This window comes from Limnohabitans sp. 2KL-17 (assembly GCF_003063415.1).
Taxonomy (GTDB): domain Bacteria; phylum Pseudomonadota; class Gammaproteobacteria; order Burkholderiales; family Burkholderiaceae_C; genus Limnohabitans_A.
Genome location: NZ_NESK01000018.1, coordinates 1 through 55,994 on the forward strand (window position 1 = coordinate 1; position 55,994 = coordinate 55,994).

General features: G+C 58.7%; 54 protein-coding genes (1 of these 54 running past the window's edge). 33 read left to right on the plus strand and 21 right to left on the minus strand.

Going from position 1 to position 55,994, the window contains the following annotated elements; genetic code table 11:
• Positions 1-193: 193 nt before the first annotated feature.
• A complete protein-coding gene (locus B9Z45_RS10240) occupies positions 194-667 on the minus strand; it encodes a YqaA family protein (protein WP_108407126.1) in 474 nt (157 codons plus the stop codon).
• 239 nt (positions 668-906) lie between these two features.
• Here B9Z45_RS10240 and B9Z45_RS17040 point away from each other — a divergent pair, with 239 nt between their 5' ends.
• The 7 genes from B9Z45_RS17040 to B9Z45_RS10275 all read left to right on the plus strand — a co-directional run bounded on the left by B9Z45_RS17040 (position 907) and on the right by B9Z45_RS10275 (position 10,095).
• Complete coding sequence (locus B9Z45_RS17040) at positions 907-3,078, plus strand: TonB-dependent siderophore receptor (protein ID WP_158270407.1); 2,172 nt, start codon at positions 907-909, stop codon at positions 3,076-3,078.
• Positions 3,079-3,095: 17 nt separating this feature from the next.
• Positions 3,096-3,677, plus strand: coding sequence for a YfiR family protein (locus B9Z45_RS10250; RefSeq protein ID WP_158270408.1), 582 nt, complete (start codon positions 3,096-3,098; stop codon positions 3,675-3,677).
• 23 nt (positions 3,678-3,700) lie between these two features.
• Positions 3,701-5,662 (plus strand): response regulator, encoded by a 1,962-nt coding sequence (locus B9Z45_RS10255; protein WP_158270409.1) that lies wholly within the window; start codon positions 3,701-3,703, stop codon positions 5,660-5,662.
• Between the two features lie 202 nt (positions 5,663-5,864).
• Positions 5,865-6,899 carry a tRNA dihydrouridine synthase DusB gene (gene dusB / locus B9Z45_RS10260; protein WP_108407129.1) on the plus strand — a complete coding sequence of 345 codons (1,035 nt, stop codon included), beginning with the start codon at positions 5,865-5,867 and terminating at the stop codon, positions 6,897-6,899.
• Complete coding sequence (locus B9Z45_RS10265; RefSeq protein ID WP_108407130.1) at positions 6,896-7,135, plus strand: Fis family transcriptional regulator; 240 nt, start codon at positions 6,896-6,898, stop codon at positions 7,133-7,135. The genes dusB and B9Z45_RS10265 overlap by 4 nt, the downstream gene beginning before the upstream one ends.
• 100 nt (positions 7,136-7,235) lie before the next feature.
• Positions 7,236-8,822: a bifunctional phosphoribosylaminoimidazolecarboxamide formyltransferase/IMP cyclohydrolase gene (gene purH, locus B9Z45_RS10270; protein WP_108407131.1), complete on the plus strand. Its 1,587-nt coding sequence runs from the start codon at positions 7,236-7,238 to the stop codon at positions 8,820-8,822.
• A 22-nt stretch (positions 8,823-8,844) separates the two neighbouring features.
• Entirely contained in the window at positions 8,845-10,095 is a 1,251-nt protein-coding gene (locus B9Z45_RS10275) for a DEAD/DEAH box helicase (protein ID WP_108407132.1), read from the plus strand.
• Positions 10,096-10,184: 89 nt separating this feature from the next.
• Here B9Z45_RS10275 and B9Z45_RS10280 read toward each other — a convergent pair whose 3' ends face one another.
• The 4 genes from B9Z45_RS10280 to B9Z45_RS10295 all read right to left on the minus strand — a co-directional run bounded on the left by B9Z45_RS10280 (position 10,185) and on the right by B9Z45_RS10295 (position 13,461).
• Positions 10,185-10,520 (minus strand): DUF6172 family protein, encoded by a 336-nt coding sequence (locus B9Z45_RS10280; RefSeq protein ID WP_108407133.1) that lies wholly within the window; start codon positions 10,518-10,520, stop codon positions 10,185-10,187.
• A gap of 192 nt (positions 10,521-10,712) precedes the next feature.
• A complete protein-coding gene (locus tag B9Z45_RS10285; RefSeq protein WP_108407134.1) occupies positions 10,713-11,195 on the minus strand; it encodes a hypothetical protein in 483 nt (160 codons plus the stop codon).
• 8 nt (positions 11,196-11,203) lie between these two features.
• A complete protein-coding gene (gene hemL, locus B9Z45_RS10290; protein WP_108407135.1) occupies positions 11,204-12,499 on the minus strand; it encodes a glutamate-1-semialdehyde 2,1-aminomutase in 1,296 nt (431 codons plus the stop codon).
• A gap of 17 nt (positions 12,500-12,516) precedes the next feature.
• Positions 12,517-13,461 (minus strand): bifunctional hydroxymethylpyrimidine kinase/phosphomethylpyrimidine kinase, encoded by a 945-nt coding sequence (locus B9Z45_RS10295; protein WP_108407136.1) that lies wholly within the window; start codon positions 13,459-13,461, stop codon positions 12,517-12,519.
• A gap of 116 nt (positions 13,462-13,577) precedes the next feature.
• On the opposite strand from B9Z45_RS10295, the gene B9Z45_RS10300 reads away from it, so the two are divergent.
• Positions 13,578-13,748 carry a rubredoxin gene (locus B9Z45_RS10300; RefSeq protein ID WP_108407137.1) on the plus strand — a complete coding sequence of 57 codons (171 nt, stop codon included), beginning with the start codon at positions 13,578-13,580 and terminating at the stop codon, positions 13,746-13,748.
• A gap of 33 nt (positions 13,749-13,781) precedes the next feature.
• On the opposite strand, the gene B9Z45_RS10305 is transcribed toward B9Z45_RS10300, so the two are convergent.
• Positions 13,782-15,260 carry a deoxyribodipyrimidine photo-lyase gene (locus B9Z45_RS10305; RefSeq protein WP_108407138.1) on the minus strand — a complete coding sequence of 493 codons (1,479 nt, stop codon included), beginning with the start codon at positions 15,258-15,260 and terminating at the stop codon, positions 13,782-13,784.
• Positions 15,261-15,334: 74 nt separating this feature from the next.
• Between B9Z45_RS10305 and B9Z45_RS10310 the strand changes: the two genes are divergently transcribed.
• The 6 genes from B9Z45_RS10310 to B9Z45_RS10335 all read left to right on the plus strand — a co-directional run bounded on the left by B9Z45_RS10310 (position 15,335) and on the right by B9Z45_RS10335 (position 20,074).
• Positions 15,335-15,934 (plus strand): YqgE/AlgH family protein, encoded by a 600-nt coding sequence (locus B9Z45_RS10310; RefSeq protein ID WP_108407139.1) that lies wholly within the window; start codon positions 15,335-15,337, stop codon positions 15,932-15,934.
• Positions 15,931-16,347: a Holliday junction resolvase RuvX gene (gene ruvX, locus B9Z45_RS10315; protein ID WP_108407140.1), complete on the plus strand. Its 417-nt coding sequence runs from the start codon at positions 15,931-15,933 to the stop codon at positions 16,345-16,347. The genes B9Z45_RS10310 and ruvX overlap by 4 nt, the downstream gene beginning before the upstream one ends.
• Complete coding sequence (gene pyrR, locus B9Z45_RS10320; protein ID WP_108407141.1) at positions 16,344-16,844, plus strand: bifunctional pyr operon transcriptional regulator/uracil phosphoribosyltransferase PyrR; 501 nt, start codon at positions 16,344-16,346, stop codon at positions 16,842-16,844. Before ruvX ends, pyrR begins: the two co-directional genes overlap by 4 nt.
• A gap of 16 nt (positions 16,845-16,860) precedes the next feature.
• A complete protein-coding gene (locus B9Z45_RS10325) occupies positions 16,861-17,826 on the plus strand; it encodes an aspartate carbamoyltransferase catalytic subunit (protein WP_108407142.1) in 966 nt (321 codons plus the stop codon).
• 104 nt (positions 17,827-17,930) lie between these two features.
• A complete protein-coding gene (locus tag B9Z45_RS10330) occupies positions 17,931-19,226 on the plus strand; it encodes a dihydroorotase (RefSeq protein WP_108407143.1) in 1,296 nt (431 codons plus the stop codon).
• Between the two features lie 104 nt (positions 19,227-19,330).
• Positions 19,331-20,074, plus strand: a complete 744-nt coding sequence (locus B9Z45_RS10335; protein WP_108407144.1) for a 1-acyl-sn-glycerol-3-phosphate acyltransferase — start codon at positions 19,331-19,333, stop codon at positions 20,072-20,074.
• A 66-nt stretch (positions 20,075-20,140) separates the two neighbouring features.
• On the opposite strand, the gene B9Z45_RS10340 is transcribed toward B9Z45_RS10335, so the two are convergent.
• Entirely contained in the window at positions 20,141-20,542 is a 402-nt protein-coding gene (locus B9Z45_RS10340) for a surface-adhesin E family protein (protein WP_108407145.1), read from the minus strand.
• Between the two features lie 94 nt (positions 20,543-20,636).
• Positions 20,637-21,566 carry a polyprenyl synthetase family protein gene (locus B9Z45_RS10345; protein ID WP_370445829.1) on the minus strand — a complete coding sequence of 310 codons (930 nt, stop codon included), beginning with the start codon at positions 21,564-21,566 and terminating at the stop codon, positions 20,637-20,639.
• Positions 21,567-21,845: 279 nt separating this feature from the next.
• Here B9Z45_RS10345 and rplU point away from each other — a divergent pair, with 279 nt between their 5' ends.
• From rplU to proB, 4 genes are all read left to right on the plus strand, one after another.
• Positions 21,846-22,157 (plus strand): 50S ribosomal protein L21, encoded by a 312-nt coding sequence (rplU, locus tag B9Z45_RS10350; RefSeq protein WP_108407146.1) that lies wholly within the window; start codon positions 21,846-21,848, stop codon positions 22,155-22,157.
• 12 nt (positions 22,158-22,169) lie between these two features.
• Positions 22,170-22,430: a 50S ribosomal protein L27 gene (gene rpmA / locus B9Z45_RS10355; protein ID WP_108407147.1), complete on the plus strand. Its 261-nt coding sequence runs from the start codon at positions 22,170-22,172 to the stop codon at positions 22,428-22,430.
• Positions 22,431-22,533: 103 nt separating this feature from the next.
• Positions 22,534-23,664 (plus strand): Obg family GTPase CgtA, encoded by a 1,131-nt coding sequence (cgtA, locus tag B9Z45_RS10360; protein WP_108407148.1) that lies wholly within the window; start codon positions 22,534-22,536, stop codon positions 23,662-23,664.
• A gap of 48 nt (positions 23,665-23,712) precedes the next feature.
• Positions 23,713-24,849 (plus strand): glutamate 5-kinase, encoded by a 1,137-nt coding sequence (gene proB, locus B9Z45_RS10365; RefSeq protein ID WP_108407149.1) that lies wholly within the window; start codon positions 23,713-23,715, stop codon positions 24,847-24,849.
• A gap of 33 nt (positions 24,850-24,882) precedes the next feature.
• Here proB and B9Z45_RS10370 read toward each other — a convergent pair whose 3' ends face one another.
• On the minus strand, positions 24,883-25,500 hold the full coding sequence (locus tag B9Z45_RS10370; protein WP_108407150.1) for an RNA pyrophosphohydrolase: 618 nt from the start codon (positions 25,498-25,500) through the stop codon (positions 24,883-24,885).
• Between the two features lie 99 nt (positions 25,501-25,599).
• Between B9Z45_RS10370 and B9Z45_RS10375 the strand changes: the two genes are divergently transcribed.
• Positions 25,600-27,345, plus strand: coding sequence for a proline--tRNA ligase (locus B9Z45_RS10375; protein WP_108407151.1), 1,746 nt, complete (start codon positions 25,600-25,602; stop codon positions 27,343-27,345).
• A 13-nt stretch (positions 27,346-27,358) separates the two neighbouring features.
• Complete coding sequence (locus B9Z45_RS10380) at positions 27,359-28,024, plus strand: lytic transglycosylase domain-containing protein (protein WP_108407152.1); 666 nt, start codon at positions 27,359-27,361, stop codon at positions 28,022-28,024.
• 1 nt (position 28,025) lies between these two features.
• Here B9Z45_RS10380 and B9Z45_RS10385 read toward each other — a convergent pair whose 3' ends face one another.
• Positions 28,026-28,460, minus strand: coding sequence for a DUF1841 family protein (locus tag B9Z45_RS10385; RefSeq protein ID WP_199221886.1), 435 nt, complete (start codon positions 28,458-28,460; stop codon positions 28,026-28,028).
• Between the two features lie 285 nt (positions 28,461-28,745).
• Here B9Z45_RS10385 and pcaF point away from each other — a divergent pair, with 285 nt between their 5' ends.
• Positions 28,746-29,948, plus strand: coding sequence for a 3-oxoadipyl-CoA thiolase (gene pcaF, locus B9Z45_RS10390; protein ID WP_108407196.1), 1,203 nt, complete (start codon positions 28,746-28,748; stop codon positions 29,946-29,948).
• A 15-nt stretch (positions 29,949-29,963) separates the two neighbouring features.
• Here pcaF and B9Z45_RS10395 read toward each other — a convergent pair whose 3' ends face one another.
• Both B9Z45_RS10395 and B9Z45_RS10400 read right to left on the minus strand, forming a co-directional pair.
• Positions 29,964-30,374, minus strand: a complete 411-nt coding sequence (locus B9Z45_RS10395; protein ID WP_108407154.1) for a hypothetical protein — start codon at positions 30,372-30,374, stop codon at positions 29,964-29,966.
• A complete protein-coding gene (locus B9Z45_RS10400) occupies positions 30,371-31,762 on the minus strand; it encodes an acyclic terpene utilization AtuA family protein (protein ID WP_108407155.1) in 1,392 nt (463 codons plus the stop codon). Before B9Z45_RS10400 ends, B9Z45_RS10395 begins: the two co-directional genes overlap by 4 nt.
• 176 nt (positions 31,763-31,938) lie before the next feature.
• Between B9Z45_RS10400 and B9Z45_RS10405 the strand changes: the two genes are divergently transcribed.
• The 7 genes from B9Z45_RS10405 (at position 31,939) to B9Z45_RS10435 (ending at position 40,042) form a co-directional block, all read left to right on the plus strand.
• Entirely contained in the window at positions 31,939-32,814 is an 876-nt protein-coding gene (locus B9Z45_RS10405; RefSeq protein WP_108407156.1) for a branched-chain amino acid ABC transporter permease, read from the plus strand.
• A gap of 9 nt (positions 32,815-32,823) precedes the next feature.
• Complete coding sequence (locus B9Z45_RS10410; protein WP_108407157.1) at positions 32,824-33,900, plus strand: branched-chain amino acid ABC transporter permease; 1,077 nt, start codon at positions 32,824-32,826, stop codon at positions 33,898-33,900.
• Complete coding sequence (locus B9Z45_RS10415) at positions 33,897-34,730, plus strand: ABC transporter ATP-binding protein (RefSeq protein ID WP_108407158.1); 834 nt, start codon at positions 33,897-33,899, stop codon at positions 34,728-34,730. The genes B9Z45_RS10410 and B9Z45_RS10415 overlap by 4 nt, the downstream gene beginning before the upstream one ends.
• The gene (locus B9Z45_RS10420; RefSeq protein WP_108407159.1) at positions 34,727-35,563 is read left to right on the plus strand and encodes an ABC transporter ATP-binding protein; all 837 of its coding nucleotides are present in this window, start codon (positions 34,727-34,729) and stop codon (positions 35,561-35,563) included. The genes B9Z45_RS10415 and B9Z45_RS10420 overlap by 4 nt, the downstream gene beginning before the upstream one ends.
• 3 nt (positions 35,564-35,566) lie before the next feature.
• Positions 35,567-37,423 (plus strand): long-chain fatty acid--CoA ligase, encoded by a 1,857-nt coding sequence (locus tag B9Z45_RS10425; protein WP_108407160.1) that lies wholly within the window; start codon positions 35,567-35,569, stop codon positions 37,421-37,423.
• Between the two features lie 35 nt (positions 37,424-37,458).
• Positions 37,459-38,628: an ABC transporter substrate-binding protein gene (locus tag B9Z45_RS10430; protein WP_108407161.1), complete on the plus strand. Its 1,170-nt coding sequence runs from the start codon at positions 37,459-37,461 to the stop codon at positions 38,626-38,628.
• Between the two features lie 466 nt (positions 38,629-39,094).
• Positions 39,095-40,042: a TerC family protein gene (locus tag B9Z45_RS10435; RefSeq protein WP_108407162.1), complete on the plus strand. Its 948-nt coding sequence runs from the start codon at positions 39,095-39,097 to the stop codon at positions 40,040-40,042.
• Between the two features lie 54 nt (positions 40,043-40,096).
• On the opposite strand, the gene B9Z45_RS10440 is transcribed toward B9Z45_RS10435, so the two are convergent.
• Positions 40,097-40,990, minus strand: coding sequence for a LysR family transcriptional regulator (locus B9Z45_RS10440; protein ID WP_108407163.1), 894 nt, complete (start codon positions 40,988-40,990; stop codon positions 40,097-40,099).
• Between the two features lie 124 nt (positions 40,991-41,114).
• Here B9Z45_RS10440 and B9Z45_RS10445 point away from each other — a divergent pair, with 124 nt between their 5' ends.
• Both B9Z45_RS10445 and B9Z45_RS10450 read left to right on the plus strand, forming a co-directional pair.
• Entirely contained in the window at positions 41,115-41,396 is a 282-nt protein-coding gene (locus tag B9Z45_RS10445; protein ID WP_108407197.1) for a zf-TFIIB domain-containing protein, read from the plus strand.
• A 15-nt stretch (positions 41,397-41,411) separates the two neighbouring features.
• A complete protein-coding gene (locus B9Z45_RS10450) occupies positions 41,412-42,407 on the plus strand; it encodes a sodium-dependent bicarbonate transport family permease (protein WP_108407164.1) in 996 nt (331 codons plus the stop codon).
• Positions 42,408-42,411: 4 nt separating this feature from the next.
• Here the strand turns inward: B9Z45_RS10450 and B9Z45_RS10455 are convergent, their stop codons facing one another.
• The 8 genes from B9Z45_RS10455 to B9Z45_RS10490 are packed head-to-tail and all read right to left on the minus strand — an operon-like array spanning position 42,412 to position 51,969.
• A complete protein-coding gene (locus B9Z45_RS10455) occupies positions 42,412-43,581 on the minus strand; it encodes an acyl-CoA dehydrogenase family protein (protein ID WP_108407165.1) in 1,170 nt (389 codons plus the stop codon).
• Entirely contained in the window at positions 43,578-45,599 is a 2,022-nt protein-coding gene (locus tag B9Z45_RS10460; RefSeq protein ID WP_108407198.1) for a biotin carboxylase N-terminal domain-containing protein, read from the minus strand. Before B9Z45_RS10460 ends, B9Z45_RS10455 begins: the two co-directional genes overlap by 4 nt.
• Before the next feature lie 8 nt (positions 45,600-45,607).
• The gene (locus B9Z45_RS10465) at positions 45,608-46,417 is read right to left on the minus strand and encodes an enoyl-CoA hydratase/isomerase family protein (RefSeq protein WP_108407166.1); all 810 of its coding nucleotides are present in this window, start codon (positions 46,415-46,417) and stop codon (positions 45,608-45,610) included.
• Entirely contained in the window at positions 46,414-47,586 is a 1,173-nt protein-coding gene (locus B9Z45_RS10470) for an acyl-CoA dehydrogenase family protein (protein ID WP_108407167.1), read from the minus strand. Before B9Z45_RS10470 ends, B9Z45_RS10465 begins: the two co-directional genes overlap by 4 nt.
• A 23-nt stretch (positions 47,587-47,609) precedes the next feature.
• Positions 47,610-49,232 (minus strand): acyl-CoA carboxylase subunit beta, encoded by a 1,623-nt coding sequence (locus B9Z45_RS10475; RefSeq protein ID WP_108407168.1) that lies wholly within the window; start codon positions 49,230-49,232, stop codon positions 47,610-47,612.
• Positions 49,229-50,137 carry an SDR family oxidoreductase gene (locus tag B9Z45_RS10480; protein ID WP_108407169.1) on the minus strand — a complete coding sequence of 303 codons (909 nt, stop codon included), beginning with the start codon at positions 50,135-50,137 and terminating at the stop codon, positions 49,229-49,231. The genes B9Z45_RS10475 and B9Z45_RS10480 overlap by 4 nt, the downstream gene beginning before the upstream one ends.
• Positions 50,134-50,799 (minus strand): TetR/AcrR family transcriptional regulator, encoded by a 666-nt coding sequence (locus B9Z45_RS10485; RefSeq protein ID WP_108407170.1) that lies wholly within the window; start codon positions 50,797-50,799, stop codon positions 50,134-50,136. Before B9Z45_RS10485 ends, B9Z45_RS10480 begins: the two co-directional genes overlap by 4 nt.
• A 6-nt stretch (positions 50,800-50,805) precedes the next feature.
• A complete protein-coding gene (locus tag B9Z45_RS10490; RefSeq protein WP_108407171.1) occupies positions 50,806-51,969 on the minus strand; it encodes an acyl-CoA dehydrogenase family protein in 1,164 nt (387 codons plus the stop codon).
• Positions 51,970-52,090: 121 nt separating this feature from the next.
• Between B9Z45_RS10490 and B9Z45_RS10495 the strand changes: the two genes are divergently transcribed.
• From B9Z45_RS10495 to B9Z45_RS10505, 3 genes are all read left to right on the plus strand, one after another.
• The gene (locus B9Z45_RS10495; protein WP_108407199.1) at positions 52,091-53,296 is read left to right on the plus strand and encodes an acetyl-CoA C-acetyltransferase; all 1,206 of its coding nucleotides are present in this window, start codon (positions 52,091-52,093) and stop codon (positions 53,294-53,296) included.
• Between the two features lie 21 nt (positions 53,297-53,317).
• Positions 53,318-55,471 carry a 3-hydroxyacyl-CoA dehydrogenase NAD-binding domain-containing protein gene (locus tag B9Z45_RS10500; RefSeq protein WP_108407200.1) on the plus strand — a complete coding sequence of 718 codons (2,154 nt, stop codon included), beginning with the start codon at positions 53,318-53,320 and terminating at the stop codon, positions 55,469-55,471.
• 179 nt (positions 55,472-55,650) lie between these two features.
• Positions 55,651-55,994: the 5' portion of a hypothetical protein gene (locus tag B9Z45_RS10505; RefSeq protein WP_158270410.1), read on the plus strand. 13 nt of this gene lie beyond the right edge of the window; the window shows 344 of its 357 coding nt (coding positions 1-344); it begins with the start codon at positions 55,651-55,653; its stop codon lies off the right edge, out of view.

Consider the following 55,994-nt stretch of genomic DNA (forward strand, 5'->3'; position numbering starts at 1 on the left):
GGCTTACAAGTGGGCCAAGGCGAACAAAAAACGAAGGGAATATCAGAATGCGAAAGGAAAATCAAAAAAATCAAAACCATGCGGGGCGAAATTGCGCTCGCGAATGGGGTATTTCAGCAGCCTGTTAAGAAAAAAACCGCTCCTTGTGAGCGGTTTTTTTGTGGGTGCCCGGTGACAGTAAGGCGGGTGTGGGTCAGCTGGAAGGAAAGAACCACAGCAGGGCGGCGGTCATGACCGCATATCGGCCGAATTTGCCAATGGCCATGTAAATGGCACAAGGCCAAAACGGCAGTTTGAGCCAACCGGCCACGGCGCAGATCGGGTCGCCCACCACGGGCAGCCATGACAACAGACAGGCTTTGGGTCCGAGTTTTTCAAGCCATTTCAAGGCCCGCCTGTCCGTGCTTGATTGCCGCCAGCGGTCCACCGCTTGGTGCGTGCCCCAACCCATCCACCAACTGAGCATGCCGCCCAGGGTGTTGCCCACGGTGGCCACCCCTATGGCCGACCAAAACAACTCCGGGTTGATTTTGACCAGGCCAAAGACTGCCGGCTCGGAGCCCATGGGCAGCAAGGTGGCTGAAATGAAGGACACCACAAACACGGTGCTCAGCCCGTGCTGTGGCAAGGCCAGCCATTGGAGCAATTGATTGAGCCAAATTTCCATTCAGGCAGTGTAATGACGGGCGCAGCGCGGATGACCGAAAAAAATGGCTGACCAACAGTTTTATTTGAAAGAAAATAATTTTGTTAAATTTATTAATTTATTGCAAAGTAAAAAATAAAACAAAGTAAATATTTTTATGATATAAAGAATTTCAAAATATTTATTGATTTCCAACCAAATTAGGCAATCCAATGACAAGCGCGGCACCAAGGCAACTGAGGCGGTGGAGATGGGCACTGTTGGCATTGACCATTCATGGCACTTATGCCAGCGCTGCGGGTATTGATGACTTTCTGGACATGTCCCTGGAGGAGTTGGTGGATTACCGCATGATGTCCATGTCGCGCAAAGAGCAGCGGGTGGCTGACATGGCTGCTGCGGCCTACGTGATTTCGTCTGAAGAGATCCGCCGCTCGGGGGCGCAGTCGATTCCTGAGGCGCTTCGCTTGGTTCCCGGCCTGAATGTGGCGCAAATTTCGGGCGACCGCTGGGCGGTCAGTTCGCGGGGCTTCAACGAGCGTCTGTCCAACAAACTTTTAATCCAGGTGGATGGCCGTAGCATTTATTCGCCGATTTTTTCAGGCGTGCTGTGGGAAACCCAGGACACCGTGATGGAGGACATCGAGCGCATTGAGGTGATTCGAGGACCGGGTGCCGCTTTGTGGGGCACCAACGCCATGAATGGTGTGATTAACATCGTCACGCGTTCGGCTGCAGCTAGCCAAGGCAGTGTTTTGAATGTCGCTGCTACCAATGGGGGAGGGGCTTTTGCGTCCCTCACCCATGGCGGAATTTTGGCGCAGGGCGGGCACTTCAAAATTTTTGGCAAAAGCAGCCGCACCGGAGCCTCACCCGAAAGGGATACGGGTGTGGTCGGCTCCGATGCTGCCCGGCAAAACCGTTTGGGCATTCGTGTGGAGCCGGATCTGGACCGCGGCGAGCTCAGCTTCAAGGCGGAGGCTTACCAAAGCAAATCCAGCGATGTGTGGGGTTTTCCTTCTTTGCCCGCATTCAGCGACAAGCCTTTTCCAAAGTTTACTCAGCCTTCGTACCGCCGTGATGCCTCGCTGTCGCAAGCCAGCGAGGGACTGGTCTTGCAGGGGCGATACAGCTGGCGGGGATCGCATGAGTTGGACAATACATTGCATGTCTCGATGGACCAAGAGAAAACCAGCCACACCGGGTTGTGGGGCACTGGCACTGGGCCGGGTTTACCGCTAGGCGAAGCGCCTCGTGTTCAGCGAGCTGGGGGCTCCAAAACTGAAATTGATTTGGACTTTCAGCAGCGTCGCAAGGGCCAGGTGCACGACATCATCTGGGGCCTTAACCTGCGTCACATCATTGATGATTTGTACCTACCTGCCACGCCTTATGTGTTGACCGAAGGCAAAAGCCAGCGCGTGAACTACAGCGCTTTCGTGCACGATGAAATCAATGTGGTGCCAGACCGTTTCAAGCTGATTGTGGGCTCCAAGTTTGAAAAAGATGGCTTGACGGGTCATAACATTCAACCCAATGTGCGCGCGCTTTACACGCCCAGTGCGAACGAGGCGTTTTGGGGTGCTATTTCGAACAGTGCACGTTCTTTGCGGCGTTTCGAGAGCTTCGCCATGGTGGATGTGCTGGCGCGAGATGCTCACGACTTCATTCCGTTCATACCACCCAATCAGTTGACGGCCGTGACGCAGATATCCCCGTTGGCGAATGCTCGCCCAGTGGCTGAAAAAGCGTGGAGTCTGGAGGCGGGTTGGCGCAAGCAATTTTCCAATTTCTTGAGTGTCGATATGGCTGTTTTTGTCACCGACTACAGCCAGTTGCGGGGTGCTCGTCTGGCCGGCAACTTGGCGGATGTCATGCCGCCTTTGGGGCCTTTGATGGAGTGCATTGGCAACCCACAAAACCTGCCAGGCACATGCTATTTTACCATAAAGGGCTACAACAGCAACCAAGACAAGGCACGCTCCTATGGTGGCGAGTGGTCGCTGGAGTGGCACCCCAAGCCCTGGTGGACTGTGCAGACATCCTACAGCTACTTGCGCGTAAAAGGGCAGCGTTCAGGTGATGACCTGGGTGACTTACTGGTCAGGGTGTTTGAAAACTCAGCACCACGTCATCAGTTGTCCCTGGTCAACAACTTTAGCTTGCGCAGCGATTTGAACCTAAATGTGCGTTTGCGTCACAATTCGGACACAAGGCACTTGGAGCAAATCAGCGGTGACTTGACACGCTTACCCCCCTATACCGGGCTGGACATGCGCTTGGCGTGGAAGGCGGGACGACAAACCGAGGTTTCCTTGTTGGGGCGCAATTTGCTGAAGGATCGACACTCCGAATTCATCAGCAGCTTTCCTGTTTCGCGGGCCTACGATGTGCAACGCAGCTTGACGCTGCAGTTGGTCAGTCGTTTTTGAAGGACATGAGCATGCGCATGTCCCTTTCATCTTTGACGGTTTGGCTCAAAAATTTGAGCCTAAAGGCGCGTGCTGGCGTCGCTCGCTCGCTGGCCTCGTGCGTTGCACTCTCTGTCGGCGTAGCCTTGCCCGCTGCGGCTCAAGGCACCAGCCCAACGGTGGACCGAGTCAAGGCGGCCTATGTGTACAACTTTGCCAAATTTGTAGAGTTGCCTGGGGCGGAGGAAATGCCCATCCGGCTTTGTGTGGTGGGTAAAGACGATCCGAATGGCCGCATGGTCAGCTTGAACCAGCGTATCGCCCAAAAGCGTGAAATCCAGGTGCGCAAAGATGTGGCACTGGATCAACTCAAGGATTGCGCCATGGTTTTTGTCGGGGCTGCCGACAACCGCCTGCTGCCTGCGGTGGTCAAGCAACTGGGCAATGCATCGGTTTTGTTGATCAGCGATGATCGCCAAGCGGTCGACCGAGGCGCGCATTTGGGCCTGTTGTACAACGACGACCGGGTCGAATTTGAAGTGAACCTGCTTAGTTTGCAAAGATCCAATTTGCGCGCCAGCAGCCAAATGCTTAAGTTGGCGCGTACTGTGGTCCGTTAAAAGGTTGTCGTATGCTGCCATTTATGAATTGGCGTCGTGAAATACTGCAAGACGTACCGCTGAGAGAAAAGCTCAACCAAATTCTGGCGCTAGGCATTTGGAGCGTGCTGTTGCTGTTTTTCTTGGTGACCACCTTGTGGCATGCCTCGCAAACCTTATATGCCATCCAAGCCGAGGCCAAAAGCCTTGCCGAGTTGGCCGCTGAAAGCAATGCTGCAGCGCTGAGTTTTGACGACCGTGCAGGCGCTCAAAAACAGCTGGAGATTTTCCGCCATATCCAAAAAGTTGAAACGGTGAACATTTACACCGGTGCAGCCCGTCCTACGGATTTTGCCTATTACTCCGTGCGTACAGACGGTGTGAGAGACCCCGCGCCGCCCAGCGACATGCTGCTGGGACACTCAAGGGGACAACTAAGTTGGAACAGTTTTGCAATCGGCATGCCCATTTTGCAAGACGGTGAAAAAATTGGTTTCGTGTTGGTGCAGACCCGACTCGACTCTTTTTGGTGGGGCATTGCCATTAATTTGCTGGTGGCCGCACTGGCCATGTGGCTAGCCTATGTCTTGGTGCGCCAGTTCATGGGTCAGCTGATCTCGGTGATCATCCACCCTGTATTGGATTTAGCCGAGGTGATGCGCCGAATCACCAGCGTACACGACTACAGTCAACGAGCCGAGCGGCGAAGCCATGATGAGATTGGTGAACTGGTGGCGGGCTTTAACAGCATGCTGGACCAGATTGAGCAAAAGGACAGAGCGCTGGAGCAATATAGCCAGCAGTTGGAGACCGAGGTGCAAGCCCGCACAGCCGAGTTGCAGTTGGCTAAAGAGCACGCCGATGCCGCCAACCAAGCCAAGAGCCAGTTCCTGGCGAACATGAGCCATGAAATTCGCACACCGCTCAATGGCTTGATTGGGGTGTCTGAGTTGCTTGACTCCACCCAACCGACCGAGCAACAGAAAAAACTCATCAGCATGATCACGACGTCTTCGTCCACGCTGATGCACCTGATCAACGATATTCTCGACTTTTCCAAGATTGAGGCGGGCATGCTGCATCTGGAAAAAGTGCCCTTCAGCCCAGAGCACGCCGTGCGCCAAGTGTGCGCCCTGTTTGCCAGTCATGCGCAAGACAAAGGTTTGAAGTTGGTGCTCGCGCCGTGTCCTGAAACGCTGCCATGGATGCTGGTGGGCGACCCACACCGTTTCATTCAGGTGAGCAGCAACCTGATCTCGAATGCCATCAAGTTCACCAGTCATGGGCAAATCAGTGTGCGCCTGAGTTCTACCTTCCAAGCTGACGGCAAGGCACGTTTGCGCTGCACCGTGCGTGACACAGGTATCGGCATCAGCGCTGAGGAGGGTCAGCGCCTGTTCAGCGCCTTTGCCCAAGCCGATGTGTCCATGGCCAGACGCTATGGTGGCAGTGGTTTGGGTTTGGTCATTTCGCGGCAATTGGCCACGCTTATGGGGGGGCAGATGGGTTTCAGCAGCGAACCTGGTCAAGGTTCTAGCTTTTGGTTTGAGATCTGTGGTGAGCCACTCAAAGACTTGCCCATGCACAAAAGCGCCAATGCGTCCACCTTGCCCTTGGACTTGGCTTGCACGGTTCTCGTCGCAGAGGACAATGATGTGAATCGTGAAATTTTGGTCACCATTTTGCGCAATGCAGGTTGCCAAGTTTTGCAGGCACGAAATGGCTTGGAAGCGGTGGCCATGAGCGCCAACGAGCCACACGATATTGTACTAATGGATGTGCAAATGCCAGAGCTGGACGGCATTGCCGCCACGAGCCAGATTCGTGCCCGTGAGCAGTCCCTGGGGCAAGCCCGCAAACCTATCTTGGCGCTGACGGCCAACGCCGTGACCGACGACAAAGTCAATTGTCTGGCCGCTGGCATGGACGACTACCTCACTAAACCCTTCATGCGCCGACAAATTCTGGATTTGATAGGCAAGTGGTTGCAGCGCCAACCTGCCTGATCAGTTCAGGTGGCTTGCTTAAAGCCTGCTAAAACAGCCACCTCAGTTGGGATAGCCAAGATCCTCGAATGCTCGCTCCACAAGGGCTTGTGCTCAGTGGCCTTAGCAGTAGTAGCGTGCTTCCATCCCAGGTGCTGAAATTTTAAGCAACTACAATTGTTCATCCTTTTAGTTCAACCTCTCCGCACCCCTTCCGACTAACATGCAGATTGGCCCTCACCTTTTGCCCAACAACTTGTTTGTTGCCCCCATGGCGGGGGTGACAGACCGGCCTTTCCGCCAGCTGTGCAGACAGTTTGGGGCAGGCTATGCTGTGAGCGAGATGGTGACCTCGCGCCCGGACCTGTGGGATTCACTCAAAACATCGCGGCGTGCCAACCACGATGGTGAGCCTGGCCCGATTGCGGTGCAAATCGCGGGCACTGAGGCGCAGATGATGGCCGATGCGGCGCGTTACAACATCGACCGGGGTGCCCAGATCATCGACATCAACATGGGTTGCCCGGCCAAGAAGGTTTGCAACAAATGGGCCGGATCGGCCCTGATGCAAGACGAACCCCTGGCGCTGCAGATCATTCAGGCGGTGGTCGATGCCGCCTTACCGCACGGGGTGCCCGTCACCCTGAAAATGCGCACCGGCTGGTGCGAGACCGAAAAAAACGCCTTGAGCTTGGCCCGCGCTGCAGAGTCTGCCGGGGTGCAGATGGTCACGGTGCATGGCCGCACCCGCGAGCAGGGTTACAAAGGCCTGGCCGAATACGACACCGTTGCCGCCGTCAAAGCCGCTTTGAGCATCCCGGTGGTGGCCAATGGCGACATCGATTCCCCCGAAAAAGCCCGCGACGTGTTGAGGTTCACGGGGGCTGATGCCGTGATGATCGGCCGTGCTGCACAAGGCAGCCCCTGGATCTTTCGCGAGATCGGCCATTTTTTAGCCACAGGCGAACACTTGGCCCCGCCTTTGGTGGCTGAAGTGCTCCGAGCTCTGCTGGAACACCTGCAAGACCACTACGGCCTTTATGGCGAATTCACCGGTGTGCGTTCGGCGCGCAAACACATCGGCTGGTATGTGCGCACGCTGTCTGGCGGTGATGCATTCAGAGAACACATGAACACGCTGGAGACGGCCAATCAGCAACTGACTGCTGTGGCCACTTACCTGGACGGCCTGGCCAGCCAGATGGACCGATTGCCGCAGCGCGTTGAAGCCTGCACAGATTTAGAGACCATGCCATGAGCGAACCCCAATCCATTGAAAACTGCATCCGTGACAACCTGGAAATTTATTTCCGCGACCTGGATGGCACCGACCCGACAGGCTTGTACGACATGCTGGTCAAGCTGGTTGAAAAACCGCTGCTCGATGTGGTGATGAGCCAATCGGGCCAAAACCAGTCGCGTGCCGCAGAATGGCTGGGCCTGAACCGCAACACCTTGCGCAAGAAGTTGCTGGAACACGAGCTGTTGAAATGAAAATTGAGCGGCCATGCCTTGTCTGACCCCCATGAATACCTGCCGGAACTGTGAACCCCGGCCAGCCTTGAATACCCCTGAATTTTGAAGAAAGCTTTTTATGCGCGCCCTCATCTCCGTCTCCGACAAAACCGGCATTGTCGATCTGGCCAAAGAACTGCATGCCCTGGGCGTGGGCCTGATCTCCACTGGCGGCACGGCCAAACTGCTGGCCGAGCAAGGCCTGCCCGTGACCGAGGTGACCGAAGTCACCGGTTTCCCGGAAATGCTGGACGGCCGTGTCAAAACCTTGCACCCCAAAGTACACGGTGGCCTGTTGGCGCGCCGCGACACGCCAGAGCACATGGCGGCTTTGAAGGCACATGGCATTGACACCATCGATTTGTTGATCGTGAATTTGTACCCGTTTGAAGCCACCGTGGCCAAGCCCGGCTGTACCCTGGCCGACGCGATCGAGAACATCGACATTGGCGGACCCGCCATGGTGCGCTCTGCCGCCAAGAACTGGCAAGACGTGGGCATCGTCACCGACGCCAGCCAATACCCAGCCGTGATCGCCGAACTGAAAGCCAGCGGCAAGTTGAGCGACAAGCTGCGCTTTGCCCTGTCGGTGGCTGCCTTCAACCGCATCGGCCAATACGACGGCGCGATCAGCAACTACCTCTCCAGCGTCAACTTCGAAGCCGAGAAGCTGAGCGAAAGCTATGTGCCTGAGCGTGCCCAATTCAGTGGTCAGTTCAATGAGCAATACGTGAAAGTGCAAGACCTGCGCTACGGCGAAAACAGCCACCAGCAAGCCGCTTGGTACCGCGACTTGGCTCCTGCTGCAGGCTCGCTTGCCACCGGTGTTCAGCTGCAAGGCAAAGAGTTGAGCTACAACAACATTGCCGATGCCGACGCGGCGTGGGAATGCGTGAAGAGCTTTGACGGCACAGCTTGTGTGATCGTCAAACACGCCAACCCCTGCGGCGTGGCCGTGGGCATTACCGCTTTGGAGGCTTACAGCAAAGCCTTTCAGACCGACCCCACCAGCGCTTTCGGCGGCATCATCGCCTTCAACCGCCCCGTGGACAAAGCCGCAGCCGAAGCCGTGAGCAAGCAATTCGTCGAAGTGCTGATGGCCCCCGACTTCAGCGCCGAAGCGCTGGAAGTGTTCAAGAGCAAAGTGAATGTGCGCTTGATGAAAATCGCACTGCCCGCCCATTACGGTCAGGTGCGCAACGCGCTGGAAACCAAACGCGTCGGCTCGGGCCTGTTGCTGCAAAGCGCCGACAACCACGAACTGGCGCTGACCGATCTGAAGATCGTCACCGTCAAACAACCCACGCCTGAAGAGTTGAACGATTTGCTTTTCGCCTGGAAAGTGGCCAAGTTCGTCAAATCCAACGCCATTGTGTTCTGCAAAAACGGCATGACCATGGGTGTGGGCGCAGGGCAGATGAGCCGCCTCGATTCAGCCCGCATCGCCAGCATCAAGGCCGAAGCGGCCAAGCTCAGCCTGAAAAACACCGTGGTCGCCAGCGACGCCTTTTTCCCCTTCCGCGATGGCCTGGATGTGGTGGTCGATGCGGGTGCCAATTGCGTCATCCAACCAGGTGGCTCCATGCGTGATCAAGAGGTGATCGATGCCGCCAACGAACATGGCGTGGCCATGGTCTTTTCTGGCGTGCGCCACTTTCGTCATTGATGACCTGTTTGATAGGACTGTTTTGAACTTTGAAACCCTCGGCCTGACCCCCGCGCTGTTACGCGCCGTGGGTGACATGGGCTTGTACGCCCCCACCCCCATCCAGGCGGAGGCGATTCCTGCTGCCTTGAAATCTGCCGATGTGTGGGCGACCGCCCCCACCGGCTCGGGCAAAACGCTGGCCTTTGCACTGCCGTTGTTGCAGCAATTGCTGGCTGCGCCGCGTCAGACCAACTTTCGCCGCCCGGTGCGCACGCTGGTGCTGGTTCCCACGCGTGAGCTGGCGGTACAAGTGGGTAATGTATTAGCCAATCTGGCTTACCAATTGCCGCAGTCCCTCAAGGTGATCACTGTGTTTGGCGGCGTCTCGGTCAACCCGCAAATGATGGCGTTGCGTGGCGGTGCCGACATCGTGGTGGCCACGCCCGGCCGCTTGCTCGACTTGCTCGACCAGAACGCCGTGCGCCTGGTCGATGTGCAGCACTTGGTGCTGGACGAGGCCGACCGCCTGCTGGACCTGGGCTTTGCCGACGAGTTGCAGCGTGTGCTGGCGCTGTTGCCGCCCAAGCGCCAGACCTTGCTTTTTTCGGCCACTTTTGCCCCCGAGGTGGAAGCCCTGGCGGCCAAACTGCTGCACAACCTGATGCGCATCACCGTCGAGGCCTTTGAGGGCCACAAACCCGACATCACCCAGCGCGCCATCGCCGTAGACGAGAAAAGCCGCACGGCCCTGTTGCGTCACTTGATCAAAGAGAACGGCTGGAAGCAGGTTTTGGTGTTCGTGGCCACGCGCTATGCGTGCGAGCATGTGGCGGACAAACTCTACAAAGCGGGCGTGTTCGCCACGCCCTTCCATGGCGAGATGAGCCAAGGCGCACGCCAAGAAGTCTTGAGTGAGTTCAAAGCCGGTCGCTGGGACGTCGTGGTCACCACCGACTTGGCCTCACGCGGCATCGACATTGCCATGTTGCCCGTGGTCGTCAACTACGATCTGCCACGTTCGGCCACCGATTACACACACCGTATTGGACGAACTGGCCGTGCCGGTGCGCATGGCGATGCAGTGAGTTTCGTCACCGCCGCTGCATTGGCACACTGGCAGCTGATCCAAAAACGCGAAAGCCTGGAACTCGCTTTGGAGCAAATCCTGGGCTTTGAGCCAACCGAAACCCCGCCACCCCCGTCGCCTGGCAACGGCGGCGTCAAGGGCTCAAGGCTCAGCAAGAAAGACAAGTTGCGGGCTTTGACTGCGGCACAAACCACGCCAAAGTGAAGGCTGCAGAGGGTGTTGAAATCACGCCCGACGTGATCGGGCGTTCATTGCGGATTGCCAGAGTGGCCAACACCTCAGGCGGTTGAAAATCAGTTGTGTTCGGGATCTTCGAAGTGGTCTTCAGCACCACTTGGGTCTTGCGCCTTGAGCACGCGCACGCCGTGCTTGCTCATGATTTCCACATACACCGAGGGGGCGCTTGTCTTGGCCACAGCGTCCACGGCTTCCACGACGCCACTCACGCGCACCACTTCGGCGGTGTCTGCGCTCAGGCCCACTTTGCAATCAAAGTCCCAAAAGTCCACGCCTTTGGGCAAGGCGCGGTTGCGTTCACGCTTGAAGTATTTGCGGATCTCATGCTTGACGGCTTCAAGCACACGGTCGTTGTGCTTGCCTTCGGCTTGCAGGAGGAAGTTCTTTTTCATGGGGGTCCTTGGGGATCGGGCAAGCGCCCGGTCCGGACGTGAATGCAGGTGCGCATTATCGCCGGTTTGGCCAATGCCTTTTGGGCCGCCGGGGTGAAATTTCCCCACTGGCGCAGGCTCGTTTGTCTTGCTGTTTTCTGCCAATCAAGCTGGAGGTGCTGGCCAATGACCGGCGGGTTTGCCGTAAGGGTTTCAGTCCTTGAAGCGAAACTTGAGCTGAAAACTGACGGCGCCATAAAGCCTGTCTTTGAGAGGAGGCACCAATGCCACGTTGAGTCCCCATTGCCCATTTTCGAGGCTCGCCGTCGGAATGAGCGCAGGAAACCAGCCACCGTTGAATGCTTTGGGGTAACCGTTGAAGGCCCCGCCCACGACCCCGATTTTTACCGGGCCCAAGTGCCAGGGCTGGTAATAGGCGCCCACATAGCTGGAATGGGCGTTGTCGCTGTTGATGAAGCGCCCAGCGGTGGCGCTCCAGGCGTCATCCAGTTTGTATTCAAAGCCCAGCCCCGGGTTGGCATTGCGCAGGCCTTTGTGGGTGTCAAAGTGGGCCGAATAAAACCCGGCGTTGACCCACAACCGGCTGGCATCCCACTCTGCACTGGCGGGCATGCTCAGGCAGGCCAGACTGGTGCAGACCAGGCGGTTCCAGATCTGAAAAGTCAGGCGTTTCATGCGTCAGGTCAGAGGGTTTTGAGCACGCCAGCCGCCACACGCACCGTCTCGGCGATGTCGGCTTCGGTGTGGGCGGCACTCACGAAACCGGCTTCGTACAAGGCGGGTGCGATGTAGACGCCGCCGTCCAGCAGGCCGTGAAACAGCTTGTTGAATTTGGGGCTGTCGCTGGTCATGACCTTGGCGTAGTTTTGCGGTAACTCGGGCAGCAAAAAGAAGCCGAACATGCCGCCTTGGCAATCGCCCACAAAGGGCACGCCCGCCGCAGCGGCAGCGCCAGTCAGGCCATCGACCAGGCTTTGGGTGCGGGCGCTCAGGGCATCCCAAAAACCGGGTTTGGCGATTTCGCGCAGGGTGGCCAAGCCGCAAGCCGTGGCGACCGGGTTGCCACTCAAGGTGCCTGCCTGGTAAACCGGGCCGGTGGGTGCCAACTGGGTCATGATGGCGCGGGGGCCACCAAAGGCGGCCAGTGGCATGCCGCCGCCGATGACCTTGCCCAGCACCGTCATGTCCGGCTTGAAGCCGGGAATCAAGCCTGCATAGACGCTTTGGGCGCTGCCCAAAGCGACACGGAAACCGGACATGACTTCGTCAAACACCAGCAAGGCGCCGTGTTGGCTGCACAGTTCGCGGCAGCGTTTCATGAAGGGCACGCTGGCCCGGACAAAGTTCATGTTGCCCGCGATCGGTTCGATCATGACGCAGGCCAGTTCCTTGCCGTGCAAGGCAAAGGTTTCTTCCAGTTGAGCGATGTTGTTGTACTCGAGTACCAGGGTGTCACGCACCACCTCGGGTGGCACGCCTGCGCTGGTGGGGTTGCCAAAGGTGGCCAGGCCAGATCCGGCCTTGACCAGCAGGGCATCGGCGTGGCCGTGGTAACAGCCTTCAAATTTGATGAACTTGCTACGGCCTGTGGCACCGCGTGCCAGGCGCAGCGCACTCATGCCCGCTTCGGTGCCTGAGCTGACCAGGCGCACCATCTCCATGGAGGGCACATGCTTCAGAATTTCTTCAGCCAGTTCGATTTCGCGCTCGGTTGGGGCGCCGAAAGAGAAGCCGTCCAGGGCGGCTTTTTGCACCGCTTCGAGCACGGCAGGATGGCCGTGTCCCAGGATCATTGGGCCCCAGGAGCCGATGTAGTCGATGTATTTCTGGCCGTTGGCGTCCCAGAAATAAGCGCCCTGTGCACGCTGTACAAAGCGGGGTGTGCCACCGACGGCGCGAAAAGCGCGAACGGGGGAATTCACACCACCAGGGATCACTTGGGCTGCGCGGTCAAAGAGGGTTTGGTTGCGGTCTGTCATGGGTGTTGTCTCGGGCTTCAATGCTTGGTTTCGTTGAAAGGCACTTCAAAGTAGTCAGCGCCGGGGTGCACTTCCGGGCCTGCATCAGCGTCGGTGTCTTCGTCGTCAGGCAGCGCCCAGAAAAGGCGGTCCGGAATGACCTGGCCCATGCCGGGACGAAAGCCTTCGTCCAGACAACGGTCCAGGTAATGGAGGGCTTCGTTGGCGGCTTCGGGCAGGTCCATCCCCGTGGCCAGCAAGGCGGCAAGCGCAGCGGTGAGGGTGTCTCCCGCGCCTGCAAATACGGCTTCTATGCGTTCAAATTTTTCGTGGCTGAGCACGGTCTCTGGTGAGGCCAGCGCATTGTCAATGTGCTGATCGGGCAAAGGCAGGCCGGTCACCAGGGTGTAGGGCACACCCAGCTCAGCGGCGGCTTTGGCGATGTCGCGTGGGCCGGGGTTGCGCTCGCCCGTCCATTCAGGCAGCAACCAGCGGCGCAAGGTGCTGTGATGCCCCACCAGCACGCTGGTTTGGGGCAACAGCAGTTCCCTGAAAGCGTCCAGATAAGCGTCGATCTTGTCGTCTTCCCACCAGGACAGGTTGGGCATGTAGGCCACCAGGGGTACGCCGTCGTAATCGTCGGCCAGCTCGGCAATGGTGGCCAGGCTTTCGGGACTTCCGACAAACCCGACCTTGATGACCTGGACGGGCACATCTTCGGCTACGGCCCGGGCTTGGTCATTCACCGCCTCTTCGTCGAGGGGGTAGAAGTCGGTGATGCCGCTGGTGTCCCGCACATAGGCGCCCGTGCAAACGGGCAAGCAATGAGCACCCACCGAGGCCATGGCGGTGGCATCACACGTCAATCCACCAGCACCGCTGGGGTCGTTGGCATTGAAGGAAAGCACGCAGGCCAGGCCCGCAAATTCTTCGGCCTCAAGGGCGTCGGTTTCAGTCAGGGATTCGGGGTGATGGTCGGTCATGGGATGCGAATTGCAGGGGGCTTCAGAAGGTCTTCAGCGGGGCGCAAAATCTGTCGAAGTTTTGCAGCACGATACAATCATTTCATTCTATTCGACTCTCTGATTGCGACAATGTGATGGAACATAAAACCTGGATGTGCCTGATTTGCGGCTGGATTTACGACGAAGCCACAGGCGACCCCGAGCATGGCATTGCGCCCGGCACCAAGTGGGAAGACGTGCCCATGAACTGGACTTGCCCGGAGTGCGCAGCCCGCAAGGAAGACTTCGAGATGGTGGCGATCTGATCCGGATGCACACCGGATGTCGCCCGAGCCGTCTTATTCAGACGGCTTTTTCTTGACCACCGCATACCGGGCCAGGGTTTTGTCGCGGGCTTCTGCGTGGTCAACGATGGGTGCGGGATAGGTTTTGCCGATCACCACGGATGCTGCCTGCAACTCTAGGGGTTTGGCCAACCAGGGGGCGTGCAGGCCTTTGTCGGACAGTCCCGCCAGCTCGGGGGCATAGCGGCGAATGAACTTGCCTTCGGGGTCAAATCGTTCGCTTTGGCTGATGGGGTTAAAGATCCGGAAATAAGGCTGGGCGTCACAACCGCTGGAGCTGGCCCATTGCCACCCGCCATTGTTGGCCGACAGGTCAAAATCGTTCAGATGCTCGGCAAAGTAGCGCTCGCCCCAGCGCCAGTCAATGCCCAGGTCTTTCACCAAAAAGCTCGCCACAACCATCCGCAGACGATTGTGCATGTATCCCGTCTGGTTGATCTGCCGCATGGCCGCATCCACCAAGGGGTAGCCCGTGCGGGCCTGGCACCATGCATCAAACAGTTTGTGGGCATGCGGGCCATGCTCCCAACGGATGGCGTCGTAATCGGGCTTGAAGCTTTGCCCTTGGCCCACATGCGCAAAATTGTGCAGCACCTGCACATAAAAGTCGCGCCAGATCAGCTCGGACAGCCAGACACTTGCGCCAGGGCTGCCTGCCAGCATGCGGGGGTAGGCTGCTCGTGCCAGTTCTCGGATAGAGACCGTACCAAAGCGCAAATGCACGCTCAAGTAGCTCGGGCCTTTGACCGCCGGGAAGTTGCGGGTTTCTTCGTACTGGTCAATTCGGGTCAAAAATTCTTGCAGCAGGGCCTGGCCACCCGATTCTCCGGTTGGAATTTTGAGGGTTTGGAGGTTGGTGGGCTCAAAACCAATGTCTTGCAGGCTCGGGACCGGGTGGGCCAAATCGTCAGGTCGGGGGGCCAGGCGTGAGGCCAGGTGGGCCACCGGGTGGGCCTGCAAGTCCTCAGGGGTGACTTTTTTCAGCCAGGCATTTTTGTAAGGCGTGAACACGCTGAAGGGCTTGGCCATTTGGGTCAGCACTTCGTTGCGCTCGAACACCACATGGTCCTTGAAGGTGTGCAACACGATGCCATGGTCGGCCAGATGTCCGCGCACCTGAATGTCACGCGCCAGCGCCAGTGGTTCGTCATCGTGGTTGGCAAATACCGCCTGGGCCTGGACGTGCTGAGCCAATTTGACGATCTTGTCTTTGGCCACGCCGTGGCGCACGATCAGGCCCCCCTGTGGGTGGCCTGCCAGTTCGCGCAATTGGGCATCCACTTCGACCAGGGATTCGCGAATGAACTCAACCCGGCGATCGGCTCGGGGCAGTTTGTCCAGAATGTCGGTGTCAAACACGAACGCCACATGCACCCGCTGGCAGTGTTTCAGGGCTTGGTGCAGGGCCGCATGGTCGCTCACGCGCAGATCGCGTCGGAGCCAGACCAGGCCACAAGAAAAAGGGGTTTCCATCAAGGTTTGCCGGGTTGGATCAATCAATGCACTCTTGGACTCGCCCGCAGGGACGGGGCCGCTAAAATCGGGGGATGACAGATTGTGACTCCATTGACCTCAAGCATCATTTTCTGATTGCCATGCCCGGGTTGGAAGATGAGACATTCGCTGGCAGCGTCATTTATATGTGTGAGCACGGACCTCGCGGCGCCATGGGCTTGATCATCAACAAACCGGCAGACATCAGCATGCGTCTGTTGTTTGACAAGGTGGATTTGCGCCTGCGCCGGGAAGATCTGGTGGAAAACCTGGTGGGCCAGGGTGGCCCGATACAAACCGAACGCGGCTTTGTCTTGCACGATCCGCTGCGCATGGACAAGCCTGAACAGGATGGGGGCTCAATTTACGCTTCTACCCTCATTGTGCCGGGTGGGCTGGAAATGACCACCTCCCGCGATGTGCTGGAAGCCCTGTCTTCCGGGGCGGGGCCGCGCCGGGTACTGGTTACTTTGGGGTACTCGTCCTGGGGTGAAGGGCAGCTTGAATCCGAATTGAGTGAAAACACCTGGCTCACGGTGCCGGCTTCTGTCGATGTGATTTTTGACGTGCCCATGGCCGAGCGCTATGAGCGTGCGCTGGATTTGTTGGGGCTCAAAAGCTGGATGCTTTCCCCAGATGCGGGGCACGCATGAGCGCAGGGCCTGTCGAGGTGGTGCCGGTATCGCAGCAAACCTTCCTGGCTTTTGACTACGGCCTCAAGCGAACAGGCGTGGCCATGGGCAATCGTTTGCTGAAATCCGCCACCCCGCAAGGGACGATTGCTGCCGAAGGCGATGCCCGGTTTGAGCTGATCGCCAAACGCATCAAGGAGTGGCAGCCCGATGCGCTGGTGATCGGCGTGCCCACCCATCCCGACGGCGGCGAACACGAAAACACCCTGCGTGCCCGCAAGTTTGGCCGCCAGTTGCGAGGCCGCTTTGGTCTTGCCGTGTACGAGGTGGACGAGCGCTACACCACGACCGAAGCCCTTTCCAATGGCGCCAAAGACGCCGATGCGGCAGCAGCAGCGATCATTCTTGACCAATTTTTGAGGAGCCTGCCATGAGTGCTTTGGCGTTGGATGCAGAAGCCCTGTACAAGGAGCTTTTGCGTGGCGTGCGCAGTTTATGCAAAGCCGATACCCGTTTGGTGGGCATCACCTCCGGGGGGGCCTGGTTGGCTGAGCGACTGCATCGCGACCTCGGCCTGCCGGGTGAATCAGGCCGTGTGTCTTCGGTCATGCACCGCGACGATTACGCCCAGCGCGGTCTGTCGGCAGGCGGTCAGACCCACTTGCCCTTTGAGGTCGATGGGGCTGACATTGTGCTGCTGGACGATGTGCTCTACACCGGGCGAACCATCCGGGCAGTGATCAATGAGATTTTTGACTACGGCCGCCCCGCCCGCGTGCAGTTGGCTGTTCTGGTGGACCGGGGCGGGCGCCAGTTGCCGGTGGAGGCAGACTTTGCCGCTGCCCGAGTAGCCCTGCCTGAAACCCAATCGCTGGCGCTGGCCCGCGATGCATCGGGTACTTTCAGTTTTGAAGTGGAGAACAAGGCCTGAACCGGGCGAGGACACCATGCTCTACAAACGCAACAACCCCCAACTCAACAAGAACGGTGAACTGATTCACCTGCTGTCCACGGAAGGCCTGTCCAAAGACATCCTCACGCACATCCTCGACACGGCGGCCAGCTTCGTCAGCGTGCAGGAGCGAGAGGTGAAAAAAGTCCCTCTTTTGCGCGGCAAGAGCGTCTTTAACCTGTTCTTTGAAAACAGCACCCGCACCCGCACCACCTTTGACATCGCTGCCACCCGCTTGTCGGCCGATGTGTACACCCTCGACATCGCTCGGTCTTCGGCCAGCAAAGGGGAGTCGCTGCTCGACACGATCGCCAACTTGTCGGCCATGGCGGCGGATATTTTTGTGGTTCGTCACAGCGAGTCGGGCGCACCGTATTTGATCGCGCAACATGTAGCGCCCCATGTCCATGTCGTCAACGCCGGTGACGGACGCCACGCACATCCCACCCAGGGGCTGCTGGACATGTACACCATCCGGCACTACAAAAAAGACTTTTCCAACCTCACGGTGGCCATTGTGGGCGACGTGCTTCACTCCCGCGTGGCCCGCTCGGACATCCATGCGCTGACCACGCTGGGTTGTGCCGAAGTTCGCGTGGTCGGCCCCAAGACCTTGGTGCCTGCCGACATGGGACAAATGGGCGTACGGGTCTTCAACAACCTGGAAGAAGGCATCAAGGGCTGTGATGTGGTGATCATGTTGCGTCTGCAAAATGAACGCATGACGGGCGCGCTGTTGCCATCCAGCCAGGAATACTTCAAGAGCTTTGGCCTGACGCCCGAAAAACTGCAGCTGGCCAAGCCCGATGCCATCGTGATGCACCCCGGCCCAATCAACCGGGGCGTGGAGATTGACTCTGCTGTTGTCGATGGGCAGCAAAGCGTGATCTTGCCGCAGGTGACTTTTGGCATCGCTGTGCGCATGGCGGTGATGAGCATCGTCGCAGGCAACGAGGCATAAGGAAAAAACATGAACCCCCACGCCCCCCTCTTTGTTTATTCACTGCTCCGCAAAATGGCCCTGAGCGCCCTGAGCGCCCTGAGTCAGCCTGGTGGAGTGCAGCCATGAAAATCCTCATTCAAAACGGCAGGGTGATTGACCCCGCAAATGGCATTGACCAAACAGCGGATGTGGCGATTGCCGCCGGACGCATTGTGGCGGTGGGCCAGGTGCCTGTCGACTTCACACCCAACCGCACAATCGATGCGACAGGTGCCATCGTGGCCCCTGGCCTGGTGGACTTGGCGACTCGCCTGCGCGAGCCTGGTCAGGAGCACGCCGGCATGCTGGAAAGCGAAATGGCCGCTGCCGTGGCGGGCGGTGTGACCAGCCTGGTCTGCTCGCCCGACACAGAGCCGGTGCTTGACGAGCCGGGCTTGGTCGAAATGCTGCGCCACCGCGCCGAAAAGTTGCACCTGGCACGCGTGCTGCCTTTGGGCGCACTCACCTTGGGCTTGCGTGGAGAAGTGCTGACCGAAATGGGGCAGCTCACCGCCGCCGGTTGCGTGGGTTTTAGCCAAGCCGAAGTGCCGATTCCCAGTACACAGGTGCTGCAGCGCGCTTTGCAATACGCCAGCACCTTTGGCTACACCGTCTGGTTGCGTCCGCAAGAGCTCCATCTGGGCAAAGGCGTGGCAGCCAGCGGCCCGCTGGCCACGCGCATGGGCTTGTCCAGCGTGTCGGTGGCCGCCGAGACAATTGCGCTGCACACCATTTTTGAGCTGGTGCGCAGCACCCGCGCCCGTGTACACCTTTGCCGCATCAGCAGTGCTCAGGGGGTGGATCTGGTACGCCAGGCCAAAGCCGAAGACTTGCCGGTGACCGCCGATGTGAGCATCAATTCGCTGCACTTGACAGACGCCGACATGGGCTATTTCGACAGCCGCGCCCGTCTTCTGCCCGTGCTTCGTCAGCAGCGCGACCGCGACGCCCTGCGTGCCGGTCTGGCCGATGGCACGCTGGACGCCCTGGTGTCTGACCATACCCCGGTCGATGCCGATGCCAAGGCTTTGCCGTTTGCCGAAGCCGAGCCTGGTGCCACGGGCATGGAACTGCTCTGGAGCCTGGCCCTCAAGTGGGGGCAGGATGCCGGGTTGCCTTTGACGCAAGTGATTTCACGCGTCACCGCAGCCCCGGTCCGGGTGCTGGGCACCGCTCTGGGCAGCTTGCAAGGCTCGGCGGGGCAATTGGCGGTGGGTGGTTTGGCCGATGTGTGCGTACTGTCCGATCAAGGCCATTGGCTCGTCACCGACGCGTCTTTGCGCAGTCAGGGCAAAAGCACGCCGTTTTCGGGCTACGAGTTGCCAGGACGTGTGCTGGCCACGGTCGTCGGTGGCAACGTGGCATTTGAAGCGCGCTGACCGGTGGTTATTTTGACTTTTTGTGAGCGTGGACACCCTGCGCGCAATCAGCTGGTGAGCCGGATGGGCTTGTCATTTGGTTGCAGGGTGGCCTGCGAGACGACATGCGCACACTGATCGCTCTGTGGAAATTGCTGCGCGGACTATGGCATATCCTCATCGGCATGTGGACGATTTATGCCAGGTTTCCCCGGTGGTCCCCTGAGCAACGCGAGATGCGCGTGCAGGCCTGGGCCTTGCAGTTTTTGGCCTTATGGGACATCCACCTCAAGGTGCTGGGAAGGCCTGTTTCCAATGGCCCGGCCCTCATCGTGGCCAACCACATTTCATGGCTGGATATTTCGGTGATTCATGCGGCGCGGCATTGCCGTTTTGTCTCCAAGTCCGATATCCGTGACTGGCCGTTGGTGGGCATGCTGGCCACGGGCGCTGGCACCCTCTACATTGAACGCACCAGCCGCAAAGACGCCCTTCGCATGGTCAAGGACATGGCAGACGCCATGAAGAATGGCGATGTGGTGGCAGTGTTCCCTGAAGGCACCACCAGCGATGGGCGAGACTTGCTGCCCTTTCACGCCAATCTGATCCAGTCGGCTATTCAAGCCGAGGCGCCCGTGCAGCCCATGTCGCTTCAATTCCTGGATGCCCGAAGTGGTGAGCCGAGTTTTGCGCCTTGCTATATTGGTGAGGACACATTGGTCGGCTCCATCTGGCGCACCCTCACTGCGCCCAGGATCACGGCCGTGGTTCATTTTGGGGTGCCGCAACTCGCCCAAGGGAGGGATCGCCGAGTTTGGGCGCATGATTTGCGTGAGGCTGTGATCCGCCTTCGCGACGACAAGAACTGAGTGGCGGCAACTGATTCCAGCGTTGCGGGGCTGGGTTTCGAATTGCCCTTCAGGCCAATCACTCCTTCAGCAAATACGACGGGCAATTTTCTGGATGGGTGAAGTCGCTTCAATGTTCAGCCACTCATGCAACATGCCTTGGCGACTCACAACCTGACCAGTGAGCATCGGACCTGTGTAGTAAGTCAAATGCATCACCCGAGCCATCTTCAATTTGCAGTTGAGTTGAATCTGGGAATGGGTGGACAAGTACGCCTTGCCATCGCCCGTACTTTGGGGTTTCTTGTAATCCAGGGCGGTCCAGACCCATTTCCGGCCGTCTTCTTCAGTGATGGATTTGGGGTCAATGTAAAACAAACCCAAGTCGTTGAGCGTGACGGCCTCCCACTTGGTGCTGGCATTGGCCACTGAGCACATGACACAGATCAAGCCAATGAAAGCACAAAGGGCTGTTTTTCGCAGTTTCATGGCGCTCAATCTGATTTGTCGAATGAAACAGGGGGCAACGTCAAATGCATGTGGGGCGCTTGAGCACGCATGAGCAAATTGATATGAAGAGTTGTCAGGTTCTGCGATTGAGCAGTTCTGAGGCCAGCACCACCATGGCTTGCCTGTATGCATTGTCTGGCAGTTGCATGGCCGCATCGATGGCGCGTTGGGCCTCAGAGGCTGCTGCGTTTCGGGTGGCCTCCAGTGCGCCTGTGTCGCGCACGATGGTTACGATGTCGGCCAATCGGGTGATGCTGCCAGTTTCTATGGCTTCACGCACGGTCTGCCTTTGTGCCTCGCTGCCCAGTTGCATGGCCAAAATCAAGGGCAGGGTGGCTTTGCCCTCGCGCAAGTCATCACCCAGGTTCTTGCCCATTTCAACGGCATTGCCATCGTAATCGAGCACATCGTCGATCACCTGAAAAGCTGTGCCCAAGGCCTGACCGTAGTCGGCGCAAGCGTTTTGAATGGAGGCAGGACTGCCTGCCAAAATTGCACCCAGGCGTGCACTAGCCTCAAAAAGTTTGGCTGTTTTGGAGCGGATCACACGCAAATAGCCGTCTTCGTCAAGCGAGGCATCGTGCATGTTCATCAACTGCAGTACTTCGCCTTCGGCAATCACGTTCGTGGCATCGGCCAAGGTTTGCATGACCTGCATGTTGTCAGCATCAACCATCATCTGGAAAGCGCGCGAGTACATGAAATCACCGACAAGCACGCTGGCCGGGTTGCCAAAACTTTCGTTGGCAGTGGGTTTGCCGCGCCTGAGGGTCGACTCGTCCACCACATCGTCGTGCAGCAAGGTCGCAGTGTGTATGAATTCGACCACGGCAGCGAGATTGTGCTTTTGTGCACCCTTGTAGCCCAGAGCCCCACAAGTTAAAAGCAACAAGACCGGGCGCAGACGTTTGCCGCCGGCCGAAATGATGTATTTGGCCACCTCACCCACCAAAGGGACGCCCGAATCGAGTCGCTTGGCGATGACGCGGTCTACCTCGGCCATATCGGGCGACACGAGTTCAAGAACGGCGGCGGTGCTGTTTTCGTAAGCAGACAACTTGATGTATCCGGCTGGGTGGCCGGCCAGGGCCGAGTCGAAAGAAGGCAATATTGGGCGCATTGCGGTGCGGGCTCATTATAGTGACCGCATAACAAGCACCCCTGTCGCCCCCCTTTAAGGCTGCTGTTGGCTGCAGCCAATTGCCTGGCAGGGCATGTCGTGCTAAAATTTCAGGCTCCTTGGGGATTAGCCCTTGGAAACTTCCATCCAAAGAGGTCATTTATGTACGCGGTCATAAAAACCGGCGGCAAACAGTATCGTGTTGTCGCTGGCGAAAAAATTAAAGTAGAACAGATTGCTGCGGACGTTGGCCAGGAAATCGTGATTGATCAGGTTTTAGCTGTCGGTATCGGCGCTGAACTCAAGATTGGCACGCCCCTGGTGTCCGGCGCCACAGTCAAAGCCACAGTTTTGGCGCATGGCAAGCACGACAAAGTGCACATCTTCAAGATGCGCCGTCGCAAGCACTATCAGAAACGTCAGGGTCACCGCCAGCAGTTCACCGAACTGCAAATCGGCGCGATCTCTGCCTGAGGAGAATAGGTCATGGCACAGAAAAAAGGCGGCGGCTCTACGCGCAACGGTCGTGATTCCAAGCCAAAGATGCTTGGCGTTAAGGCTTTCGGTGGTGAATTGATCAGCGCTGGCTCGATCATCGTTCGTCAACGTGGTACCAAGTTCCATGCTGGCAACAATGTCGGCATCGGCAAAGACCACACTTTGTTTGCCCTGGTTGACGGCCATGTGTCGTTTTCCACCAAAGGCGAGCTCAGCAAGCACATGGTGAACGTGACCAAGGCTGTCTAAGCCTGTCTCGTCCATGGCGAAGAGGAGCCCCGCAAGACGGGGCTTTTTGCATTTTGGCCCGCTTGTGTTTTGACGGCGGACCCCAAGCTACACTGGAAATCACATGAAGTTCGTTGACGAAGCCTATATTGACATCTCCGCAGGTGACGGCGGGAACGGCTGCGTCTCGTTCCGCCACGAGAAATACAAGGAGTTTGGTGGTCCCAATGGGGGTGACGGCGGTCGGGGTGGACATGTCTTTGCCTTCGCCGATATCAACCTGAATACGTTGGTTGATTTCCGTTACTCACGCCGTCACGACGCCAAGCGTGGCCAGCATGGCATGGGCTCCGACATGTTTGGTGCAGCGGGTGACGACGTCACCCTGAAAATGCCTGTGGGCACCATCATCACCGATGCCGAAACGGGCGAAGTGCTCTACGAATTGCTGGAGCCTGGCGAAACCATCATGATCGCCAAGGGTGGCGACGGTGGTTTTGGCAATATGCGCTTCAAAAGCGCCATCAACCGCGCGCCACGCCAAAAAACACCCGGCTGGCTGGGGGAAAAGAAAGAGCTAAAGCTTGAATTGAAAGTGCTGGCCGATGTGGGCCTCTTGGGCATGCCCAACGCTGGCAAGTCCACTTTCATCGCTGCTGTCTCCAACGCCCGGCCCAAGATCGCCGATTACCCCTTTACCACCTTGCACCCGAATTTGGGCGTGGTTCGTGTGGGCCCTGAGCAAAGCTTTGTGGTGGCCGATGTGCCGGGTCTGATTGAGGGTGCCTCTGAAGGTGCTGGCTTGGGGCACTTGTTCTTGCGCCATTTGCAGCGCACCCGCTTGTTACTGCACGTGGTTGACTTTGCACCGTTTGACGACAACGTTGACCCAGTGCAGCAAGCCAAGGCCATCGTGGCCGAACTCAAAAAATACGATCCGGGCCTGTACAACAAGCCACGCTGGTTGGTGCTCAATAAGCTGGACATGGTGCCCGCTGAAGAGCGCGAGGCTCGCGTGAAGGATTTCATCAAGCGCATGCGCTACAAAGGCCCGGTCTTCCAGATTTCGGCCTTGACGCGAGAAGGTTGCGAGCCCCTGATCAAGGAAATCTACAAGCACATCCGGGCCCAGCAAATCATTGAACAAGGCGTTGTGGACATTGACCCTCGTTTCAAGGAGCAAGACAAGCCACAAGCGCCTGATGCCGATGATCCGCGATTCAAAACACCGTCTTCTGAGCCCAACGACGCCTAGCATCCACCCCTGCGACTTGCTGTCCAACAGCAAAGTAAACCCCCAAGCATGACCACCCCTGCCGTTTCCAATCTCTTGCGTGACGCCCGCCGCATCGTTGTCAAAGTGGGTTCCAGCCTGGTGACCAACGAAGGTCGCGGTCTGGATGAAGAAGCGATCGGCGAATGGTGCCGACAGATGGCCTTGCTCAGCGCTGAAGGCAAAGAGGTGGTCATGGTGTCCAGTGGTGCCATTGCCGAAGGCATGAAACGCCTGGGATGGGCCACGCGTCCCAGTGAGGTGCCAGCCTTGCAAGCTGCGGCCGCCGTGGGCCAGATGGGCTTGGCACAAGTGTACGAAACCAAGCTGCGTGAAAACGGCATGGGCAGCGCCCAGGTGTTGCTGACACATGCCGATCTGGCTGATCGCGAGCGTTACCTCAATGCCCGGTCCACCTTGCTGACCTTGCTGCAACACCGCGTTTTACCGGTCATCAACGAAAACGATACGGTCGTCAACGACGAGATCAAGTTCGGTGACAACGACACATTGGGTGCCCTAGTGGCCAACTTGATCGAGGCAGACCTGCTGATCATCCTCACCGATCAAAAAGGTCTCTACACCGCGGATCCCCGCAAAGACCCCTCAGCCACGTTTGTGCACGAAGCCCGCGCAGGCGATGTGGCACTTGAAGCCATGGCCGGTGGGGCTGGTTCCAGCATTGGCAAGGGCGGCATGATCACAAAAATCCTCGCGGCCAAACGGGCCGCGGGCTCGGGCGCTTCCACTGTGATCGCCTGGGGCCGTGAGCCGGATGCGCTGCTGCGCTTGAGTCAGGGTGACAACATGGGCACCTTGCTGGTGGCCCAAACGGCTAAACAGCAAGCCCGCAAGCAATGGATGGCCGATCACCTTCAGTTGCGTGGGTCGGTCACGGTCGATGCCGGGGCTGCACATAAAGTGTTGACTGAAGGCAAGAGCTTGCTGCCCATTGGCATGAACGGTGTAGCCGGGGATTTTTCACGCGGGGATGTCATCGCCATTCGGGATGAACAAGGGGCAGAAATCGCTCGCGGCTTGGCCAATTACGCCAGCGCCGAAGCCCGATTGTTATGCCGAAAGCCCTCGCACGAATACGAAGCTTTGCTGGGCTACACCGCCGAGCCCGAAATGGTGCATCGGGACAACCTGATTTTGACCCGCTGACCGCCAGGCTTGCACGCACAAGCCTGACTGGCTTCAGCCTTGTGGATTCGGATCGAAGCTGGCCCCGGGCGGAAGCTCCATGTGCAAGGGGGGCTCCATTTCCAAGGACCCGTTGTCAGGGTCTAGGCCTTCGCGAAGGCTTCGACTGCCACCGCGCAAATAGCGGTTTTGCCTTTCTTGGCGCGGCAAAAACCTGGCCAACTCGGTCAGTGCCATTTCGTACACACCGCGTTTGAACTCGACCACCACATCGAGTGGCACCCAGTAGTCGTTCCAACGCCAAGCGTCGAACTCGGGGTGGTCAGTGGCGCGCAAGTTCAGATGGTGGTCGTGCCCCATCAATTGCAGCAGATACCAGATCTGTTTCTGGCCTTTGTAAAAACCCCGAGCATCCCTGCGGATGAAGCGGTCTGGCACTTCATAGCGCAACCAGTCACGGGTTCGGGCCACGATGCGCACATGCTCCGGTTGGAGACCCACTTCTTCATGCAGTTCACGGAACATAGCTTGCTCAGGACTTTCGCCCCGGTCAATGCCACCTTGCGGAAACTGCCAGCTGTGGGTTCGTATGCGTTTGCCCCAGAAAACCTGGTTTCTCTGGTTGAGCAGAATGATGCCGACGTTCGGCCTAAAGCCTTCACGGTCAAGCATAATCAACCCCAAATTTTTAAATTGTGTTCATTATGCACGCCACATTGGCGCTCGCTCTTGGATGTTTCCCTGATTCCCCTGTTTTGTTAGCGTGCCGCGATGAAAGCTTCCCAATTCCTCATTTCCACCCTCAAAGAAGCGCCGGCTGATGCCGAAGTCGCCAGCCACAAATTGATGACGCGTGCAGGGCTGATCAAGAAGTTGGGCGCTGGCATTTACAACTACATGCCGATGGGTTTGCGCGTGATTCGCAAGGTCGAAGCCATCGTGCGCGAAGAGATGAACCGCGCTGGCGCCATCGAGATGACCATGCCCGTGGTTCAGCCCGCGGAGCTGTGGCAGGAAACAGGGCGTTTTGAAAAGATGGGCCCTGAGTTGTTGCGCATCAAAGACCGTCATGGCCGCGATTTTGTGATCCAGCCGACCAGCGAGGAAGTGGTCACCGACGTGGTGCGCCAGGAAGTGCGCAGCTACAAGCAACTGCCTAAGAATTTTTACCAGATTCAGACCAAATTCCGGGATGAACGACGGCCCCGTTTTGGCCTGATGCGAGGCCGTGAATTCACCATGAAAGACGCGTACAGCTTTGACCGCGACATGCTCAGTGCCAAGGCAAGCTACCAGGTGATGGCAGGTGCATACCGCAAAATTTTTGATCGCTTCGGCTTGACCTACCGTGCCGTAGCTGCCGACAGCGGTGCTATCGGGGGGGACCTGAGCGAAGAATTTCAGGTGATCGCCGCGACCGGCGAAGACGCCATCGTGTATTGCCCCAGCAGCAACTATGCCGCCAACATGGAAAAGGCTGAGGCTCTTGCCCCCAGCCAGCGAAGGGGTGCTGCAACCCAGGCACTGACAAAAACAGCGACCCCCGGTAAAAGCACCTGCGAAGACGTTGCCACCTTGCTCAACGTGCCGCTGTCCTCCACTGTCAAGTCGCTGGTGCTGGCCACCGATCAGCTGAACGCGCAGGGCGAGATCGTCAAATCTCAAGTGTGGCTGCTGCTGCTGCGCGGTGACCACGACATGAACGAAGTCAAGGTCGGCAAGCTGCCTGGCATGGAGGGGGGCTTTCGCTTTGCCACCCTGACCGAGATCGAAGACCACTTTGGCTGTAAGCCCGGCTACCTGGGTCCGCTGGATTTGAAAAAACCCGTCCACACCGTGGCTGATCGTGATGTGGCCGTCATGGCCGACTGGATTTGCGGTGCCAACGAAGAAGGCTTCCACACCACGGGCGTGAACTGGGGCCGGGACTTGCCCGAACCGGCGTTGGTCGTCGACCTGCGCAACGTGGTGGCGGGTGACCAATCGCCAGACGGTCAAGGTGAGCTGGCGATTGAGCGCGGCATTGAAGTGGGCCATGTCTTTTACCTGGGCACCAAATACTCCAAGGCCATGAACGCTACCTTCTTGGACGAGAACGGCAAACCCCAGTTCTTGGAGATGGGTTGCTATGGCATCGGCATCACCCGCTTGCCCGCCGCTGCCATTGAGCAAAATCACGACGAACGCGGCATCATCTGGCCCGATGCGATTGCGCCATTCACAGCTGTGATCTGCCCCATCGGCATGGACCGCAGCGAAGCCGTGAAGGCCGAGGCCGAACGCATTTACGCCGCCTTGCTGGCCGATGGCGTGGACGTCATCCTGGATGACCGGGGTGAGCGCCCTGGCGCGATGTTTGCTGATTGGGAATTGATCGGGGTACCGCACCGCATCACTATCGGAGACAAGGGGCTCAAGGATGGCCTGATCGAATACCAGCACCGGCGCGATTCAGAAGCGACCAAGGTGGCTGTTTCGGCCATTCTGGCGCACATCAAAACCCGCATGGCCGCCTGATTCGCGTTGGGGCATGTCGGCTTTCGTCGCCCTTCATTTTGAACCGATTACCCGCCGCCAAGCGTTGCAGCGACTGGCAAAAAGCGCCTTGCTGGGCACAGGCCTCAGCGTTTTGCCTTTCACGTCAGTTCATGCGGGCACACAAGTCGAAGAGCAATTGTCAACTGCTGTGCGCACCGCCCTCAGCGCGGCAGTCGCTGGTGACGCACCGCCAGAGCCGGTGCTGACCACCCCCTCCGATCAGCAGGCCTATGCCCGATGGCTTGCAGCCACTGGCCAGGGGCTGGTTCGTTTTCAGCGGAACCCCGTTGAGCGGCAAGAGTTCTTGCAAACCCTTTGGTACGAGGCACGCCGGGCAGGTCTGTCTTTGTCACTGGTGTTAGGTTTGGTTCAGGTTGAAAGCGCGTTTCGCAAACACGCTGTGTCGTCTGCAGGGGCTATGGGTTTCATGCAGGTCATGCCATTTTGGGCGCGCTCCATTGGTGATGGCGATCAGAGCCGACTGTTTCACATGCAAACCAATTTGCGTTTCGGGTGCGTGATCTTGCGGCATTACCTTGACCGTGAGCGCGGTGATCTGTTTCTTGGGCTTGGGCGTTACAACGGCTCCCGGGGCCAAGCCGCGTATCCCGATGCCGTGCTGAAGGCGCAGCGGGCTTGGCTACACGGGGTGGATTGAGTCAGTCTCGGGTGGCGTGGCGTTGCACGCACGCGATGTAGGCCTCGCCATCGGGCATGCGGCCGGCGCGTTGGCTTTCGTGAACCATTCGGCCCAGACATTCCATGGTCTGGTGGTGTGCATCGTGCAGTGAGTTGAGTTTGTGGGTGAGCAACTCCACCGCTTGGCGAATGCCACGGGGTTGGTCAATGCTGCATTGCTCGCTGATGGACAGGTGCATCGACAAGTGCAGAAAAGGGTTTTCCTGGTTCGGATCGGCTTTGTGCATGCTGGCCAGAGCGGCATCGACATCGGCCAGTTCAGCGTGGTATTCGGGGTGCTCGTTGATCCATTGGCTGACGAGCATTTCCATGGGTTCCAGAGTGGCTTCCGTGCGGGCTTTGGCGTAGACACCGCAAAAAAAACGCCGCACATCGGCTTGGGAGGGTTGAATCAGCATGGGGTGGATTGTCTCTTAAGTACAGCTGTTTTAAGCAGTGAGAGGCCGGGGTCTGGGGCCAAGGCTCAGAGGCGCTTCGCTTTGCCACATCGCCCTGGCCCCAGACCCCGGTCCTTCACATGGTTTGATGGATGGCGCCGCCGTCACGCCTTGCTGCCAGACGCCATGCTCTGAATTCAGAAGCAGGCGTACTTCAACTTCAATGCTGGCCCTAGAATACAAAAGAGCACCTAAATTTCATGCAATATAATGCATAAAGACAACCTTCACGAAACGACCAACATGAACCAAGCCTACATTTGCGACGCGATCCGTACCCCTTTTGGCCGTTACGGCGGTGCTTTGAGCAGCGTTCGCACCGACGATCTGGGCGCGGTGCCCTTGCGCGCACTGATGGCCCGCAACCCGAAAGTGGACTGGGCCGCCGTGACCGATGTGCTGTATGGCTGCGCCAACCAGGCCGGTGAAGACAACCGCAATGTGGCGCACATGAGCAGCCTGCTGGCAGGTTTGCCCATCGATGTGCCGGGCGGCACCATCAACCGACTTTGCGGTTCGGGCCTGGACGCCATTGGCACCGCCGCCCGCGCCATCAAGGCGGGGGAAGCCGGGCTGATGATTGCCGGTGGCGTGGAAAGCATGAGCCGCGCCCCGTTTGTCATGCCCAAAGCCGAAAGCGCCTTCAGCCGCGCCAATGCGGTCTACGACACCACCATCGGCTGGCGTTTTGTCAACAAGTTGATGAAGGCGCAATACGGCGTGGACTCGATGCCCGAGACCGCAGAAAACGTGGCAACCGACTACAAGATCGAGCGCGAAGCGCAAGACCTGATGGCCTACAACAGCCAATTGCGCGCCGTCGCCGCGATCAAGGCGGGTCACCTGGCGCGCGAAATCGTGGGTGTGAGCATTCCCCAGAAAAAGGGCGACGCCGTCCTCGTGGACACCGACGAACACCCGCGTGAAACCAGCCTCGAAGCGCTGGCCAAGCTCAAAGGTGTGGTGCGCCCTGATGGCACCGTGACCGCAGGCAATGCCTCGGGTGTGAACGATGGCGCGTGTGCCTTGCTGCTGGCAAGTGAAACCGAAGCGGCGAAAAACGGCCTCACGCCCAAAGCGCGTGTGGTGGGCATGGCCACTGCGGGTGTGGCCCCGCGTGTCATGGGCATTGGCCCTGCACCGGCCACGCTCAAGGTGCTGGCCCAAACAGGCTTGACCATCGACCACATGGACGTGATCGAGCTGAACGAAGCCTTTGCGGCACAAGGCCTGGCCGTGATGCGCATGCTGGGACTGAAAGACGACGACGCCCGTGTGAACGCCTGGGGCGGCGCCATCGCCTTGGGGCACCCGTTGGGTGCCTCGGGTGCCCGCTTGGTCACCACCGCCATCAACCGCCTGCAACAAACATCCGGCCGCTACGCACTGTGCACCATGTGCATTGGTGTGGGTCAGGGCATTGCACTGATCATCGAGCGCGTTTGACGCATGCCCCCGTGATCAAGCCCAGGGTGACAAAGGCTCTGGCCACCAGCCCCTTCGGGGGCTTTTTTGTGCCTGCTGCCATTCTTGCGCGCTGACTTCGATGTCCATGCGCAGCAGTGCAGCACCCATGGCTTTGCCCAGGTTGTCCAGCCGCAGATTGCGTGCGCCGCCACCTTGAAGAGCGCCTTCCAGCACGAATTTCATGGCCAGGATGTTGGGCAACGCCCAGGCTTGCACCTTGCCCGGCAGCCAGGGGTCAAAGTGGGCTTGTACTTTGTCTGCTGTGACTTCGCGTTCAATGATCCGATAGCCGTCTTCGTTCCAGGCGAACAGGCCAAAGTCCACCCAGTCGGCTTTGTCACCGCTGCGGGCGTGGGCCAGGTGGGCCAGGGGCATGCGCAAGAGGCTTGGGTTTAGGGTGTTCATGTGTTGAGTTCCAGAATTTCAAGGCGGGCCTGAACCCTGTTGCGAGGAATCAGTGTGGGCCAGATACCCAGCAATTCGCTGCTGCTGTTCATGCCCTGAAAGCCACAGGTGTAGGCCGGCCCGCTCAGGGCCATCCAGGGAAAGAGGCGACCAAAACCATCGGCCGCCGCTTTGACTTGTGTGCGCAAGGCCATGCGAACCCAGATCTCTGCGCGCTCATTCAGTTCTGTGGCTGAAGGCAATTGGGCCAGCGGGCCGTGCGCCGAATTGAGGCCCGGATACTCCACAAAAAGTTCGTCAAAAGGCAACTTTCGCTCCTTGAGTTGGCAGCGGATCATGGCCTCCGCGGCGTGCACTTTGTCCCAGGCGTCGGGCCATGAAAAGCCCCAACTGACCTCCGCCTTGAAGCCATCTTTGAAGCCCGCCACCGCCTTCAACTGGTCGCCAGGGCGCGCGCCTTTGGCCCCAGTCAAGCGCACCCGGTGATGGCCTTCATCGGTCAATGCGATTTGGCCCATGTCCAGCACCACGTCGGGCGACAGGTAAGCGTGTGGGTTGTGCACCTCGTAGAGAAGTTGCTGGCGGACCGTGTCAAAGTTAACCAGGCCACCCGTGTCCGGTGCTTTGGTCAGGATGGCCGTGCCATCGGCCTGTACCTCGGCAATCGGGTAGCCAATGTGGGCCAGATCGGGGATGGCTTGCCAGCTGCCCTGGCTGCCAAAATTGCCACCGCTGCCCTGGCCCGAGCATTCCAGCAAGTGGCCCACCGCCAGACCTTGGGCCAAGCGGTTGAAATCTTCAGACGTGCTGGCATCGCCCAGCTTCCAGCCCAGGCCGTGCACCAGCGGCCCCAAAAACAGCGCTGCATCGGCCACTCGCCCGGTGATCACGATGTCAGCCCCCTGGTCCAACGCATCCACGATGGGTTGCGCCCCCAAGTAGGCGTTGCCAAACACCAGACGCTCGCGCACGCTGCTCATGTCTGCACCGTTCATCATGTGGTCAAACCGTGTGCCTGCGTCTTGTAAAAGGGGTAGTACGTCATCTCCCGACACCACCGCGATGTGCGGGTGCCAGCCAGCGCCTGCCAGAGCATTGCGCACCGCCAAGGCGGCGCCCATCGAGTTCAGGCCGCCTGCGTTGCACACAAACCGAACGCCGCGTGGCTGCATCAGCGGCCACAGGCGCAAGAGCATGGGCACCACATCGCGGGCATAGCCCAGCGACGGGTCGCGTTGGCGGTCTTTTTGAAGAATGGCCAGCGTGAGCTCGGCCAGGTGGTCGCTGGCGATGAACTGGACTTGGCCGCGCTCGATGCTGGCGACCACGGGCTCCCAGTTATCGCCGTAAAAACCGAGGCCGGAACCGATGCGAATGGCATTTGTCATGCGGGGATATTGAAGCCTTGTGTTTGAGTTTGAATGGGGGACAACCCCTAGGGAAAGTCTCGTGTAAGACATACATAATCGCACGGTCGTTCGCAAATGCTTTTGCCCAGGCTCGAAGCCCATGGCAAAGCCAATGCGGACTTTGGCAAGACAATAAAAACACAGAGGAGACGGGCGTGCAATTGCTGCAACTGCTGATCAGCGGTGTGGCCCAGGGCTGTATTTACGGACTCATTGCCCTGGGTTTCGTGCTGATTTACAAGGCCACCGAAACGGTGAGCTTTGCCCAGGGTGACCTGATGATGGTGGGGGCCTTTTCGGGTCTGGCCGCCATGATGCTGCTGGGCTTTCCTTTTTGGTTGTCAGTGCCTGCCGCCATCGTGGCCATGGGCGTTTTCGGTGTCTTGCTGGAGCGCATGGTGATTCGCCCCATACTCGGGCAGCCTGCGTTTTCCATTGTCATGCTGACTATTGGCGTGGGGTATGTACTGCGCGGCCTGATCACCATGATCCCCGATGTCGGAACCGACACCCACACCATGCCTGTGCCTTATGCAGGACAGGTTTTGCGCTTGGGTAGTCTGGTGATTGCTGCCGAGCAAATGGTGGTGATCGGCGCCACTGGCATTTTGTGTCTGGGTTTGTTTGCCATGTTCAAGTACAGCAAGTTGGGCGTTGCCATGCAAGCCGCATCGCAAAACCAGCTGGCCGCTTATTACATGGGCATTCCGGTCAAGCAAATCAATGGCTTGGTCTGGGGCTTGGCGGCGGGTGTGGCTGCGGTAGCAGGTCTGCTGCTGGCGCCCATCACCTTTGTGCACGCCAACATGGGCTTTATTGGACTTAAGGCTTTTCCGGCCGCTGTGGTCGGCGGTTTTGGAAGCTTGCTTGGCGCCATCGTGGGCGGTCTGGTGATTGGCATTGTCGAGTCGTTTTCGGGCTTTTACTTGCCCGAAGGTTTTAAAGACATTGCGCCCTACATCGTGGTGTTGCTCATGCTGGTGCTCAAGCCCAATGGCTTGTTCGGCGAGCAACTGCGCAAGAAAGTCTGAGGCCCCGACATGCGTTTCATTTTCAAGACCGAATACAACCAGGACATTATCCTGGCCAAGCACGGTGGCCATGTGTTCTGGTACAGCTTGCTGGGGCTTTTCCTGGTGGCCGCACCCTGGGTTGTTGCGGAATACTGGCTGGCCCAACTGACCTTCGTGCTGATTTATGCGGTGGTGGGCCTGGGCCTCATGCTGCTGGCCGGCTTTACCGGTTTATTCTCCTTGGGCCATGCCGCCTTTTTGGGTGTGGGGGCTTACACCCAAGGCGTTATGGTGAACGCTGGTGTGCCGTTTCCGCTGGCCTTGTTGTGTGCGGGCTTGTTCTCGGCCATTGCGGGGGTCATCGTCGGTTTGCCTGCACTGCGTGTCAAAGGCATTTACCTGGGCATGGCCACGCTGGCCTTTGGCTTCATTGTCGAAGAGGGCATGGCCCGCTGGGAGCATGTCACGGGTGGCAATGCGGGCCTGATGGTCGGCTACCCCAAACTGGGTGGCTGGACCCTGGACACCACCGAAGAGTTCTATTTTCTTTGCCTTGTTGTCGCAGTGGGTGCCACATTGGCCATCGTGAATTTGCTGCGTTCGTCCACCGGGCGGGCATTTGTGGCGATCCGCGATTCCGAAATCTCGGCCCAGAGCATGGGCATCCACCTGGCACGCTATAAGACGCTGTCTTTTGCCTTGTCGGCTGCTTTGGCCGGCATTGGCGGGGCGCTCTATGCCCACAAGATCCAGTTTCTTTCACCTGAGCAGTTCAGCATCATCCAGTCGATCGACTTGTTGCTGATGGTGGTGATCGGTGGTCTGGGGTCCATCCATGGGGCTTTCCTGGGGGCCATTTTCCTGATCGTCATGCCCCAACTTATTTCCATGGGCAAAGACTTTTTGCCCGCAGCCATTGGCGGAGCCGCCGGTTTGCAGGGCACGGTTTACGGCATGGTGTTGATCGCCTTTGTGTTGTTTGAACCGATGGGCTTGTACGGGCGTTGGCTCAAGGTGCGCACCTGGTTCCAGCTCTTCCCGTTCTATCGCCGTGGCCTGTTCAAGCGCCAGAAATCATTCCAGAAATCGGACCGTCTGAAATGAACGCAGACATCCTTTTATCCGCTCAAGACCTGAGCGTCCGTTTTGGCGGTGTGCTGGCTGTGAACAAGGTCAGCTTTGACGTCAAGCGCGGCGAAGTTTTCACCCTCATCGGCCCCAACGGCGCCGGCAAGACCACGGTGTTCAACTTGATCAGTCGCATTTACACCCCCACCACCGGGGTGATTGACTACGCTGGCCCCAAGGGCACATTGCGCCTGACGGATGAACTGCCGCATCAGATCGCCGGCTTGGGAATTGCGCGCACCTTTCAGAACATCGAGCTGTTCGAGCACGCCACGGTGCTGCAAAACCTCTTGATCGGTCGCCACACCCACCGCAAGACCGGTTTGTGGAGTGAGATTTTTTTCACGGCCAAAACCCGTTCAGCCGAAATCGAGGCGCGCGAAAAAGTGGAGCAAATCATTGATTTTCTTGACTTGCAACACCATCGCGACTCGATGGTGGCGGGCTTGCCTTATGGCGTGCGCAAAGTCGTGGAGTTGGCCCGGGCCTTGTGCACCGATCCCCAATTGCTCTTGCTTGATGAACCCTCATCGGGCCTGAACGTCGAGGAAACCGAAGACATGGCTTTCTGGATTTCGGACATCAAGAACGAGCTCGGCATCACCGTGCTCATGGTGGAGCACGACATGAGCCTGGTCTCCAAAGTGTCGGACCGCGTGCTGGCCATGAGCCAGGGTGAAGAACTCGCTACCGGCACGCCCAGCCAAGTGCAAAGCGACCCGGGTGTCATCGAGGCCTATTTGGGCTCGGTGGACGATGTGTCCAGCCTGCGCCGCGAAAACTACGTGGCTGGAGGCGCAGCATGAGCGCCGCCACACAAAATTTGAACGACAGCCCGGCAGGGGCGGCAGAAGTGTCTGGGGCAACAGATAGCGTGATGCTGAAATTGCTCAACGTGGAAAGCGCTTACGGTCCGATCAAAGCGATTCGAGGTGTCAGCCTGCAGGTTCGCAAGGGTGAAATCGCCACGGTGCTGGGTTCCAACGGGGCGGGCAAAACCACCATCCTCAAAACCATCAGCGGCATCATCGACCCGCGCAAGGGCTCGATCGAGTTCAAGGGCAAAAGCATCACCGCGCAAGACCCCGCCATCATTGTGCAAAGTGGCCTGATGCACGTGCCTGAAGGCCGCGAGGTGTTTCCTTTGCTGTCGATTCGCGACAACCTGCTCATGGGCGCCTTCACGCGCGACGACCGCGATGGCGTGGCGCGTGACATGGAAGCCGTGTTCAATTACTTCCCCATCCTGCGTGAGCGCACGGCCCAAGACGCCGGTTTACTCTCGGGTGGCCAGCAACAAATGCTGGCCATCAGCCGGGCCTTGATGGCCAACCCGGACCTGATCTTGTTGGACGAGCCCAGCTTGGGCCTCAGCCCCAAGCTCACCAAGGAAATCTTCGAGATCGTGGTGCGCATCAACCGCGAGCGTGGCACCACCATCTTGCTGGTTGAGCAAAACGCCAACATGGCACTCAATGCTTCGGACTACGGCTACGTGCTCGAAAACGGCCGCATCGTGATGGAAGACATCTGTGCCCGTTTGCGTGAAAAAGAGGACATCAAGGAGTTCTACCTGGGGCTCAAGGAAGAGGGCGTGCGTGCCGATCGCCGCTGGAAAAAGAAGAAAACCTGGAGATAAGACATGAGCCAACTCTGGGACACCTCCGGCATTGCGCCGCAAAAAAACATCGTCATGGCGGGCGAGACCATCCCCGCCATCTTCTGGAATGCTGTGGCCGTCCGTGGCCCGAATGTATGGATGCGCCAAAAAGACTTTGGCATCTGGCGCAGTTGGACCTGGGACCAAACCGCCCAGGCCGTGCGCGAGATCGGCCATGGGCTGATGGCGCTGGGCTTTGAGGCCCGACACACCGCCTCGATTCTGGCCAATACCAACATCGAGTGGGTGCTGTGCGACCTGGCCGTGCTGAGCGCTGGTGGTGTATCCAACGGCATTTACCCGACCGATGCCGCAGAGCAAGTGCATTACCTCTGCGAAGACTCGGCCACCCGGGTTCTTTTTGTCGAAGACGATGAGCAACTCGACAAGGCCTTGGCCGTTCGCGACAGCTTGCCCTTGCTGAGCAAGATCGTTGTGTTTGACATGGACGGCTTGCGCGACTTTCACGACCCACAGGTCATCAGCCTGAAAGACCTGCGCGCCCTGGGGCGCGAACACGCCAAGGCCCATCCCCACCTGCTGGCGCAGCGCGTAGCCCAATGCAAGCCCGAAGATCTGGCCATCCTGGTCTACACCTCGGGCACGACCGGCAGACCCAAGGGTGGCATGCACAGCCACCATGGCCTGGTTTACACCGTGCGCGGTTACAACACCCTTATCGCCCGAGACGAACGCGACGAATGCATGTGCTTTTTGCCCCTGTGCCACATCGCAGAGCGCATGGGGGGTGAGTATTTTTCCCTGTACACCGGTGCCAAACTCAACTTTGTCGAGAACCCCGAAACCGTGCCTGAAAACGTTCGCGAGATCGCGCCCACTGTTTTCACGGCGGTGCCCCGCGTCTGGGAAAAGTTTTACTCGGGCGTCATGATCGCCCTTAAAGAAGCGGGCGGCCTGCAGCAAGCCATTTATGGCTGGTCCATCGGTGTGGGCCATCAGGTGGCCGAGTTGGTGCTCAAAGGCCAGCCCGTGCCTGCCAGCCTCAAGCTTCGCTTTTATCTGGCACGTTTGCTGGCGCTGAACAATGTCCGAAAGATGATCGGCATCCACCGTGCGAGGTTTCTGGTCACGGGTGCCGCGCCCATCTCGCCCGAGTTGGTGCGTTGGTACTTGGCACTGGGCCTGCCCATGCTGGAAGTGTGGGGCATGACCGAGACCTGTGGTGCCGCCACAGGTGTTCCCGCTGACCGCATCAAACCCGGATCGATCGGACCTGCCGCCGAATTCAACGAAGTGCGCCTGGACCCGGTGACCGGCGAAATTCTGGTGCGGGGCCCCAATGTTTTCATGGGCTATCTGAACTTGCCTGAAAAGACCGCCGAAACAATTGATGCCGACGGCTGGTTGCACACGGGGGATGTGGGCGTGGTGGACGAGGAAGGGTTTTTCCGCATCACCGATCGCATGAAAGACATCATCATCACGGCTGGGGGAAAGAACATTACCCCGAGCGAACTCGAAAACGAATTGAAATTCTCGCCTTACATCACCGATGCGGTGGTCATTGGCGACAAAAGGGCGTATCTGACCGTGATCATCATGATCGACCAGGAAAACGTGGAGAAATACGCACAGGACAACGATGTGCCTTTTTCCAACTACGCCAGCCTGACTCACAGCGCCGAGGTGCAAAACTTGATACAGGCCGAGATCGACCGTGTCAACAAGAAATTTGCACGGGTTGAGCAGATCAAGAAATTTTGGCTGCTCGATACACAATTGACAGCCGAAGACGAAGAACTGACACCGACCATGAAGCTCAAGCGCAAATTGGTCGAAAACAAATACGCGCCTCAGATTGAGGCCATGTACCGCTGAACCATTACCCTTTACTACAACAGGAGACCTGCAACATGAAAATCAAACTCAGCCTCGTCGCTGCTGCTTTGGCCTTGACCGCTGGCGCGGTCATGGCCCAAACGCAAGGCGTGACCAAAAACGAAGTCGTGCTCGGCTCCATCCAAGATTTGTCTGGCCCTCTGGCCGGATTTGGCAAGCAAGTTCGCCTGGGCATGATGCTGCGTGTGGACGAAGCCAACGAGCAAGGTGGCATCAATGGCCGCAAGTTCAAGTTGCTGGTCGAAGATTCGGCTTATGACCCGCGCCGCGCCGTCTTGGCCGCGCAAAAATTGGTCAACCAAGACAAAATTTTTGCCATGATTGGTCATATCGGCACGGCACAAAATATGGCGGCCATGCCTGTCCAGTTCCAGAAGAACGTGATCAACTTCTTCCCGGTGACGGCAGCGCGCGAAATGTACGACCCTTTTCACAAGCTCAAGTACTCATTTGCGGCCACCTACTTTGACCAGATGCGCGTGGGCGTGCCCATGCTCGTCAAGGAAAAAAATGCCAAACAAATTTGCGCGATGTACCAGGACGATGAATTCGGTCTGGAAGTCTTCCGGGGCGCCGAGGCGGGCCTGAAAGCAGCAGGACTGCAGTTCGCTGAAGTCACCACCTACAAGCGCGGCGCGACCGACTTCTCATCGCAAATGCAAAAACTGGCATCGTCCAAGTGCGATTTCGTGGTGATGGGCACCATCATCCGTGAAACCATTGGCGGCATTGGCACCGCTCGTCGCTTGGGATTCAACCCAACCTTCATTGGATCGAGCGCGTCCTACACCGACCTGATCCACAAGCTTGGTGGCCCTGCCATGAACGGCTTTTACGCCACCATGTCGGTGCAGCACCCCTACCTGGACGAAGCAGCGCAGCCGATCCGTTTCTGGGCCAACAAATACAAGACCAAGTTCAACGAAGACCCTACAGTGTTCTCGGTATATGGCTACAACGCCATCGATGCTTTCTTGCGTGCCATCGAAAAATCAGGTGCAAATCTGACCACCGAGAGCATCATCAAGGCCATGGACACCATGGTCATTCCGCCCGACATGTTTGGCAGCGCTGAAATGACTTTCAGCCCCACCAAGCGTTTGGGCAGCAATGCCTCGCGCATGTCGCAGATTACCGATGGTCGCTGGAAGGTGACATCGGCTTACTTCACCGACACCAAGTAAAGCCTGCAACGCAAGCTGCTTGAATCAAACCGCCAGCACCTGCAAAGGTCTGGCGGTTTTTTCATGGTTATCTGAACCTCTTTACAAGGGCGTTTCGGCATGGAACCATTGGGCACTTGAGGCGGCTCGGCCGTCGTTGCGTCACTGGCGATGGCCATGCCGCACACGACTCATATTCAAGCTTGGGCCATGTACTTCGCAACATTACCTGCCAGAGCGAGAAGCACCACAGGATGCCGTCAGTTCACCTATGACTGCTTCGCAGCGCCTTGCCCAGACGCATCGAATATTCCGTAAATCCAGTTTAAAACTCTTGTTTTTCGAGAATGAAACTAGGTTTAATTCAGTAAAAATAGAGGTCATTAAGCCCTGCTGATTGTGAAATCTTAAAAAAAAGGCTTGTGTGCTGGCTTCTGAAAAGTCTGGCTTGTCCCCTGTTATTGATTGATTTGAAAAGAGGTATTTCATGGAAACCATTGCGCCCCTGTGGCTCTGGCTTACTTTTGTGGTGATTGTTCTGGTGTCGCTGTTCGTCGATTTCGTGGTGCTCAAAAAGCAGGGTGCCCACGATATCGGGGTCAAGGAGGCCTTGAACTGGTCATTGATCTGGATTGCTTTGAGCTTTTTGTTCAATGGCCTCTTCTGGTGGGCCATCAAGGACGCCACGGGTTCTGTCGACATGGCGAACACCAAGGCACTGGAGTTTCTGACGGGCTATCTGATCGAAAAATCTCTGGCGGTGGACAACATCTTTGTTTTCCTGATGATCTTCACGTATTTTGCCGTCCCGACGAATTTCCAGAAGCGGGTTCTGATGATCGGCATCATTGGTGCGATCGTTTTGCGCACCCTGATGATCCTGGTGGGTGGGTGGCTGTTGGCCGAATTCCACTGGGTGTTGTATGTGTTTGGTGCCTTCCTGATCCTCACCGGTGTGAAGATGTGGTGGGCGGCCGGCAAGGAGCCTGATTTGGATGACAACCCGGCGCTCAAACTGCTGCGCAGGCTCTTACCAGTGAGTAAGAATTACGATGGCGAGAAGTTCTGGACCATCGAAAACGGCCAGAAAATCGCCACGCCCCTGTTCATGGTGATTTGTCTGATCGCACTGACCGATGTGATTTTTGCGGTCGACTCGATTCCAGCGATTTTCGCCATCACCAACGATCCGTTCATTGTTCTGACCAGCAACGTGTTTGCCATCCTGGGCTTGCGAGCCATGTACTTTTTGTTGGCTGCAGTGGCCAACAAGTTTCACCTGTTGAACTATGGCCTGGCTGTGATCTTGGTGTTCATTGGAACCAAGATGTGTCTGATCGATGTCTTCAAAATTCCTGTAGGCATCTCTTTGGGTGTGGTGGTCGGCATCCTGGCTGCGACCATGTTGCTGAGTGTGCGGTCTGCCAAGGCCTGAGGCGCTGGCCCAAGGACACCTCTCTGGCTTGCCGCCAGGGAGACTGCCCTGCTTTCAGCCTCCTGTGTCAGAGGCCTGCAGCAGCCGCTGCACCAGCGGGTGTTGCACTTTCTTTTCGGTGCCGATGGCGAAGAAACTTTCCTTCACACCCTCGCAGGGGCCCAGTCGCTGAACATCGTAGTGCGCCAGCAGCTCGTCGTGCACCCATTCGGCAGCCGGGAACACGCCCATGCCGCTTTCGCCAAAAGTCTTGAGCAAGGCGCTGTCTTCAAACTCGCCCACGATGCGCGGGCGGATGCCGTGCTGTTCAAACCAGTGGTCAATTCGAATGCGCACTGAGGTGTGGGCCGTGGGCAAAAGGACAGGCACATCGGCCAGACTGGCGGGAAACTTCTTTTTGGCCAATTTGACCAGTGCTGCGCTGCCATACCAGGACACGGCAGACGAGCCCAGTGCATGGTTGTAGAGCTTGATATTGGCATGGCTTGGCGCAGGACGATCGGACAACACCACATCCAGGCGGTGTAAGGCCAGGTCGCCCAGCAGGTCGTCGAACTCGCCCTCATGACACAGCAAGCGCAAGTTGGGCTCGGCCATCACGGGCTGCATCAGGCGGCGCACCACCAGTTTGGGCAGACCATCGGAAATGCCGGTCGCCAGCCGGACCGTAGGCGAACTCGCGGCATCGCGCACTTTGGACGGCAAGTCCTCACCGAGCTGAAAGATCTGATCGGCCTGCTGCATGGCAGCCAGCCCTGCATCGGTCAACACCAGCCCCCGGCCGGCGGGTTTTAGCAAGGCGTATCCCAGCGAGCGCTCCAGTTCACGCACCTGCGCACTCACCGTCTGCACCGCCATGTCCAGTTTGTCGGCCGCCCGGGTAATGCCGCCTTCCTTGGCCACAACCCAAAAATAGTAGAGGTGTTTGTAATTAAAGGTGGTTCTCATGATCGATTTTTAGGGATGGTTAATCCGAAATTATCTGCTTTTTCAGAAGATCAAGGGGATGTATCTTTGCATCTCATTTCAATTGAAACCCATGTTGCGTCTGTCCAAAATCAAAGGAAACACCATGAAGTGCCCTACCTGCAACGATGCCCCCCTGGTCATGGCCGAGCGCCAAGGGGTTGAAATCGATTACTGCCCCGCTTGCCGAGGCATCTGGCTCGACCGCGGTGAGCTGGACAAACTGCTCGACCGCGCTGCAGCGGCTGCAAGCGTTCAGCCTGTTCAGGCTGTGCGGCCCGGACAAGGCACAACGCGCTCATCGGGCCAGGGTGAGGGGCACTACGGCTACAGCGATCGTGACGCTTACAAACGCAAAAAATCCTGGCTGCATGAAATTTTTGACTGATGTTTTGACACCCCCATGACGAGCTTCACCGATCCCGCCATATTGTTCTTTGTTTTTGGCATGCTGGCCGGATCGTTGAAGTCCAATCTGGAAATTCCCCAGCCCATTTCCCGTTTTTTGTCACTTTATTTGCTGATGACGCTGGGCCTCAAGGGCGGCTTTGCACTCGCGCAATCTGGCTTGACCAGTGATGTGGTCATCAGTCTGGCTGCCGCTCTGGGCATGGCTTGCATCGTGCCCTTGATCGGCTATGGGGTGTTGTGCCGATTTTTGTCCGGTTTTGACGCCGCAGCCATTGCCGCAACCTATGGCTCAGTGAGTGCTGTGACCTTCATCACGGCTTCCCAGCACCTGGACAACCAGGGCGTAGCGTTTGGCGGGCACATGGCCGCCGCCATGGCCCTCATGGAATCACCCGCCATCGTTTTCGCAGTGGTCATGGCCAACCATGTGCGCCGGCGCATCAACTTGAACGGCAACCTGACGGATGCCAGTGTGGGTGCCCACGTTACCGGCAACCCACCTTTGAGCCGAATCCTGCATGAGGCACTGACCGATGGCGCACAGTTACTTTTGCTGGGCGCCATGCTGATCGGTCTTTTGACGGGTGAATCGGGTCGGGCAGCGATGAAGCCGTTTTCTGTTGACCTTTTCAAAGGCATGCTGGCTTTCTTTCTGCTCGACATGGGCCTGCTGGCGGCACGCAACATGGGCCAACTCAAGGGCCAATCGCCTTGGCTGGTGGTCTATGCCGTGCTGGGGCCCTTGGTGCATGCGGGCCTGGCCTTGTTGTTGGCGTGGCTCTTGGGCATGGCGGCAGGTGATGCGGCCTTGCTGATGGTGTTGTCGGCCAGTGCGTCTTACATCGCGGTGCCCGCTGTCATTCGCCACGCCATTCCCGAAGCCAGCCCGTCTCTTTACTTTGGCATGTCGCTGGGGCTGACGTTCCCCTTCAACATCTTGTTGGGAATACCGCTTTATTTGCATTTTGCGCAAAAGTTTTTGGGATGATTTGTCAGATCCCCAGTTGTTTGGCGGCCAGCTCTTTCATGATCTCTTCTGCCCCACCACCGATCATCATCACCTTGACCTCGCGGTAAATCCGTTCGCTCACCGTGCCACGCATGAAACCCATGCCGCCCAAAATTTGTACGGCGGCATCGGCACAAAACTGCATGGTTTGTGTGGCGTGATTCTTCAGAAGACAAACTTCAGCCACCCAGGCGGCGCCGCATTGGTTAGCGTCGGCTTGTCGAGTCACGGCATCGACCCAAGCCTGGGTCGATGAGATGCGCATCTGCATGTCCATCATCTTGTGGCGAATTACCTGGCGATCGATCAGGGCGGCGCCAAAGGTCTGGCGTTGACGGCTCCAAGACAAGGCTTCGTCGAAGCAGGCTTGGGCAAAGCCCAGCGCCATGGCAGACATGGCCAGCCGCTCGCCATTGAAGTTGCCCGTGATCATTTTGAAACCTGAGCCCTCGTCGCCGATGCGCCAGCGCTGTGGGACACGCACGTTGTCAAAATGCAGGTGCGCGGTGTCCGAACTGTGCCAGCCCATTTTGTGAAGTCGCGTGCGGGAGATGCCAGGGGTGTTTCCGGGCACAACGACCATCGAAATGCCGCTGGCCCCTTTGCTGGCTGGGTCGGTGCGTACCGCCAGGGTGATCCAGTCGGCGCGCAGCCCCGAGGTGATGAAAATTTTCTCGCCGTTGATCACGTAGTCTGATCCGTCGGCGACGGCCGTGGTGCGCAGGCTGGCGACGTCGGAGCCACCGCCCGGCTCGGTAATGGCCAGCGCCGCAATGCTTTCGCCGCGCAACACTGGGGGCACCACTTCGGCTTGCAGTTCGGTACTGCCATGCGCCATGACGGGCGGCAGGCCGATGTTGTGTGAAAACAGGCTGGCCATCACGCCGCCGCTGCCGCCATAGCGCGCCATGCTTTGCGACATGGCGTTGCGTGCGCGCCAGGGAGCGGGTGTGCCGCCCAGGTGTTCGGGGTAGCCCAGACCCAGCAGGCCCAAACTGGCGGCCTGGGTGTACAAGCTGCGGTCGATCTCGCCAGCTGCTTCCCAGGCAGACACGTTAGGCGCGATGGCCTGCCGTGCAAAGCGCTCGACGGTGGTCTGCAGGCTTTGCAGGTCTTCGGCTGTGAATGCGGTGGAAATATCAGGGGTTTTCATTCGGCGTCCTGCCATTTCACCAATACCTGACCGGGGCCCACTTGCTGGCCTGCCGATACCAGAACGCTTTGCACCACGGCATCGCGGGGCGCTGTCAGGGTGTGTTCGAGTTTCATGGATTCGATGACCAGCAAGGCATCGCCTTGCTTCACACAGTCGCCTTCGCGCACATGCAGCGCGATCAGTTTGCCGTTGAACGGGGCACGCAGCAGGGTCGCCGTTTGCGCGTTGGGGCCGGTGTCGGGGGCGCTGTGTGTTTGGTCGGTCAACCACAGTTCACAGCTTTGAACACCTTCCAGCTGAACATGCCAGCGGTCTGGCGATCTGCTTGTGCGGGCCGCACGGGTTTGCCAGCGCAAGCCGTTCAGGGTGATGTTCAAAGCGTGTTCCGCCACAGCTGTGTGAAATTCGGGCGGGTGATTTTTGGCAATTGGTGTGACGGGCACCTGTTCAATCCGTGCCAGATGCGTGGCATCCGCCTGGCGCACCTGTACCTGAGCTTGTCCCAGCTCCAGCACCACCGCTTGCCAAGTCTGAGTCTGCCCTGCAAAGCCCATGCGAAGCGGGCGTTCAAATGGGCTGGCCATGTGCTGTGCGGGGGGGTGTTGTGCGTACAGCACCGCCAGCGCAGCCGCAGTCTGTGCATCAGGGGTGGCTGGCAATCGCGCACGAATGGCGTCAGCGTGATCGGCCAGAAAAGGGATCAAGGCCTCACCCGCCACAAACACCGGGTGCTGCAAACACGCGGCCAAAAATGCCCGGTTGGTGGGCAAGCCCAGCACGGCTGTCTGCTGCAGGCCGGCACTCAGGCGGTCAATGGCTTCGCCACGAGTGGGCGCATGAGCGATCAGCTTGCCCAGCATGGCGTCGTAATGTGGCGTGACTTCGGCACCGGTGTGCAAGGCATGGTCAAAGCGCAGTTCTTCATCTAGCGCAGGCGGCGCAAAGTGCTTGACCGTACCGGTTTGCGGTGTGAAGTGTTCGTCTTCGGCACACAGGCGCACCTCAATGGCGTGGCCTTGCAGGCGCACATCGGCTTGCACCAGTGGCAGTGGCTCGCCGCGGGCAATTCGCAGTTGCCACTCGACCAGATCGAGCCCCGTGCACATTTCAGTCACCGGGTGTTCCACCTGCAACCGCGTGTTCACCTCCATCAGGTAAAAAGCTGAGCCTTCTGATGTGTTGTCCAGCAGAAATTCCACCGTGCCTGCGCCCACATAGCCCGCTGACCGGGTCAGCGCGATAGCAGCTTGCCCGAGTTGTTCGCGCAGCGCGGGCGACACAGCCGGGCTGGGCGACTCTTCGATGATTTTCTGATGGCGTCGCTGCGCCGAGCAATCGCGCTCACCCAGGTGAATGCAATGCCCATGGGCATCGGCCATGATCTGCACCTCGATGTGTCGGGGGCGCAGCAAGGCGCGTTCCAGCAGCAAGTCACCATGGCCAAAGCCAGCCAGTGCTTCTGACCTGGCACTGTGCAATGCAGGCAACAACTGCAGCATGTCGGTGACCAGTCGCATGCCTCGGCCGCCGCCACCGGCCACCGCTTTCACCATGAGCGGCAGACCCAGTTGCTGCGCTTGTGCGCTAAAGGCTGCATCGCTCTGGTCAGCGCCTAAATAGCCTGGCAGACAAGGTACACCTTGGGCCAGTGCCAGCGCCTTCGCAGCCGATTTGTTGCCCAGCGTCCTAATGGACTGGGGCGGCGGGCCCACCCAGGTCAGGCCCGCATCCAGCACCGCTTGGGCAAAGTCGGCGTTCTCACTCAAGAAACCGTAGCCCGGGTGTACCGCATCGGCCCCTGTGGCGTGTGCGGCCTGCAGTAATTTTTCGATGCGTAAATACGAGTCGGCTGACAAGGCCCCGCCCAGGGCGTAGGCGGTATCTGCCTCTTGCACATGCAGGGCGTGGCGGTCAATGTCTGAATACACCGCCACCGTTTGAATGCCCATGTCTCGGGCGGTGCGCACCACGCGGCGGGCAATCTCGCCACGGTTGGCGATCAGCAGGCGGGTCAGTGGGCGGCTCATATTTGTCCCTTGGGGCGTTGGCCCCATGGCGCAGGCTGTTTGCTGGCAAACGCGGACAGTCCTTGCGCCGCTTCAGTGCTGCGCAAACTTTGGGAAAAAGCTTGAGCCGCCGCATCGCGCAAATCAGGCATGGGACTGCGCAACATGCGCAGAAGTTTTTTGGTGTTGGCCACCGCACCGGGGGCTGCACGCAGCAGCCGCTGCAAAGTGGCTTGCCAGGCAGTTTCGTTGCTCAGCTCGATCACTTCGTGCACCAAGCCCATGGCATGTGCTTGCTCAGCGCTGTAGCTCAAACCTTGCAACAGGCATTGGCGTGCAGCGTTCTCGCCCAGGCGTTGCCACACAAAGGGTGCAATCTGGGCAGGGGGAAGACCCAGTGTGACTTCGGGTGTGCCCAGTACCGACCGCGCTGTGGCCACCACATGGTCGGCGCAACACACCAGACCGAATCCGCCGCCCATCGCTGCACCATCGACACGGCAAACCAGCAACTGGGGCAGGGCGCAAAGGGCGTGCAGCAAGTCACCAAAGCTTCTGTTCATGGCCAGCAGCGGATCGGTTTGCCCCGCTTGCAGGGGTTGGCCGATCAGCTTGGCAAAGCCACCCAGACTGCCCCCTGCGCAAAAGGCACCCCCCGCACCGGTCAGCACCACGATGCGCAAAGAGGCGTCTTGCCCAGCCCGCACACAGGCCTGCAGCAGACTGTCCACCATGGCATCGTTCAGGGCATTGCGCGAGGCTGGCTCGTTCAAGGTCCAGGTCTCGACGGCCCCTTGGCGGTCGATCAGCAAATGCGTCGGGCTCATTTCAAAGGCCGTTTGGCAATGCCCATGGTCTTGGCCAGGATGCCCAGCATCACTTCGTCGGCACCGCCGCCAATCGAGGCCAGACGCCCATCGCGGTACATGCGCGATACCTTGTTCTCCCAGGTGAAGCCCATGCCGCCCCAGAACTGCAGGCAGGTATCAGGCACCACGCGGTTCAGCCGACCGGCCTTGAGTTTGGCCATGGTGGCCCATTCGGTCACGTCTTCGCCTGCAATGTAGTGTTCGCACGCCATGTAGGTCAGGGCGCGCAGGCTCTCCACATCCGCCTTCAATTCGGCCAACTTGAACTGCACCCATTGCTGGTCGGCCAGGGTCGATCCGAAGAGCTTGCGCTCTTGCGCCCATTCCACCGTCCACTGGATGCAGTTGCTCAGGCTTTGCAGGCAGCTGGCCGCGCACCACAAGCGTTCTTCTTGAAACTGCTGCATCTGGTAGATGAAGCCCTGGCCTTCAGCACCGATGCGGTAACGCTGGGGCACCCGCACCTCGTCAAAATAAATCAGCCCAGTGTCGCTGCTGTTCATGCCGATCTTCCGGATCTTTTTGCCCACCTCAATGCCCGGCAGCAGTTTGCCGTTTTCTCGCATGGGCACCATGACCAGGCTTTTGTTTTTATGGATGGGGCCCTCACCCGTATTGACCAACATGCACATCCAGTCGGCTTGCAAGCTGTTGGTGATCCACATCTTCTGACCACTGATGACATAGTCGTCACCGTTCTTGCGGGCCACCGTCTTGATGCCTGCGACATCGCTGCCCGCTCCCGGTTCGCTCACGCCGATACAGCCCACCATGTCGCCGGCAATGGCCGGGGCCAGAAACTGCGCCCGCAATTCATCGCTGCCAAAGCGGGCCAGTGCGGGTGTGGCCATGTCGGTTTGCACGCCAATGGCCATGGGCACACCACCGCAGTCAATGTGCCCCAGCGCCTCGGCCATGGCCAGGCTGTACGAATAATCCAGCCCCGCACCGCCAAAGGCTTCGGGCTTGGTCAAACCCAGCAGGCCTAGTTGGCCCATTTTTTTGAAGACCTCGTGCGCCGGGAAGATCTCAGCTGCTTCCCACTCGTCCACATGCGGATTGATCTCGGATTCGATGAAGCGTTTGAGTGTGTTCTGGATTTCGCGGTGTTCGTGGGTGAATTGCATGGCTTGTCTCCTTGGGGTTGGCGTTACATGCGTGCCACGCCAAACGGCATGGCACGGGGCTTGCGGGTGGCGCTTTCAGCGCAGGTGTCCAGGCAAAAAGACAGCACAGCGCGGGTTTCGCGTGGATCGATCACGCCATCGTCCAGCCCCAGACCGCTGCTGTAAAACGCATCGGCTTGCGCTTCAAACAAGGCCACGATCTTGTCGAACTGGGCCTGCATTTTTTCGGGGTCAGGCGTGATGCCTTTGCGTGCCATGCCCGCTTCGGCCACGATCTGCATGGTTTGGGCAGCTTGCTCGCCACCCATCACGGCTGTTTTGGCACCCGGCCAGCTGAACAAAAATCGCGGTGCGTAGCCCCGGCCGCACATGCCGTAGTTGCCCGCACCAAACGATGCGCCGCATTGAATGGTGATTTGCGGCACGGTGGCGTGGGTCACCGCCTGGATCATCTTGGCGCCGTGTTTGATCATGCCGCCTTGCTCGCTGTCTTTGCCCACCATGTAGCCAGTGGTGTTTTGCAAATACACGATTGGGTGGCCCAACTGGCACATCCACTGGATGAAGTGCGTGGCCTTGTTGGCCCCGGCCACATCAATCGGTCCGTTGTTGCTGATGAGGCCCACCGCATGCCCGCCGATGCGGGCTTGCGCGCAAACCGTGGCTGCGCCATACAGGGATTTGAATTCCAGAAAGTCCGAGTCGTCGACCAGCCGCAACATGACCTCGCGCATGTCGATGGGTTCGCGGTGGTGGGCAGGCATCAGGCCCAGCAGTTCTTCGGGGTCGTGGCGTGGCGGTTTGGCGTCTCTTTCCGCGCCGGATGCGAAAGTGTTGACCGCCCAGTTCCAGCGTGCCACCACATCGCGCGCGGTGCCCAGTGCGTGGCGATCGTCTTCGCACAGGTATTCGCCCAAGCCCGACAGGCTGGTGTGCATCTCGGCGCCACCCAGCTCTTCTTCGCTGGCGATCTCGCCTGTGGCAGCCTTCAACAAGGGTGGGCCAGCCAGAAACGCGCGGGATCTGCCGCGCACCATGATGACGGTGTCGCTCAGGCCTGGCATGTAGGCCCCGCCAGCGGTGCCCGAGCCGTGTTGCACCGTGAGCACGGGCAGGCCCGCTGCTGACAAGCGTGCCAGATTGCGAAAAATGGCACCCCCCAGTACAAAACCTTCGACCTTGTACTGCATCAGGTTGGCTCCGGCGCTTTCAACCAGGTGCACAAAGGGCAGTTTGTTTTCCAGGGCGATTTCCTGCACACGCAGGATTTTTTCGAGGCCTCGGGCCTGTATGGCGCCGGCCTCAATGCCCGAATCACTGGCCACCACCATGCAGCGCACGCCTTCGACAAAGCCGATGCCCGCGATCATGCCGCCGCCTGGAATTGAATGGGCCAGGTCTGGCGTGTCTTGCAAAAACCCCGCCAGTGCGCACAGCGGCAAAAACGGTGCACCAGGGTCCAGCAACAAGGCCACGCGTTCATGTGGCAGCAATTGCCCACGCTTGTCAAACACCGGTTTGGAGCGGGCAGAGGCCTCTGCGGCACGCGCTTGCAGCGCTTGCCACTGCGCCAGACGGGCCAGTCCCGCCTCGCGCCTTTGCACGGCCAAAGTGCTGTGGGTGTTCCAGGTGGATTCAAATTTCATTGGAAAACCTTGGGTGTGACGGCGCGGTGAAAGCCGTCAAAGGGCTTGACCGCATCGCGTTGTTGCACATCGGTCTTGGCCACCGCTTGCTGCCAGCCCATGCGCATCTGGGGACGGGCACCGTCCACACGCAGCACGCTGCCACTGATGAAACTGGCCGCAGGCGAGAGTAAAAAAACGATGGCTGCCGAGGTTTCAGCCTCGTTGCCGAATCGGCCTTGAGGCACGGTTTGGCGCATCTCGCGCAGCATGGGCCCTGCCTCAGGTGGGTAATGGTCCATGCCGCTGCTGGCGATGTAGCCCGGCGCCACGGCGTTCACGCGCACGCCGTGGGTGGCCCACTCCAGTGCGGCAGTTTCTGTGAAGCTGACCATGCCTGCTCGTGCTGCACCGCTGTGGCCCATGCCAGGCATCGAGCCCCACATGTCGGCCACGATGCTGACCACCACGCCGCCGTGTGCATTCATGCTTTGGTTGAAGCACTCACGCGCCACCAGAAAACCACCAGTGAGGTTGGTGTCGATGACGGCCTGCCAGCCTTTGGCGCTGGTGCTGGCCAGCGGCGAGATGTATTGCCCACCTGCGTTGTTGACCAAGCCGTGGATGCGGCCGTGTTGCTGCACCACTTCGGCGACCATGGCTTTGACATCCTCTTCGCGTCGGATGTCGGTACTGTGCCAGCTGGCCAGCCCCCCGTCGCTGGTGATCTCCTGCGCGGTGGTGTTCAGTTTGTCGGGGTTGCGGCCCACCAGCACCACGTGCGCACCCAGGCTGGCCAGTTCGTGCGCGGTGCAGCGGCCAATGCCCGAGCCGCCACCTGTGACCATGAGCACTTGTCCGCTCAGCAGTGCAGGGGCGAATGCTGAGCGGTAATGCGTTTTCGGGGTGGTGGTGGTGGTGCTCATGGGGTGTCTCTCAAAAACAAGGCCAGTGCAGCCTCGGTCAATTCGTCAAGCGATGCACGTCGGGATTTTTGGCCTGCCCTGCTCGGGGAAGGTGGTGCGTACCACTGCACTGCCCAATTCAAAGCCCCAAAAATCATCAGTCGTGCCAGACCCACCGGAGCCTGCAGCTGGCCGCTGTCGTGCAGGGCTTGCAGCACGGGCGTCCAGGCGGCTTCGTAATCGTCCTTGATTTGTGTGATGGTCTGGCGCTGCGCGTCGTTGAGCGAGCGCCATTCGTACAGCATCACCGGGATGAAATCGCTGTCGGGGCCCAGCAGCACATCGAACTGGTTGCGGATCAGCACGCGCAGACGGTCGCGGTCAGTTTGTTGCGTGCTCAACATGCCGCAGGCTGTGCGCTGGCGTTCAGTGGCCTGTTTCATGCCCTCCACCATCACAGCCAGCAGCAGGTCTTGTTTGTTGCCAAAGTGGTAGAAGGGCGAGCCTGGTTGCATGCTCACCCGTGCTGCAATTTCTCGGGTGCTGGTGGCGTCGTAGCCCTTGCGGTGAAACAACTCTGCTGCAGCCGAAATCAGCGCCTGTCGACGATTGCCATCGTCACGCTCGTTTTCTGTCTTTTTGGGGCGTCCGCGCGCGCGTTTGGGTTCTGCCAGTTCAGTCATGTCTGCTCATCGCCCTGTCAGCCCCATGTCACGCGAAATCACTTCTTTCATGATCTCGTTGGTGCCGCCATAGATGCGTTGCACGCGGGCGTCGGCATAGGCGCGGGTGATGGGGTATTCCCACATGTAGCCGTAGCCACCGTGCAGCTGCACGCATTCGTCCATCACCTTGCATTGCAGGTCCGAGCACCAGTACTTGGCCATGCTGGCCGTGGCCGTGTCGAGTTGGTTGCCAAGGATCAGCTCACAGCATTTGTCGACAAACACGCGGGCTACTTGCACCTCGGTCTGCAATTCGGCCAGGGTGTAGCGTGTGTTTTGGTAATTGGCGACCGACTGTCCAAAAACCTTGCGGTCTTTCACGTACTGCACCGTCCAGTCGATAGCCGCTTGCGCAGCGGCAATGCCGCCAATGGCGATTTGCAGGCGCTCCCAGGGCAGTTGCTCCATCAGGCAGATGAAGCCCTTGCCCTGCATGGCCGTGCCGCCCAGCAGTTGGTCGGCACTGACTTGGACGTTGTCAAAGAACAGCTCCGAGGTGTCTTGCGCCTTCAGCCCCAACTTCTTCAATCGTTTGCCCTTTTCAAAGCCGGGCGTGCCGCGCTCGATCAAAAACAGGCTGGTGCCTTTGGCCCCTGCAGCTGGGTCGGTTTTGGCCACCAAGATCACCAGGTCGGCATGCCAGCCGTTGGTGATGAAGGTCTTGCTGCCGTTGATGAGGTAAGTGCCATCGGGCTGCAGCAAAGCGCTGGTCTTCACGCCTTGCAGATCAGAGCCTGCTGCCGGTTCACTCATGGCAATCGCGCCCACCATTTCGCCACTGACCAGCTTGGGCAGGTACTTTTTCTTTTGCGCGTCGGTGCCGTAATGCAGGATGTAAGGCGCCACGATCTCACTGTGCAAGCCGTAGCCAATGCCGGTGAATCCAGCGCGTGAAAGCTCTTCCATCTGCACCACCGAGTACAGCTTGTCGGCGCCCGATCCCCCATAGGCCTCAGGTAGGGTCATGCACAAAAAGCCGTTCTCACCAGCTTTGTTCCAGACGGCGCGATCGACATAGCCTTGCTCTTCCCAGGCTTCGTGGTGGGGGGCGATTTCCTTGTCCATGAAGCGGCGAAAGCTGTCGCGAAACGCTTCGTGGTCGGTGGAGAAAAGTGTGCGTTCAATCATGGGTGTCACCTTCAAGACTTGGGGGTTTATTTATGCAAAGCGTTTGCTTGGTAAAAGTCTATACTGAATGCCGAATCCCGCAACACAGGGCAAACCCCCTGATGACCCCCAGGAGACATTCATGAGCGAAGCATTTGTATACGACGCTATCCGGACACCGCGTGGCAAGGGCAAAAAAGACGGCAGCCTGCACGAGGTCAAACCCATCAGTCTGCTGGCAGGTGTGTTGCATGAATTGCAAAGCCGCAACCAACTGGACACCGCCGCGGTGGACGATGTGGTCATGGGCGTGGTTTCGCCGATTGGTGAGCAAGGCTCGGTGATCCCGAAAGTGGCCGCACTGGCTGCGGGCTGGGACTGGCGCTGTTCGGGTGTTCAGATCAACCGCTTTTGTGCCTCAGGCTTGGAGGCGGTCAACATGGCTGCCATGAAGGTGCGCAGCGGCTGGGAAGACTTGGTGGTGGCCGGGGGCCTGGAGAGCATGAGCCGCGTGCCGATCGGATCGGACGGCGGTGCCTGGGCGCAAGACCCCGAGACCCACAGCGCCACGCTGTTCGTGCCGCAAGGCATCGGGGCCGACCTGATCGCTACGATGAGCGGCTTCTGCCGCCGCGATGTGGACGCCTTTGCGGTGGAATCTCAAAAACGCGCCACAGCCGCGCGTGCAGCAGGCTACTTTGACGGCTCTGTGGTGCCGGTCAGAGACAAACTGGGACAGATCATTCTGGCGCAAGACGAATTCATAAAACCCGCCACCACGGTGGAAACCTTGGGCGGCCTCAAGCCCTCGTTTGAACAGCTCGGTGCCATGGGCTTTGACGCGGTGGCCTTGCAGCGCTACCCGCAGGTCGAGCGCATCCACCATGTGCACCACGCAGGCAACTCGTCGGGCATTGTGGACGGCGCTGCGGCGGTGTTGATCGGCAGCGAAGCCGCCGGAAAAATCCACGGCCTGAAACCCCGCGCACGCATCGTGGCGGCGGCCTTGTCGGGGGCAGACCCGACCATCATGCTCACAGGCCCCATGCCGGCAGCGCGCAAGGCTTTGGCCAAAGCCGGGCTGACGATTGACCAGATTGACCTGTTCGAGATCAACGAAGCTTTTGCAGCTGTGCCCATGAAATTCATGCAGGAGATGCATGTGCCGCACGACAAGGTCAATGTGAACGGCGGCGCGATCGCCATGGGCCACCCCTTGGGCGCTACAGGCGCGATGATTTTGGGCATCCTGATTGACGAGTTGCACCGTCGAAAGTTGCGCTACGGCCTGGCCACTTTGTGTGTGGGCGGCGGCATGGGCATTGCCACCATCGTTGAACGCGTTTGACCAGGGAGACACCCAATGATTTTGAAAACACTGCGCTACGAACTGGCCGACGGCATCGCCACCATCACCTTTGACGAGCAGGGCTCGCCCGTCAACACCATGTGTCTGCAATGGCAGGGCGATCTGGCCCAAGCTGCCGAGCAAGCGGCCAAAGACAAAGCTGCTTTGACAGGCATCGTGTTGGCCTCGGCCAAAACCTCTTTCTTTGCAGGGGCTAATCTGAAGGGCGTGATGCGCTCGCAAGCTTCGGATGGCCCACGCATTTTTGCCGAGATCGAACGCATCAAGAAAAGCTTTCGAACCCTCGAAACACTGGGCGTTCCTGTGGTCAGCTGCCTGAATGGCTCGGCGCTGGGCGGTGGTTGGGAAGTGGCACTGATCGGACACCACCTCATCGCCACCCGAAACCCCAAAACCCAGTTTGGTTTGCCCGAAGTCACGCTGGGTTTGATTCCGGGTGGTGGCGGCATCACCAAGATGACCCGCGTGCTGGGCCTTCTGGCAGCACAGCCCTATGTGCTCGAGAGCCAATTGTTTGGCCCCGAAGAAGCCGTCAAGTTGGGCCTGGTGCATGAGTTGGTCGACAGCGATGAGCAGCTTCGAACCCGTGCGTTGGCTTACATCGCTGCAGCGCAAGGCCAGCCTGAAGCGTCCCAGCATGTGTGGGACCGCAAGGACTACAAGATGCCCGGCGGCACACCCAGCAACCCGAAATTAGCGGGCATGCTGAGCGTGGCCCCGGCAGTGCTCAAGCAAAAAACACGCGGCTTGTATCCCGCAACTGAAGCAGCACTGGCTGCCATGGTCGAAGGTGCGATGGTGGACTTCGACACTGCCATGCGCATCGAAAGCCGTTACCTGGCGGGTCTGATGACCAGTCAGGTGGCGCGCAACATGATCAACACCTTTTTCTTCAACATGAACAGCATCAAGGGTGGTCACAGCCGCCCCCAAGCTGTGCCACGGTACAAGCCAAAAAAGGTCGGTATTTTGGGCGCGGGCATGATGGGCTCGGGCATCGCCTACTCACAAGCCAGCAGGGGCATTGCCTCTGTGTTGAAAGACGTGAGTCTGGAAGCTGCGGAAAAAGGCAAAGCCTACAGCCAGAAACTCACTCAAAAGCGCGTGGACAAAGGCCGCATGGCCGCAGACAAGCAGCAGGCGCTGTTGTCGCTCATTCAGCCCACGGCGAGTGCTGCTGACCTAAAGGGCTGCGACCTGATCATCGAGGCCGTTTTTGAAAACCGCGAACTCAAGGCCAAGGTCACGCAAGAGGCCGAGCCCATGCTGGCTGAGGGCGGGTTTTTTGCCAGCAACACCTCTACCTTGCCCATCGGTGGTTTGGCCCAAGCCAGTACCAGGCCCGACAAATTTGTGGGCATCCATTTCTTCAGCCCGGTCGACAAGATGAAGCTGGTGGAGATCATTCGCGGTGCACAGACCGATGACGAGACCATCGCCCGTGCGTACGACTATGTGCAGGCGCTGGGCAAGCTGCCGATCGTGGTGAACGACTCGCGAGGCTTCTACACCAGCCGCACCTTTGGTACTTTTGTCATGGAAGGCGCGGCCATGCTGGGCGAAGGCATCCCTGCGCCTGTGATCGAGAACCTGGCCATGCAAGTGGGCATGCCCGTAGGGCCGCTGGCCGTGCTGGATGAAACCGCCTTGTCTTTGTCGGTGCATGTGCTGGACCAGACCCGGGACGACTTTGCCAAGGAGGGCAAAACATACCAGGCCACGCCAGGCGAATTGTTGGTGGAGCGCATGGTCAAAGAAATCAAACGCGCGGGCCGTGCCGCAGGCGGCGGTTTTTATGACTATCCCGCTGGCCAGAAAAAACAGTTGTGGCCAGAACTCAAAACCCGTTTCGAGAAAGCAGATGCGCATTACAAGCTGCAAGACATCAAGGACCGACTGTTGTATCGACAGGCCGTGGAGACCGCACGTTGCCTGCAAGAAGGTGTGCTGACCTCGGTCCACGACGGCAACATTGGCTCGATCTTCGGCATTGGTTTTCCGGCGTGGACAGGTGGCGCCTTGCAATTCATCTACGCCCAGGGGGTGGATGCTTTCGCCAAACGCTGCGCTGAACTGGCGGCGCAATATGGTGCGGGGTTTGCACTGACGGCGGATGTTATTGCGAGCTTGAAGCAGCATCAGCCCGTGTATTGAAGCCAGTGCAAGGAGCGAGCACCCATAACGCACTCAAATTCATCAGCCTGTTGTTTTGTGTGCTTTCGCACAGCGTCACAGCATCGAATGGCGTGAAAATTCATGCGTGATTCTGAGAAATTGGTGTAGCCATCCGAAATGTGATGGGCGCGCACCTTGTCATGAATGGTGGCGTGGCGATGAAATCATTTTGTGTGGTGCTGCTTTGCGGGTTCATGGGCACATGCCAAGCCAATGATGGTTGGAGCAGCGAGTTGAGCCACGCCACGGGTGGCGCATTGTTGGCGGGCGCGATCACGCGCGTTTACGATGATTCTGAAAATCGTGCTTGGATCGGTTTTGCCGTCAGCAGCGCAGGCATTGTGCTTTCAGAAAGCTACCAGATCTCACAGGGTGCCAAACGCTCGAGCTCTTACCTGGACATGGCATCCCACATTGCAGGGGCCGCTTTGGGCGCATGGTGGATGGACAAATACGGGCTCACGCCTGTCATTGGCCGCCATTCCGTGGGCTTGGTGATGCG

What these genes read in the sequence shown, in the direction of transcription:
- B9Z45_RS10240 (WP_108407126.1), bottom strand. Translation starts at nt 667, where the DNA reads ATGGAAATTTGGCTCAATCAATTGCTCCAATGGCTGGCCTTGCCACAG.
- B9Z45_RS10250 (WP_158270408.1), top strand. Translation starts at nt 3,096, where the DNA reads ATGTCCCTTTCATCTTTGACGGTTTGGCTCAAAAATTTGAGCCTAAAG.
- B9Z45_RS10255 (WP_158270409.1), top strand. Translation starts at nt 3,701, where the DNA reads ATGAATTGGCGTCGTGAAATACTGCAAGACGTACCGCTGAGAGAAAAG.
- dusB (WP_108407129.1), top strand. Translation starts at nt 5,865, where the DNA reads ATGCAGATTGGCCCTCACCTTTTGCCCAACAACTTGTTTGTTGCCCCC.
- B9Z45_RS10265 (WP_108407130.1), top strand. Translation starts at nt 6,896, where the DNA reads ATGAGCGAACCCCAATCCATTGAAAACTGCATCCGTGACAACCTGGAA.
- purH (WP_108407131.1), top strand. Translation starts at nt 7,236, where the DNA reads ATGCGCGCCCTCATCTCCGTCTCCGACAAAACCGGCATTGTCGATCTG.
- B9Z45_RS10280 (WP_108407133.1), bottom strand. Translation starts at nt 10,520, where the DNA reads ATGAAAAAGAACTTCCTCCTGCAAGCCGAAGGCAAGCACAACGACCGT.
- B9Z45_RS10285 (WP_108407134.1), bottom strand. Translation starts at nt 11,195, where the DNA reads ATGAAACGCCTGACTTTTCAGATCTGGAACCGCCTGGTCTGCACCAGT.
- hemL (WP_108407135.1), bottom strand. Translation starts at nt 12,499, where the DNA reads ATGACAGACCGCAACCAAACCCTCTTTGACCGCGCAGCCCAAGTGATC.
- B9Z45_RS10295 (WP_108407136.1), bottom strand. Translation starts at nt 13,461, where the DNA reads ATGACCGACCATCACCCCGAATCCCTGACTGAAACCGACGCCCTTGAG.
- B9Z45_RS10300 (WP_108407137.1), top strand. Translation starts at nt 13,578, where the DNA reads ATGGAACATAAAACCTGGATGTGCCTGATTTGCGGCTGGATTTACGAC.
- B9Z45_RS10305 (WP_108407138.1), bottom strand. Translation starts at nt 15,260, where the DNA reads ATGGAAACCCCTTTTTCTTGTGGCCTGGTCTGGCTCCGACGCGATCTG.
- B9Z45_RS10310 (WP_108407139.1), top strand. Translation starts at nt 15,335, where the DNA reads ATGACAGATTGTGACTCCATTGACCTCAAGCATCATTTTCTGATTGCC.
- ruvX (WP_108407140.1), top strand. Translation starts at nt 15,931, where the DNA reads ATGAGCGCAGGGCCTGTCGAGGTGGTGCCGGTATCGCAGCAAACCTTC.
- pyrR (WP_108407141.1), top strand. Translation starts at nt 16,344, where the DNA reads ATGAGTGCTTTGGCGTTGGATGCAGAAGCCCTGTACAAGGAGCTTTTG.
- B9Z45_RS10325 (WP_108407142.1), top strand. Translation starts at nt 16,861, where the DNA reads ATGCTCTACAAACGCAACAACCCCCAACTCAACAAGAACGGTGAACTG.
- B9Z45_RS10330 (WP_108407143.1), top strand. Translation starts at nt 17,931, where the DNA reads ATGAAAATCCTCATTCAAAACGGCAGGGTGATTGACCCCGCAAATGGC.
- B9Z45_RS10335 (WP_108407144.1), top strand. Translation starts at nt 19,331, where the DNA reads ATGCGCACACTGATCGCTCTGTGGAAATTGCTGCGCGGACTATGGCAT.
- B9Z45_RS10340 (WP_108407145.1), bottom strand. Translation starts at nt 20,542, where the DNA reads ATGAAACTGCGAAAAACAGCCCTTTGTGCTTTCATTGGCTTGATCTGT.
- B9Z45_RS10345 (WP_370445829.1), bottom strand. Translation starts at nt 21,566, where the DNA reads ATGGCCGAGGTAGACCGCGTCATCGCCAAGCGACTCGATTCGGGCGTC.
- rplU (WP_108407146.1), top strand. Translation starts at nt 21,846, where the DNA reads ATGTACGCGGTCATAAAAACCGGCGGCAAACAGTATCGTGTTGTCGCT.
- rpmA (WP_108407147.1), top strand. Translation starts at nt 22,170, where the DNA reads ATGGCACAGAAAAAAGGCGGCGGCTCTACGCGCAACGGTCGTGATTCC.
- cgtA (WP_108407148.1), top strand. Translation starts at nt 22,534, where the DNA reads ATGAAGTTCGTTGACGAAGCCTATATTGACATCTCCGCAGGTGACGGC.
- proB (WP_108407149.1), top strand. Translation starts at nt 23,713, where the DNA reads ATGACCACCCCTGCCGTTTCCAATCTCTTGCGTGACGCCCGCCGCATC.
- B9Z45_RS10370 (WP_108407150.1), bottom strand. Translation starts at nt 25,500, where the DNA reads ATGCTTGACCGTGAAGGCTTTAGGCCGAACGTCGGCATCATTCTGCTC.
- B9Z45_RS10375 (WP_108407151.1), top strand. Translation starts at nt 25,600, where the DNA reads ATGAAAGCTTCCCAATTCCTCATTTCCACCCTCAAAGAAGCGCCGGCT.
- B9Z45_RS10380 (WP_108407152.1), top strand. Translation starts at nt 27,359, where the DNA reads ATGTCGGCTTTCGTCGCCCTTCATTTTGAACCGATTACCCGCCGCCAA.
- pcaF (WP_108407196.1), top strand. Translation starts at nt 28,746, where the DNA reads ATGAACCAAGCCTACATTTGCGACGCGATCCGTACCCCTTTTGGCCGT.
- B9Z45_RS10395 (WP_108407154.1), bottom strand. Translation starts at nt 30,374, where the DNA reads ATGAACACCCTAAACCCAAGCCTCTTGCGCATGCCCCTGGCCCACCTG.
- B9Z45_RS10400 (WP_108407155.1), bottom strand. Translation starts at nt 31,762, where the DNA reads ATGACAAATGCCATTCGCATCGGTTCCGGCCTCGGTTTTTACGGCGAT.
- B9Z45_RS10410 (WP_108407157.1), top strand. Translation starts at nt 32,824, where the DNA reads ATGCGTTTCATTTTCAAGACCGAATACAACCAGGACATTATCCTGGCC.
- B9Z45_RS10415 (WP_108407158.1), top strand. Translation starts at nt 33,897, where the DNA reads ATGAACGCAGACATCCTTTTATCCGCTCAAGACCTGAGCGTCCGTTTT.
- B9Z45_RS10420 (WP_108407159.1), top strand. Translation starts at nt 34,727, where the DNA reads ATGAGCGCCGCCACACAAAATTTGAACGACAGCCCGGCAGGGGCGGCA.
- B9Z45_RS10425 (WP_108407160.1), top strand. Translation starts at nt 35,567, where the DNA reads ATGAGCCAACTCTGGGACACCTCCGGCATTGCGCCGCAAAAAAACATC.
- B9Z45_RS10430 (WP_108407161.1), top strand. Translation starts at nt 37,459, where the DNA reads ATGAAAATCAAACTCAGCCTCGTCGCTGCTGCTTTGGCCTTGACCGCT.
- B9Z45_RS10435 (WP_108407162.1), top strand. Translation starts at nt 39,095, where the DNA reads ATGGAAACCATTGCGCCCCTGTGGCTCTGGCTTACTTTTGTGGTGATT.
- B9Z45_RS10440 (WP_108407163.1), bottom strand. Translation starts at nt 40,990, where the DNA reads ATGAGAACCACCTTTAATTACAAACACCTCTACTATTTTTGGGTTGTG.
- B9Z45_RS10445 (WP_108407197.1), top strand. Translation starts at nt 41,115, where the DNA reads ATGAAGTGCCCTACCTGCAACGATGCCCCCCTGGTCATGGCCGAGCGC.
- B9Z45_RS10450 (WP_108407164.1), top strand. Translation starts at nt 41,412, where the DNA reads ATGACGAGCTTCACCGATCCCGCCATATTGTTCTTTGTTTTTGGCATG.
- B9Z45_RS10455 (WP_108407165.1), bottom strand. Translation starts at nt 43,581, where the DNA reads ATGAAAACCCCTGATATTTCCACCGCATTCACAGCCGAAGACCTGCAA.
- B9Z45_RS10465 (WP_108407166.1), bottom strand. Translation starts at nt 46,417, where the DNA reads ATGAGCCCGACGCATTTGCTGATCGACCGCCAAGGGGCCGTCGAGACC.
- B9Z45_RS10470 (WP_108407167.1), bottom strand. Translation starts at nt 47,586, where the DNA reads ATGCAATTCACCCACGAACACCGCGAAATCCAGAACACACTCAAACGC.
- B9Z45_RS10475 (WP_108407168.1), bottom strand. Translation starts at nt 49,232, where the DNA reads ATGAAATTTGAATCCACCTGGAACACCCACAGCACTTTGGCCGTGCAA.
- B9Z45_RS10480 (WP_108407169.1), bottom strand. Translation starts at nt 50,137, where the DNA reads ATGAGCACCACCACCACCACCCCGAAAACGCATTACCGCTCAGCATTC.
- B9Z45_RS10485 (WP_108407170.1), bottom strand. Translation starts at nt 50,799, where the DNA reads ATGACTGAACTGGCAGAACCCAAACGCGCGCGCGGACGCCCCAAAAAG.
- B9Z45_RS10490 (WP_108407171.1), bottom strand. Translation starts at nt 51,969, where the DNA reads ATGATTGAACGCACACTTTTCTCCACCGACCACGAAGCGTTTCGCGAC.
- B9Z45_RS10495 (WP_108407199.1), top strand. Translation starts at nt 52,091, where the DNA reads ATGAGCGAAGCATTTGTATACGACGCTATCCGGACACCGCGTGGCAAG.